Origin of the sequence: Streptomyces sp. NPDC096310, from assembly GCF_044763125.1 — a bacterium.
GTDB lineage: Bacteria > Actinomycetota > Actinomycetes > Streptomycetales > Streptomycetaceae > Streptomyces.
In genome coordinates this window covers 54,613-110,256 of record NZ_JBIWFO010000015.1, presented here as the reverse complement: position 1 = coordinate 110,256, position 55,644 = coordinate 54,613, and the positions used below count along the sequence as shown (strand labels likewise).

The 55,644-nt window shown below is 72.4% G+C and carries 50 protein-coding genes, 4 pseudogenes and 1 riboswitch (2 of these 55 cut by a window edge); of the genes and pseudogenes, 34 read left to right on the top strand and 20 right to left on the bottom strand.

Annotated elements, in window-relative coordinates:
- Positions 1-228, top strand: the 3' portion of a protein-coding gene (locus tag ACIQ7D_RS25260; protein WP_403941186.1) for a DUF4157 domain-containing protein. It extends 1,755 nt beyond the left edge of the window; 228 of the gene's 1,983 nt are visible here — the last part of the coding sequence; the start codon falls outside the window, past its left edge; its stop codon occupies positions 226-228.
- A gap of 285 nt (positions 229-513) precedes the next feature.
- On the opposite strand, the gene ACIQ7D_RS25255 is transcribed toward ACIQ7D_RS25260, so the two are convergent.
- Positions 514-702, bottom strand: coding sequence for a hypothetical protein (locus ACIQ7D_RS25255; RefSeq protein ID WP_403941196.1), 189 nt, complete (start codon positions 700-702; stop codon positions 514-516).
- A 4-nt stretch (positions 703-706) separates the two neighbouring features.
- Here ACIQ7D_RS25255 and ACIQ7D_RS25250 point away from each other — a divergent pair.
- Positions 707-1,225: pseudogene (locus ACIQ7D_RS25250) on the top strand (enolase C-terminal domain-like protein); the annotation flags it as partial.
- Between the two features lie 2 nt (positions 1,226-1,227).
- On the opposite strand, the pseudogene ACIQ7D_RS25245 reads toward ACIQ7D_RS25250, so the two are convergent.
- Together ACIQ7D_RS25245 and ACIQ7D_RS25240 are read right to left on the bottom strand one after the other, a co-directional pair.
- Positions 1,228-1,780: pseudogene (locus ACIQ7D_RS25245) on the bottom strand (transposase); the annotation flags it as partial.
- Between the two features lie 63 nt (positions 1,781-1,843).
- The gene (locus tag ACIQ7D_RS25240; RefSeq protein WP_403941089.1) at positions 1,844-3,193 is read right to left on the bottom strand and encodes an aldehyde dehydrogenase family protein; all 1,350 of its coding nucleotides are present in this window, start codon (positions 3,191-3,193) and stop codon (positions 1,844-1,846) included.
- A gap of 128 nt (positions 3,194-3,321) precedes the next feature.
- Here ACIQ7D_RS25240 and ACIQ7D_RS25235 point away from each other — a divergent pair, with 128 nt between their 5' ends.
- Complete coding sequence (locus ACIQ7D_RS25235) at positions 3,322-3,669, top strand: ArsR/SmtB family transcription factor (protein ID WP_403941087.1); 348 nt, start codon at positions 3,322-3,324, stop codon at positions 3,667-3,669.
- A gap of 394 nt (positions 3,670-4,063) precedes the next feature.
- Here the strand turns inward: ACIQ7D_RS25235 and ACIQ7D_RS25230 are convergent, their stop codons facing one another.
- Positions 4,064-4,417: an ArsR/SmtB family transcription factor gene (locus tag ACIQ7D_RS25230; protein ID WP_403941085.1), complete on the bottom strand. Its 354-nt coding sequence runs from the start codon at positions 4,415-4,417 to the stop codon at positions 4,064-4,066.
- A gap of 109 nt (positions 4,418-4,526) precedes the next feature.
- Between ACIQ7D_RS25230 and ACIQ7D_RS25225 the strand changes: the two genes are divergently transcribed.
- Both ACIQ7D_RS25225 and ACIQ7D_RS25220 read left to right on the top strand, forming a co-directional pair.
- Positions 4,527-5,639 carry an alkene reductase gene (locus tag ACIQ7D_RS25225; RefSeq protein ID WP_403941083.1) on the top strand — a complete coding sequence of 371 codons (1,113 nt, stop codon included), beginning with the start codon at positions 4,527-4,529 and terminating at the stop codon, positions 5,637-5,639.
- A 229-nt stretch (positions 5,640-5,868) separates the two neighbouring features.
- A complete protein-coding gene (locus ACIQ7D_RS25220; RefSeq protein WP_403941081.1) occupies positions 5,869-6,591 on the top strand; it encodes an NADPH-dependent F420 reductase in 723 nt (240 codons plus the stop codon).
- Positions 6,592-6,799: 208 nt separating this feature from the next.
- Here ACIQ7D_RS25220 and ACIQ7D_RS25215 read toward each other — a convergent pair whose 3' ends face one another.
- Positions 6,800-6,991 (bottom strand): hypothetical protein, encoded by a 192-nt coding sequence (locus tag ACIQ7D_RS25215; RefSeq protein WP_403941079.1) that lies wholly within the window; start codon positions 6,989-6,991, stop codon positions 6,800-6,802.
- Positions 6,992-7,350: 359 nt separating this feature from the next.
- On the opposite strand from ACIQ7D_RS25215, the gene ACIQ7D_RS25210 reads away from it, so the two are divergent.
- Both ACIQ7D_RS25210 and ACIQ7D_RS25205 read left to right on the top strand, forming a co-directional pair.
- Positions 7,351-8,067, top strand: a complete 717-nt coding sequence (locus ACIQ7D_RS25210; protein ID WP_403941077.1) for a lysophospholipid acyltransferase family protein — start codon at positions 7,351-7,353, stop codon at positions 8,065-8,067.
- A 63-nt stretch (positions 8,068-8,130) separates the two neighbouring features.
- Positions 8,131-9,180 carry an NAD-dependent epimerase/dehydratase family protein gene (locus ACIQ7D_RS25205; RefSeq protein WP_403941075.1) on the top strand — a complete coding sequence of 350 codons (1,050 nt, stop codon included), beginning with the start codon at positions 8,131-8,133 and terminating at the stop codon, positions 9,178-9,180.
- Positions 9,181-9,242: 62 nt separating this feature from the next.
- Here ACIQ7D_RS25205 and ACIQ7D_RS25200 read toward each other — a convergent pair whose 3' ends face one another.
- The 8 genes from ACIQ7D_RS25200 to ACIQ7D_RS25165 all read right to left on the bottom strand — a co-directional run bounded on the left by ACIQ7D_RS25200 (position 9,243) and on the right by ACIQ7D_RS25165 (position 16,210).
- A complete protein-coding gene (locus ACIQ7D_RS25200; protein ID WP_403941073.1) occupies positions 9,243-10,838 on the bottom strand; it encodes an alpha/beta hydrolase in 1,596 nt (531 codons plus the stop codon).
- Between the two features lie 126 nt (positions 10,839-10,964).
- Positions 10,965-11,771, bottom strand: coding sequence for an urease accessory protein UreD (locus ACIQ7D_RS25195; protein ID WP_403941071.1), 807 nt, complete (start codon positions 11,769-11,771; stop codon positions 10,965-10,967).
- Entirely contained in the window at positions 11,768-12,445 is a 678-nt protein-coding gene (ureG, locus tag ACIQ7D_RS25190) for an urease accessory protein UreG (RefSeq protein WP_403941069.1), read from the bottom strand. The genes ACIQ7D_RS25195 and ureG overlap by 4 nt, the downstream gene beginning before the upstream one ends.
- 119 nt (positions 12,446-12,564) lie before the next feature.
- Positions 12,565-13,239, bottom strand: a complete 675-nt coding sequence (locus ACIQ7D_RS25185; protein WP_403941067.1) for an urease accessory protein UreF — start codon at positions 13,237-13,239, stop codon at positions 12,565-12,567.
- Between the two features lie 49 nt (positions 13,240-13,288).
- On the bottom strand, positions 13,289-15,055 hold the full coding sequence (locus ACIQ7D_RS25180; protein WP_403941065.1) for an urease subunit alpha: 1,767 nt from the start codon (positions 15,053-15,055) through the stop codon (positions 13,289-13,291).
- Positions 15,048-15,359 carry an urease subunit beta gene (locus tag ACIQ7D_RS25175; RefSeq protein ID WP_403941064.1) on the bottom strand — a complete coding sequence of 104 codons (312 nt, stop codon included), beginning with the start codon at positions 15,357-15,359 and terminating at the stop codon, positions 15,048-15,050. Before ACIQ7D_RS25175 ends, ACIQ7D_RS25180 begins: the two co-directional genes overlap by 8 nt.
- Before the next feature lie 13 nt (positions 15,360-15,372).
- Positions 15,373-15,675, bottom strand: a complete 303-nt coding sequence (locus ACIQ7D_RS25170; RefSeq protein WP_385003576.1) for an urease subunit gamma — start codon at positions 15,673-15,675, stop codon at positions 15,373-15,375.
- 214 nt (positions 15,676-15,889) lie between these two features.
- Complete coding sequence (locus ACIQ7D_RS25165) at positions 15,890-16,210, bottom strand: type II toxin-antitoxin system Phd/YefM family antitoxin (protein WP_403941063.1); 321 nt, start codon at positions 16,208-16,210, stop codon at positions 15,890-15,892.
- Between the two features lie 104 nt (positions 16,211-16,314).
- Here ACIQ7D_RS25165 and ACIQ7D_RS25160 point away from each other — a divergent pair, with 104 nt between their 5' ends.
- Complete coding sequence (locus ACIQ7D_RS25160; protein ID WP_403941061.1) at positions 16,315-16,941, top strand: ATP-dependent Clp protease proteolytic subunit; 627 nt, start codon at positions 16,315-16,317, stop codon at positions 16,939-16,941.
- A gap of 351 nt (positions 16,942-17,292) precedes the next feature.
- Positions 17,293-17,489, top strand: a riboswitch (cyclic di-AMP (ydaO/yuaA leader).
- Positions 17,490-17,492: 3 nt separating this feature from the next.
- A complete protein-coding gene (locus ACIQ7D_RS25155) occupies positions 17,493-17,966 on the top strand; it encodes a C40 family peptidase (RefSeq protein ID WP_403941060.1) in 474 nt (157 codons plus the stop codon).
- A 40-nt stretch (positions 17,967-18,006) separates the two neighbouring features.
- On the opposite strand, the gene ACIQ7D_RS25150 is transcribed toward ACIQ7D_RS25155, so the two are convergent.
- Complete coding sequence (locus ACIQ7D_RS25150; RefSeq protein WP_403941058.1) at positions 18,007-18,450, bottom strand: ATP-binding protein; 444 nt, start codon at positions 18,448-18,450, stop codon at positions 18,007-18,009.
- A 259-nt stretch (positions 18,451-18,709) separates the two neighbouring features.
- Here ACIQ7D_RS25150 and ACIQ7D_RS25145 point away from each other — a divergent pair, with 259 nt between their 5' ends.
- Entirely contained in the window at positions 18,710-19,567 is an 858-nt protein-coding gene (locus ACIQ7D_RS25145) for a helix-turn-helix domain-containing protein (protein ID WP_403941057.1), read from the top strand.
- 8 nt (positions 19,568-19,575) lie between these two features.
- A complete protein-coding gene (locus ACIQ7D_RS25140; protein ID WP_403941055.1) occupies positions 19,576-19,815 on the top strand; it encodes a DUF397 domain-containing protein in 240 nt (79 codons plus the stop codon).
- A 17-nt stretch (positions 19,816-19,832) separates the two neighbouring features.
- Here the strand turns inward: ACIQ7D_RS25140 and ACIQ7D_RS25135 are convergent, their stop codons facing one another.
- On the bottom strand, positions 19,833-21,101 hold the full coding sequence (locus tag ACIQ7D_RS25135) for an 8-amino-7-oxononanoate synthase (protein ID WP_403941054.1): 1,269 nt from the start codon (positions 21,099-21,101) through the stop codon (positions 19,833-19,835).
- Between the two features lie 144 nt (positions 21,102-21,245).
- Here ACIQ7D_RS25135 and bioB point away from each other — a divergent pair, with 144 nt between their 5' ends.
- The 4 genes from bioB to ACIQ7D_RS25115 all read left to right on the top strand — a co-directional run bounded on the left by bioB (position 21,246) and on the right by ACIQ7D_RS25115 (position 24,977).
- A complete protein-coding gene (gene bioB, locus ACIQ7D_RS25130; RefSeq protein WP_403941052.1) occupies positions 21,246-22,424 on the top strand; it encodes a biotin synthase BioB in 1,179 nt (392 codons plus the stop codon).
- Positions 22,417-23,751 (top strand): adenosylmethionine--8-amino-7-oxononanoate transaminase, encoded by a 1,335-nt coding sequence (locus ACIQ7D_RS25125; protein WP_403941050.1) that lies wholly within the window; start codon positions 22,417-22,419, stop codon positions 23,749-23,751. Before bioB ends, ACIQ7D_RS25125 begins: the two co-directional genes overlap by 8 nt.
- 6 nt (positions 23,752-23,757) lie before the next feature.
- Positions 23,758-24,531, top strand: coding sequence for a dethiobiotin synthase (gene bioD, locus ACIQ7D_RS25120; RefSeq protein WP_403941049.1), 774 nt, complete (start codon positions 23,758-23,760; stop codon positions 24,529-24,531).
- Between the two features lie 149 nt (positions 24,532-24,680).
- Positions 24,681-24,977, top strand: a complete 297-nt coding sequence (locus tag ACIQ7D_RS25115) for a hypothetical protein (RefSeq protein ID WP_403941047.1) — start codon at positions 24,681-24,683, stop codon at positions 24,975-24,977.
- 15 nt (positions 24,978-24,992) lie between these two features.
- On the opposite strand, the gene ACIQ7D_RS25110 is transcribed toward ACIQ7D_RS25115, so the two are convergent.
- Positions 24,993-26,024 carry a medium chain dehydrogenase/reductase family protein gene (locus tag ACIQ7D_RS25110; protein ID WP_403941045.1) on the bottom strand — a complete coding sequence of 344 codons (1,032 nt, stop codon included), beginning with the start codon at positions 26,022-26,024 and terminating at the stop codon, positions 24,993-24,995.
- 111 nt (positions 26,025-26,135) lie between these two features.
- Between ACIQ7D_RS25110 and ACIQ7D_RS25105 the strand changes: the two are divergent.
- From ACIQ7D_RS25105 to ACIQ7D_RS25045, 13 genes and pseudogenes are all read left to right on the top strand, one after another.
- Positions 26,136-26,552, top strand: a pseudogene (locus ACIQ7D_RS25105) (GNAT family N-acetyltransferase); the annotation flags it as partial.
- Positions 26,553-26,728: 176 nt separating this feature from the next.
- Positions 26,729-28,126 (top strand): hemolysin family protein, encoded by a 1,398-nt coding sequence (locus tag ACIQ7D_RS25100; RefSeq protein WP_403941043.1) that lies wholly within the window; start codon positions 26,729-26,731, stop codon positions 28,124-28,126.
- Positions 28,126-29,139, top strand: coding sequence for a hemolysin family protein (locus tag ACIQ7D_RS25095; protein ID WP_403941184.1), 1,014 nt, complete (start codon positions 28,126-28,128; stop codon positions 29,137-29,139). Before ACIQ7D_RS25100 ends, ACIQ7D_RS25095 begins: the two co-directional genes overlap by 1 nt.
- 116 nt (positions 29,140-29,255) lie before the next feature.
- Positions 29,256-30,119, top strand: coding sequence for an SGNH/GDSL hydrolase family protein (locus ACIQ7D_RS25090; RefSeq protein WP_403941041.1), 864 nt, complete (start codon positions 29,256-29,258; stop codon positions 30,117-30,119).
- 86 nt (positions 30,120-30,205) lie between these two features.
- Entirely contained in the window at positions 30,206-31,639 is a 1,434-nt protein-coding gene (gene purB / locus ACIQ7D_RS25085; protein WP_403941039.1) for an adenylosuccinate lyase, read from the top strand.
- 66 nt (positions 31,640-31,705) lie between these two features.
- Positions 31,706-32,251 (top strand): G/U mismatch-specific DNA glycosylase, encoded by a 546-nt coding sequence (gene mug, locus ACIQ7D_RS25080; RefSeq protein ID WP_403941037.1) that lies wholly within the window; start codon positions 31,706-31,708, stop codon positions 32,249-32,251.
- 219 nt (positions 32,252-32,470) lie between these two features.
- Positions 32,471-33,511, top strand: a complete 1,041-nt coding sequence (locus ACIQ7D_RS25075) for a LacI family DNA-binding transcriptional regulator (RefSeq protein ID WP_403941035.1) — start codon at positions 32,471-32,473, stop codon at positions 33,509-33,511.
- A complete protein-coding gene (locus ACIQ7D_RS25070) occupies positions 33,508-34,497 on the top strand; it encodes a 2-hydroxyacid dehydrogenase (RefSeq protein ID WP_403941033.1) in 990 nt (329 codons plus the stop codon). The genes ACIQ7D_RS25075 and ACIQ7D_RS25070 overlap by 4 nt, the downstream gene beginning before the upstream one ends.
- A complete protein-coding gene (manD, locus tag ACIQ7D_RS25065) occupies positions 34,494-35,717 on the top strand; it encodes a D-mannonate dehydratase ManD (protein WP_403941031.1) in 1,224 nt (407 codons plus the stop codon). Before ACIQ7D_RS25070 ends, manD begins: the two co-directional genes overlap by 4 nt.
- Before the next feature lie 5 nt (positions 35,718-35,722).
- Positions 35,723-37,246 (top strand): mannitol dehydrogenase family protein, encoded by a 1,524-nt coding sequence (locus ACIQ7D_RS25060; protein WP_403941029.1) that lies wholly within the window; start codon positions 35,723-35,725, stop codon positions 37,244-37,246.
- Positions 37,247-37,395: 149 nt separating this feature from the next.
- Entirely contained in the window at positions 37,396-38,430 is a 1,035-nt protein-coding gene (locus tag ACIQ7D_RS25055; RefSeq protein ID WP_403941027.1) for an NAD(P)-dependent alcohol dehydrogenase, read from the top strand.
- Positions 38,431-38,638: 208 nt separating this feature from the next.
- On the top strand, positions 38,639-40,096 hold the full coding sequence (locus ACIQ7D_RS25050) for an MFS transporter (RefSeq protein WP_403941025.1): 1,458 nt from the start codon (positions 38,639-38,641) through the stop codon (positions 40,094-40,096).
- A 200-nt stretch (positions 40,097-40,296) separates the two neighbouring features.
- A complete protein-coding gene (locus tag ACIQ7D_RS25045; RefSeq protein ID WP_403941023.1) occupies positions 40,297-41,448 on the top strand; it encodes an ROK family transcriptional regulator in 1,152 nt (383 codons plus the stop codon).
- A 109-nt stretch (positions 41,449-41,557) separates the two neighbouring features.
- Here the strand turns inward: ACIQ7D_RS25045 and ACIQ7D_RS25040 are convergent, their stop codons facing one another.
- Complete coding sequence (locus ACIQ7D_RS25040; RefSeq protein WP_403941021.1) at positions 41,558-42,331, bottom strand: GntR family transcriptional regulator; 774 nt, start codon at positions 42,329-42,331, stop codon at positions 41,558-41,560.
- Positions 42,332-42,571: 240 nt separating this feature from the next.
- Positions 42,572-43,468, bottom strand: a complete 897-nt coding sequence (locus tag ACIQ7D_RS25035; RefSeq protein WP_403941020.1) for an RNA polymerase sigma-70 factor — start codon at positions 43,466-43,468, stop codon at positions 42,572-42,574.
- A 202-nt stretch (positions 43,469-43,670) separates the two neighbouring features.
- On the opposite strand from ACIQ7D_RS25035, the gene ACIQ7D_RS25030 reads away from it, so the two are divergent.
- The 5 genes from ACIQ7D_RS25030 to ACIQ7D_RS25010 all read left to right on the top strand — a co-directional run bounded on the left by ACIQ7D_RS25030 (position 43,671) and on the right by ACIQ7D_RS25010 (position 53,285).
- Positions 43,671-45,293: an alkaline phosphatase D family protein gene (locus tag ACIQ7D_RS25030; protein WP_403941018.1), complete on the top strand. Its 1,623-nt coding sequence runs from the start codon at positions 43,671-43,673 to the stop codon at positions 45,291-45,293.
- A 126-nt stretch (positions 45,294-45,419) separates the two neighbouring features.
- Positions 45,420-46,826, top strand: coding sequence for an SWIM zinc finger family protein (locus ACIQ7D_RS25025; RefSeq protein WP_403941016.1), 1,407 nt, complete (start codon positions 45,420-45,422; stop codon positions 46,824-46,826).
- The gene (locus ACIQ7D_RS25020; protein WP_403941015.1) at positions 46,823-49,627 is read left to right on the top strand and encodes a DUF6493 family protein; all 2,805 of its coding nucleotides are present in this window, start codon (positions 46,823-46,825) and stop codon (positions 49,625-49,627) included. The genes ACIQ7D_RS25025 and ACIQ7D_RS25020 overlap by 4 nt, the downstream gene beginning before the upstream one ends.
- Positions 49,628-49,745: 118 nt before the next feature.
- Positions 49,746-51,200 (top strand): GNAT family N-acetyltransferase, encoded by a 1,455-nt coding sequence (locus tag ACIQ7D_RS25015; RefSeq protein WP_403941013.1) that lies wholly within the window; start codon positions 49,746-49,748, stop codon positions 51,198-51,200.
- A gap of 402 nt (positions 51,201-51,602) precedes the next feature.
- Positions 51,603-53,285, top strand: a complete 1,683-nt coding sequence (locus tag ACIQ7D_RS25010; RefSeq protein ID WP_403941011.1) for a DUF885 domain-containing protein — start codon at positions 51,603-51,605, stop codon at positions 53,283-53,285.
- 26 nt (positions 53,286-53,311) lie between these two features.
- On the opposite strand, the gene ACIQ7D_RS25005 is transcribed toward ACIQ7D_RS25010, so the two are convergent.
- Positions 53,312-53,716 carry a GNAT family N-acetyltransferase gene (locus ACIQ7D_RS25005; RefSeq protein ID WP_403941010.1) on the bottom strand — a complete coding sequence of 135 codons (405 nt, stop codon included), beginning with the start codon at positions 53,714-53,716 and terminating at the stop codon, positions 53,312-53,314.
- Positions 53,717-53,788: 72 nt separating this feature from the next.
- Here ACIQ7D_RS25005 and ACIQ7D_RS25000 point away from each other — a divergent pair, with 72 nt between their 5' ends.
- Entirely contained in the window at positions 53,789-54,676 is an 888-nt protein-coding gene (locus ACIQ7D_RS25000) for an ATP-grasp domain-containing protein (RefSeq protein ID WP_403941009.1), read from the top strand.
- Between the two features lie 246 nt (positions 54,677-54,922).
- Here ACIQ7D_RS25000 and ACIQ7D_RS24995 read toward each other — a convergent pair.
- A pseudogene (locus tag ACIQ7D_RS24995) lies at positions 54,923-55,644 on the bottom strand (transcriptional regulator); it runs 249 nt beyond the window's last position.

Genomic DNA, 55,644 nt, shown 5'->3' with positions numbered 1-55,644 from the left:
GCAGGCTTGATCAACATGGTCGCCCCGAACCCCGCCGCCGCAGGCGCCGGCCTCGACAGGCACCAGGCGCCGCGGCTGGATCGCAGGCGTGAGCGCATCCGCACCAACATGCAGGGCCCCATGCGCGGTGTGGCTCCCGGTGCCGGCGACGCGGACGAACTGGCCGACCGGATGGCCCGCGTGGGACTCTCCCAGAGCAGCGGCCAGTCCTCCGAGGAGGTGGACTGACCAACGCGACGGTTGGCGCCCGGCCGCTCACCGGCGGACCCTCGGGCACCAACCGTCGCCCGGCCCCACGGCCGGGAAGCTCCCTGGCCCGGTGACACCACCCCCAGGTCGTCCGTTGGTCAGATCCGGCCCCCGGTCATGCGGGTGAGGGGGCCTCAGCGCGGCCACCACCATCGACGAGGACGAGCCGGCCGAGCCGACGGTGGACATCCTCAACGGTCCACTCGACGCCGTTGAGCGCGACCCGCCTGCCCGGCGCAATCTGGGAGAACCCCTTCGCCGCCATCACGGTGCCCAGATCAGCGAGCTGTCGCTCAAGGGAGTACCCAGATCAACGCCGAGTTCGCGCTGCCAGAGCAGCCGGACGATGTTCGCCCTGCCGACGGAAGGCACGCTGGTCGCGTCCGCCAACTCGCAGAAGGTCATCACTCGCCCCTTCCGGCCCCGGTTGATCGTGAGCAGCTGGTCCCGCATACCTCTCCTGGGCGACGGACAACAGCGGGATTCCGTACGGGTGCTGGGCTACCTCTTCCACGTCGGCGACCCGGACCGCACCGACCTGGAGTACGTCCGTGAACCCGACTCCCCCGTGGAGTGGTACCGGGTCCGGCATGAGCAGGCCCTGACGCCCGAGGCAATCGTCCGCCAGGCCGAGGCGGCCTACGGCCACTACGGATTCCGGGACTTCAAGCTCAAGGGGGGCGTCCCCAACGGCGCCGAGGAGGTCGCGGCCGTCCGGGCCCTCAAGGACCGATTCCCCGAGGCCCGGATCACCCTCGATCCGAACGGCGCGTGGTCACTGCGCGAGGCGTTCGAACTGTGCCGGCCGCTGGTCGGCACGCTCGCGTACGCCGAGTACCCCTGCGGAGCCGAAGGCGGTTACTCCGGACGGGAGGTCCGCGCCGAGTTCCGACGCGCCACCTGCCTCCCCACCGCGACCAACATGGTCGCCACCGACTGGCGTCAGATGACCCACGCCCTGGCCCTCCAGTCGGTCTGCCGTGCGTCGGGATCGACGGTGGACACGGTCCGGTCCGCCACCGTGCGCTTGACGATGCGCCAGCGGCCATCGCGCCCGTCGGAGTCCTCGGCCGGCTCCACGTCCTGGCCCACGACCAGAGCCAGCAGGCCCACCGCAGTCGCCGCTCTCTCACCGAGCTCTTGTTCAGGCAGGTGACCGAGCAGGTTGAGGGCGTCGGTGACCAGCGCGTCGACCAGCGCGGCGCGGGCGGCCTCGTCGTCCCGGGCAATCCTCTGTCATACAGACCCAGCCCGCAGGCCGCCTTCCATCGCAGGTCACACCGCAGTTCCTGGACCGTCTCGAAGTCCGACAACCCGTGCAGGCTCTGCAGCACCACCGTCGCGGCCAGCACCCGCGGCGGCAGACCCGGACGCCGTTGGACGACGGATACGTGTCAGCGAACATCCCCGGCGGGAACAGCACCTCACGATGTTCAGCCAGAAACGCGAACACACTGCCTGCCGGGATCAACTCCCGGCACCTTTCCCACACATCCGGCCCGACCATCTCCCCAGCCCATTCCCCCCGCATGCCTACAAGACTGGCCCCGACTCCACCGAGTCGGGGCCAGAGCTCGAGATTTTCAGCAGTCTTCTAGCTGAGCGGCACGTCCACGACACTCTTGAGGTGGCTGAACGTCTCAAGGGAGTACAAGCCGTGGTAGTGGCCCATGCCGCTTTCGCCGACGCCACCGAAAGGCAGGCCGGGCACGAGCACCTGAATCCCCGGCTGGCCCCAGGCGACGGCGCCGGAGGACGTCTCGTTCACCAGGCGCGACTTGGTGGCCTCGGAAGTGGTGAGGGCGTAGAGGCCCAGCGGCTTGTCGCGTTCGTTGACGAAGGCGATGGCGGCATCGAGGTCGGTGACTTCGATGATGGGGAGGATCGGACCGAAGATCTCCTCCCGCATGACCGGCGATGCGGGGTCGACGCCGGTGAGCACCGTCGGTGCGATGAAGAGGTCGTCGCGGTCGTGCTGGCCTCCCACCGCCACCTGGCCGGAGTCCAGCAGACGAGTGAGCCGGTCGAAATGCCGCTGGCTGATGATCCGGCCGTAGTCTGCTGCGGTCTGCGGAGTGGAGCCGAACTGGGCTTCGAGCGCCTTGCGGAGGGCGGGAACCAGCGCGGCAGCAGTGGCAGGATCAGCCAGAACATAGTCCGGGGCTCCGCACGACTGTCCCGCGTTCACCGAGAACTTGCCGCCGGCCAGCCGCTTCGCGGCCTCATCCACGTCAGCGTCGGGTGCTACGAAGATCGGATTCTTGCCCCCGAGTTCAAGCGTGACGGGGGTGAGGTTCTTGGCTGCTGCGGCCATGATGATCCGGCCGACCGTGCCGTTGCCCGTGTAGAAGATGTGGTCGAAGCGTTGTGCCAGGAGGGCCGTGGTCTCCTCGGCGCCTCCCTCGACCACGGTGATGACGTCGGCGTCGAAGTACTGTCGCAGGAGGCGTGAAAGCACCGCCGAGGTGTGCACCGAGATCTCGCTCGGCTTGGCCACCACGGTGTTTCCGGCGGCCAGGGCGCCGATGATGGGGTCGATGAGGAGGTGCACCGGGAAGTTCCACGTGCCGATCACGAAGACGACCCCGAGCGGGTCGTACTTGGTGTACGCCGTTGCCGTGGGACCGAAGAGGGCAGGAACCTCCACCGGGCGGGGCTGAAGCCAGCTCTCTAGACTCGCCAGCGTCTCGTCGATGTGACCGACGGTGAGGTCGATCTCCGCCATCTTCGCCTCGGTGGCGTTCTTCCTCAGATCCGCCCAGAGCGCTTCGAGCAGCTCCTTCTCATTGTCGACCAGCAGGGCCCGTAGCCGCTGCAGCTGGTTGACGCGCCAGTCCAGTCCGCGGGTGACGCCGGTGTTGAACGTCGCGCGCAGGCGGCCGACGACCTCTGCGGCCGGTTCGCTCTGGTGCGTCCTCGACTCATTCGCCGTTGTTGCGCTCATGGGTTGTGCTCCGTTCTGGATGCAAGCCACACCGTCAAGGCATTGGTGAAGGGGTCATTCCGACCTTCACCGTAACTCATGTTCGCACCTACGCGAACATGATGCGGCCTCCCCGTCCATCGTGGTCAGTGGCCAGCCGCACCCCATCGCCGCTCGTTCACCCCGCCCCGGACGACTTCGACCTCTTCAAGGTCATGGGCGCGCCGACCGACGACACGCGGCTCGCCATCGCCCTCGCCACCTTCCCTGGTCCGGCCAGCAGCGGCTTCAGGCAGGACGTCACCGCCTCCATACTCACCCGCCACTTCCGGGGCTTGCGCGAGGCCGGCCTCATCCAGCAGCGCGACGTCGGCACCCGCCAAATCAACAGGCTGCGCGAGGAAGAGCTTGACCAGCGCTTCCCCGGGCTGCTCGACCTCGCCCTCACGGAGAGCGCAGCCCGCGTGATGCCTCGACCGAACACCGCCGACGCCTGACACTCCGAAGCGCCCCTACGTGGAAACGATCAGGGCGCTCCGATCGGCGGCGACGTCTGTGATGTGGGGCCTCAAGGCATAGATGACCGCAGAGCACCAGGAGACCGGGCAGTCGTGTCGCTCCTGTCACACGCGGGCCAGGCGGTTGAGGTGCCGCGCTCGGAGTCCTCAAGGGCAGCGAGGCGGGTCGTGGAGCGGTTCCGCAGTGGTGGAGGAGGTCGAGGATCACCAGGAGCTGGACGTCGAAGACCTGGCCCCTTCATCTGCCGCTGGAACGGGCGTGAGTGGCCCCAGGCTCGCGATGGCCGGGCCACCGAAGCGCGGCGTCAGCGCAACGCCGAGTGATGTGGCCTGCGGACTGCCGGGGCGTCCCGTCCGCGTGCGGGCTGGGGTGTCAGGCGCAGTCGGCGTCCGTGTGGGGTGTCACGCGGGCTGCGCCCTCCGTGAGGACGAGGTCGAGCAGTCCGGGGAAGCGCCGGTCAAGCTCTTCCTTGCGCAGCGTGTTGAAGCGGCGGGTGCCGACATCGTGCTGCCGGATGACACCGGCCTCGCGCAGCACGCGGAAGTGGCGGGTGAGCACGGACGCGGTGACGTTCTGGTTGAAGCCGTTACAGGCCAGTCCGGGGGAGGCAGCGAGGGTGACGACGATGGCGAGCCGCGTGTCGTCGGTCAGCGCGCCCATGACCTTGAAGAGGTCGAAGTCGCCCGGGGCGGGGTGCGTGAGCGGGGATGAGGTGCGGCTGGCCATACGCGTATACTAACGCGAGCCTCATGTTTGCGTTTGCGCGTACATGCATTACGGTGAAAGAGCGGGATGAACTTCCTCCCGTAATCCACCACATCGCATGAGGACACCCATGTCTGTCAATATTTCCGAGATTCCGCCCATTCCGTCGCTTTTCTCCCCCGTGACCCTCGGGAAGATCGAGCTTCCCAACCGCGTGGTCATGGCACCGCTGACCCGGGTCCGGGCCGGCGCCTCCGGCATCCCCGGGGACCTAATGGCCGAGTACTACCGGCAGCGGGCGAGCGTCGGGCTGATCATCACCGAGGGCACCTACCCCGACCACGCCTCGCAGGGCTGGGTCGGCGCGCCGGGCATCGCCACCGACGAGCAGGCAGCCGGCTGGCGCAAGGTGTTCGAGGCGGTGCACGCCGAGGGCGGCCGCATGTTCCTGCAGATCATGCACGCCGGCCGCGCCGCACACCCCGACATCAACGGCGGCCGTCGCGTCCTCGCCCCCAGCGCGGTCGCCATGGGCGGCGACGTCTACACGGAGAAGGGCATGCAGCCCCACCCCGTACCGGAAGCGATGACCACCGCGGAGACCCGGGAGGCCCTGGACGACTTCGTCACCGCGGCGCGCCGGTCCATCGAGGCGGGAGCGGACGGCGTGGAAATCCACGGAGCCAACGGCTACCTGCTCCACCAGTTCCTCTCCCCGGCAGCCAACCAGCGCACCGACGCATACGGCGGCTCACCGCAGAACCGGGCCCGCTTCGTCGCCGAGGTCGTCACGGCCGTCGCCGAAGCCGTCGGTGCCGAGCGCGTCGGGCTGCGCATCTCCCCGGAGATCGCCCTCGGAGACGTCTTCGAGACCGACCGGGACGACGTCCTGGCCACCTACGGCACCCTCATGGACCAACTGCGCCCGCTGGGCCTGGCCTACCTCTCCGTCCTGCACACCGAGCCGAGCGGCGACCTGGTGCAGGAGCTGCGCCGGCGCTTCGACGGCAAGCTGCTCGTCAACAGCGGCTTCCTCGGCGGCCAGACCACCCGCGAGGACGCGATCCAGCGCATCGAGGCCGACCACGCCGACGCAGTAGTCGTCGGCCGGGCCCTGATCGCCAACCCCGACCTGATCGCACGCTGGCAGAACAAGCACCCCGAGAACGAGCCGCGCCCTGAACTCTTCTACTCACCGGGCCCGGAGGGCTACACCGACTACCCCTCCCTCCAGACGGCCTGAGGACACCCGGCTGCACCGGCCCATGCTGCGGCCCGCCGCTCACGACGGGCCCGCCGCGCCTGCCGGACAGCCCCCGTGTTCCGGTTCGACGGCCGATCAGTACTCCGACCGCGCCTTCAAATCCGGGCTCCGCGCCGGTGAAGGCCGGTTCCGGAACGGTACCGGCGTGGGTGCCACCGCCACCGCCTGGTGCGCCCCCCCCTTCCTCACCCTGACAGCAGGAGCAGACATGACCACCCTCGGCATCATCGGAAGCGGAAACATCGGCACCGCCGTCGCGCGCCTCGCGGTCGCGGCGGACCTCCCCGTCGTAATTTCCAACTCCCGGGGCCCGCGGAGCCTCACCGGCCTCATCGACGAACTGGGCCCGCTGGCCACGGCCGACACGGTCGAACAGGCGGCCAGCGCCGACCTCGTCCTGCTCTCCGTTCCGCTCGCCGCGCACACCGCCATCCCGGCCGCACTACTCGCGGACAAGACCGTACTGGACACCTCCAACTACTACCCGTCCCGCGACGGCCGGATCGCCGAGCTCGACAACAACACGCTCACCACCAGCGAGCTGGTCCACCGGCACCTCGCCGAAGCCCGGCTGGTCAAGGCCTTCAGCAACATCCTCTTCCACCACATCCCCCAGCTGACCCGCCCCGCGACCAGCCCGGGATCCGCCGACCGCACCACACTGCCGATCGCCGGTGACGACGCCAACGCGAAGACGGACGCGGCGGCACTGATCAACCGACTGGGATTCGACACCATCGACACCGGCTCCCTCGCCGACAGCTGGCGCTTCGAGCCGGACAGCGCCGCCTACACCCGCCTCTACCTCGCCGATCCCACCACCCCCGACGCACAGCTCTTCACGGCACCCGGCCGCCCCGTACTGGCCGCCGAACTACGCACCGCGCTCCAGGCAGCCCAGCGGGTACGCGTGGCCGACCGCGTCATCTGACCCCGAGGGCGTGCCGCCGGTCTTCCCCGCGTGAGCCGGGTGCGCCGGACGGGGGCCGCTGTACGGCTTCCCCGCAATCAGGCGCAGGCGCAGGCGAACGGCGTGCCCACTACGATGCGCGCCAGCAGAGGGGCTCAGCGGCGAAGCGATCTGCGGTTACTCAGCGTTACGTGATCAAGATCCGCCATCTGGTGTTCTCGCCCGCCAGCTAAAAGTCTCGGTCACTGGCGGTGCCGCTGGCTCGGGAAGCACGGCGGCCCTGGCCGTCCTCGTCCAGGTCCTCGTCGTCCCTGGTGGGTTCGGCCGTGCCGTCGAGTTGGAGGGTCCGCTGGTGCAAGGAGTCCGCCAGGCCGGTGGCGCGCTGTGTCAGCGCCTGGGGGGGCGGCGGACCTCGTGGCACGGCGAGTATGTCCCGCCGGTGCGATTTCCGTGGCCCGGCGTCCGTGGTTCTCCTGCGGGTGCCCCTCCCCTCCGAACCTATGCGCGAGAGGAAAAACCGCGGGCCCCTGCCGATGTCGGTGGCCGGGGCCCGCGCAATCCATTCCCGGGCACCGGAGCGACGGCAGCACCCGCTCCGCCGTGTCCGGCACCGGCCCGTGTCGTACGGCCGGACTCCTGAGGCGGTGAGGATCGGCTGCCCGGCTGCCGGGGACGGTTACAACCGGCCGCACCCGCACATACACTTGCGTCCGCCGGAATCCCCGTTGACCTGGGACAACGCCGTCCTGTGGCCGGTCGGGCCAGTGAGGAGCGCTCCCCTTGTTCTACTACGTGCTGAAATACGTGCTGTTGGGACCGCTGCTGCGGTTGCTCTTCCGGCCCAGGATCGAGGGGCTGGAGCACATCCCCGCCGAGGGCGCGGCGATCGTCGCCGGAAACCATCTCTCCTTCTCCGACCATTTCCTGATGCCCGCCATCATCAAACGGCGTATCACCTTCCTCGCCAAGGCCGAGTACTTCACGGGCCCCGGGATCAAGGGGCGGCTGACGGCGTTCTTCTTCCGCAGCGCCGGGCAGATCCCGGTGGACCGTTCGGGCAAGGAGGCGGGGCAGGCGGCCATCCGGGAGGGGCTGGGAGTGCTCTCCGAGCAGGAGTTGCTGGGAATCTACCCGGAGGGGACGCGCTCGCACGACGGCCGGCTCTACAAGGGCAAGGTGGGGGTCGCCGTGATGGCGATCAGGGCACAGGTGCCGGTGGTGCCGTGTGCGATGGTCGGGACCTTCGAGATCCAGCCGCCCGGACAGGTCCTGCCGAGGATCCGGCGGGTGACGATCCGGTTCGGTGAGCCGCTGGACTTCTCGCGGTACGCCGGGCTGGAGAACCAGAAGGCGGCGGTACGCGCGGTCACCGACGAGATCATGTACGCGATCCTCGGGCTGTCCGGGCAGGAGTACGTCGACCGGTACGCGGCCGAGGTCAAGGCGGAGCAGGCGAAGGCCGCGCCGGCCAGGAAGTTCCCCAGGCCGCGTCGCTGAGAGCAGATCCGCCACCGGCGAAAGGCTCTGGGCCTCGGTCGGCACCGCCCCTAGCGTGCTCGTATGACCAGGGGAAAAGCGGTAGTGATCGGTGCGACAGGGCAGGTGGGGCGGGCCGCGGTGCGGGCGCTCGCCAGGGATGGCTGGGAGGTGTGCGCGGCCTCGCTCGGCGGGGGCGTGGACGACACCTGGCCCGGGGAGGTGCGGGCCGTACGGCTGGACCGGGAGGACGACGCGGCGCTGGTCGAGGTGGTGGGTGACGGGTGCGATGTGCTCGTGGACGTGGTGGCGTTCGGCGGGGCCCATGCCCGGCAGCTCATCTCGCTGGCGGGGCGCATCGGTTCGGCCGTGGTGATCTCCAGCGGCGCGGTGTACGAGGACGACGCGGGCCGCAGCCTCGACACGCAGGGCGGGCCGGCCGGCGCCCCGCGGCTTCCGGTTCCGGTCCCCGAGACGCAGCGCACGGTGGCGCCCGGTGAGGCGACATACGCCACCCGAAAGGTGCTGCTGGAGCGGGAGTTGCTGACGGCGGCCGACGTGCTGCCGGCGACACTGCTGCGGGCGGGCGCGATCCACGGCCCGCACTGCCGCTCACCGCGTGAGCTCTACTTCGTGCAGCGGCTGCTGGACGGCCGTGGCAGGCGTGTGCTCGCGTACGGCGGCCGGAGCCGCTTCCATCCGGCGCATGTCTCGAACGTCGCGGAGCTGATCAGGCTGGCGGCGTCGCGGCCCGGCTCGCGGGTGCTGAACGCCGGGGATCCGCAGGCGCCGACGGTGGCGGAGATCGGTGCGGCCGTCGACGCGGTGATGGGCCGGGAGACCCGGACGGTGCTGGTGGAGGGGGCTCCGCCGGACGGCGGAGTCGGCGATACGCCGTGGAGCCTGGAGCATCCGGTCGTCTTCGACATGAGCGCGGCGGAGCGGGAGTTGGGCTACCGGGCGGTGACGGGGTACGTGGAGTCGCTGCCGGAGACCGTCGCGTGGCTGGTGGGACAGGTGCGCGAGCGCGGATGGGAGGACGTCTTCCCGCGGATGGTCACGGCGTACGGCCGGGACGCCCTCTTCGGGTACGCGGCGGAGGACGCCTGGCTGGAGCGAGCGGCGAACGCGTGAGGGCGGTGAACGGGGGCGGCAGGACCGGCCGGCCGCCCCCGTTCACCGCGTGGCGGCTGTCCCTACGGCTTGGGGGTGGCGTGCGGGGCGCACGTCACGTCCGCGCGGTCCACCGCGCCCGTCAGGAGGTACGCCTTCACCCGGTCGTTGACGCACGGGTTCACCAGGTTGGTGATGCCGTGCGAACCGGCGTCGCGCTCGGTGATCAGGCGCGAGCCCTTGAACCGCTTGTGCAGTTCGACGGCGCCCCCGTACGGCGTGGCGGCGTCCCGGGTGGACTGGGTGATCAGCACCGGCGGCAGCCCCTTGCCGGTCTTCACCTCCACCGGAGTCTGCTGCTTGACGCCCCAGGTGGCGCACGGCAGGTTCATCCAGGTGTTGGACCAGGTGAGGAACGGGTGGTCGCGGTGGAGCCGGGTGGTGTCCCGGTCCCACCTCCCCCAACTGGTCGGCCACTTGGCGTCGGTGCACTCGACGGCGGTGTAGACCGCGGTGCCGTTCTCCGACTTGGCGTTGCCCACGGTGTCGGAGAGGTCGGGCGAGCCGGCGTCGATGAGCGGCTGCGGGTCCCCGGCGACGTATTTGCTCCAGAGGGTGGCGGTGGGCACCCACGAGGAGTCGTAGTACGGGGCGCTCTGGAACACACCGAGGAGTTCGGCGGGCCCGACCACACCGCCGAGCGGGCTCTTCTTGGCGGTGGCGCGCAGTGTGTCCCACTGCTTCCGCACCTTGGCGGTGGTGTCACCGATGTGGAAGGTGGCGTCGTTCTTGGCGACCCACTCCAGCCAGTCGGTGAAGCGGGTCTCGAAGGCGACGTCCTGGTCCAGGTTGGCCTGGTACCAGATCTTCTCCTTCGACGGGTTGACCACACTGTCCACGACCATCCGGCGCACATGCGACGGGAAGAGCGTGCCGTAGACCGCGCCGAGGTAGGTGCCGTAGGAGACGCCCACGTAGTTGAGCTTCTTCTCGCCCAGGGCGGCCCGTACGACATCCAGGTCACGGGCGGTGTTGGGGGTCGTCATGTGCGGCAGCATCCAGCCGCTGCGCTCCTTGCAGCCGTCCGCGTACTCGGCCGCCAGCTTGCGCTGGGCGCGCTTGTCGGCCTCGCTGTCCGGGACGGGGGCGGCCTTCGGCGCCTTGACGAACTCCTGTGGGTCGACGCAGGAGATGGGCGTCGAGCGGCCCACCCCGCGCGGGTCGAAGCCGACGAAGTCGTACGCCTTGGCGGCGTCGGCCCAGACGGCGTTCTTGGTGACGACGCGGCGCGGGAAGGCCAGGCCGGAGCCGCCGGGGCCACCGGGGTTGTAGATCAGGGCGCCCTGGCGTTCGTCCTTGGTGCCGGTGGAGCCGATCCGGTCGACGGCGATCTTGATCTGCCGGCCGTGGGGCTTGGCGTAGTCGAGCGGGACGCTGACGTAGCCGCACCGGATGGGCTTCTCCAGCGCCCAGTCGGCCGGGCAGTCCTGCCAGTCGATACCCTTCTTCGCGGCGCGCTCGGCGGCGATCTTCACGCCGTACGCCGCCGGGTCGGCCTGCTGGCGACCGTCGGCGGTCGCCGCCGGAGCGGCGATGGCGCCCGCTATGAGCGTGCCGGCGAGCAGTGTGCCTGCCGAGCCGAGCACTGCGGTGCGTCTCACGTGGTACCTCCCCCTCATGGAGCGCCGCCCGCTCGGCGGCGCTGTTACGTGCGAGCTTCCCGGATCCTTTCGCCTGTGAGGTCGCTGGGAACAGGCCGGATGGGGATTTCTTTACCCAACCAATAACCGGTGAGGCGCCTCCGCTCAGCGGTACGCCAGGCCGGTGTCCTGCGGAGGGCCCTCGGGCGGGCCGGTGGGCGGGGGGCCGGACAGCCCGTCGAGAAGGCCGGCCAGCGCCTCGTCCAGGACACGGCGCAGCAGCAGCGCGTCCGGGGCGACCGCCGTGACGAGCGCGCCGGGACCGGCGAGCGGGGTACGTACGGCGGTGTCGCCCAGCAGCAGCGGCGCCACCGGCTTCTCCTCGAACTCGGGCACCACAACGAGGAGTTGGCCGACGGCGCGATGGCCGGCGAGTACCGCGGGGCCGTCCCAGCCGGCCGGCGCGCCGGGTCCGCAGGCGAGTTCCTGGTCGAGGAGTGGGCGGCCCGCGCGCCGTACCGTGAGCCGGCTGAACAGGGTGCCGGGGGCCTCGCCGTGGCGGCCGAGGATCTGTTCCTCGCGCAGCACCAGCCGGGCGGTGGGGGCCAGTTCGACCTGGGTGCGCATGCGCAGCTCGCTGCCGTACGCGGAGATGAGCTGCTCGGGCAGCCAGCGCAGCTCCGCGTTCTCCCCCACGGTCAGCCGTACGTCGTAGTGGGCGGGTTCTGGCACCCTGCTGGGCAGGGCGACGGTCGCCGCGGCGGCGTCCACGGTGAGCGTGGCCCCCTCCCGTACCTCGGCCTCGACGGCGAGCCGGTCGCCGCCGAGCGGTGCGGTCATGGCGCCGACGACGGTGACCCGGCTGCCGGGTCCGGTGGCCCGGGTGCGGCGCGGTGCGAGCGGTCCCTCCCCGGTGAGTACGGGCAGCCCGGTGCGGGTGGCGACGATCCGGGCGGTGGCGCGGACGCTCATGCGGTCCAGTCGGCGAGCCGGCCGAGCACCCAGTCGGCGACGGGCCGCACCCCGTCCTCGCTCTTCAACGAGGTGAAGAGTACGGGGAGTTCGCCGCGCTGCTCCGCGGCGTCGCGGGCCATCCTGCCGAGGTCGGAGCCGACGTACGGGGCGAGGTCGGTCTTGTTGACGACGAGCAGGTCGGAGGTGGTGACGCCCGGGCCGCCCTTGCGGGGGATGTCGTCGCCGCCCGCCACGTCGATGACGAAGATCTGGGCGTCGACGAGACCTTTGGAGAAGGTGGCGGTGAGGTTGTCGCCGCCGGACTCGACCAGGATCAGATCGAGCGGTCCGACGGCGTCCTCCAGGTCCTCGACCGCTTCGAGGTTGGCGGAGATGTCGTCGCGGATCGCGGTGTGCGGGCAGGCACCGGTCTCCACGGCCTGGATGCGCTCGGGCGGCAGGACGGCGTGGCGCAGGAGGAACGCGGCGTCCTCGCGGGTGTAGATGTCGTTGGTGACGACGGCGAGGGAGAGCCGGTCGCGCAGGGTGCGGCAGAGCGCGGCGACGGTCGCCGTCTTGCCGGAGCCGACGGGCCCGCCGAGGCCGATACGCAGGGCGCGGCGCCGCCCGTCGGGGCGTACCGCATCGGCGGAGACGGCCGCCGGGGCCGGGTGACCGTGGTCGATATGCATGGTGCGGCTCCGGTGGGTGAGGGGGATGTACGGCGGCGAGGGGGATGTACGGGTGCGGGCACGGCGGCGAGAGCCGGACCGGGGCGGGACGAGGGGCTTCGGGCGGGGCGGTTACGGGCTCATGAGGCGAACAGCCTGACCGGCCAGGCCGCGTGGGCCTGCGCCATGATGTCGAGCAGCGGCGCGGAGGGGGCGGGCAGCGCGTCGGTCCCCTCCGCCAGGGCCTGTTCCGCGTACCCCGCGGCCCGGGCGGCGACCTCGTCGAGCGCGGGCGTGAGCCGGGCGAGGACGGCGGTGGCCTCGAAGGGGTCGAGACCGAGCAGCCGTACGACCGCCGTGGCGGGGCCGCTGACGCTCTCGTACGCCGCGCAGTACCCGGCGTCCAGAGGTGTGAGGCCCGCCGAGCGCGCGGTCAGCCCGAGCACGACGGGCTGGTGCGCGCCGCGCGGGCGGGCCGCGGCGAGCGCGTCCAGCTCCGCGCTCGGCCAGGTGGCCCGGGCGGCGCGCACGAGCTGGCGGCCGAGCCTGCGCGCGGTGGTCCGCAGGGCGGGGACGGGCGTCCTGGCGTCGGCGGCCTCGTCCAGTGCCAGCGGGTCCAGGCCCCGGGCCGCCGCGGCGGCGAGCGCCGCCGAGGTGAGCCCGGTGGTGCCCAGCCGCCCCCGGCAGAAGGCGGCCAGGTCCCCGGCGTCGCGGATCCGGCCCGCCGTGACGGCCGCTTCCGCGCCGCCGGAGTGGGCGTGGCCGCCGGCGGGGAACCGGCCGTCGGCGAGGACGAGCAGGGCGGCCCGGCTCATCGCGCGCCTCCCCGCGGACCCGGGGGGCGGATCTTCGCAGGAGCTGCCATCAGAAGAGGAAGTAGCGCTGGGCCAACGGGAGTTCGGCGGCGGGTGCCGGTTCCACCGGCTCGCCGTCGATCCGTACCGTGAAGGTGTCGGCATCGACCTCCACGCGGGGCAGCGCGTCGTTCTCCCGCATGTCGGCCTTGGTGATCCGCCGGGTGTTGCCGATCGGTACGAACTCCTTGTTCAGGCCGAGGCGTTCGGGCAGTCCGTCCTCGATCGCCGCCTGGGCCACGAAGTTGAGCGAAGTGGCCGCCGCCGCCCGCCCCAGGGCGCCGAACATCGGCCGGGGCAGCACCGGTTGCGGGGTGGGGATGGAGGCGTTGGCGTCGCCCATCTGCGCGTACGCGATCTGGCCGCCCTTGAGGACGAGCTGCGGCTTCACCCCGAAGAACGCCGGGTCCCAGACCACCAGGTCCGCGAGTTTGCCGGTCTCGACGGAACCGATGCGCCGGTCGAGGCCCTGTGCGACGGCCGGGTTGATGGTGTATTTGGCGACATAGCGGCGAGCCCGGTGGTTGTCGGCGCGGCCGTCGCCGGGCAGGGCGCCGCGACGCTTCTTCATCACGTGCGCGGTCTGCCACGTCCGCATGATGACCTCGCCGACCCGGCCCATGGCCTGGGAGTCGGAGGAGATGATCGAGATGGCTCCGAGGTCCTGGAGGATGTCCTCGGCCGCGATGGTGGAGGGCCGGATCCGGGACTCCGCGAAGGCGAGGTCCTCGGGTACGGCCGGGTTGAGGTGGTGGCAGACCATCAGCATGTCGAGGTGTTCCTCGATGGTGTTGACGGTGTGCGGCCGGGTCGGGTTGGTGGAGCTGGGCAGGATGTACGGCTCGGAGACGACGGTGATGATGTCGGGCGCGTGTCCGCCGCCCGCGCCCTCGGTGTGGTACGCGTGGACGGTACGTCCGGCGATGGCGGCGAGGGTGTCGCCGACGAAGCCCGCCTCGTTGAGTGTGTCGGTGTGGATGGCGAGCTGGGCGCCGCTCTCCTCGCAGACCCGGAGGCAGGCGTCGATGACGGCGGGGGTGGCGCCCCAGTCCTCATGGATCTTGAACCCGAGTGCCCCGCCCCGCAGTTGGGCGTGCATCGCGTCGCGGGACATCGTGTTGCCCTTGCCGAGCAGTCCGATGTTGACGGGGAAGGTCTCCAGCGCCTCGAACATCCGGGCGAGGTGCCAGGCGCCCGGGGTGACGGTGGTGGCCTTGGTGCCCTCGGCCGGTCCGGTGCCGCCGCCGACGAGGGTGGTGACCCCGGAGGAGAGGGCCTGGTCCACGACGGTCGGGGAGATGAAGTGGATGTGCGCGTCGACCGCGCCGGCGGTGACGATCCGTCCGTTGCCCGCGATGATCTCGGTCTCGGGGCCGATGACCAGGTCGGGGTGGACCCCGTCCATGGTGTCGGGGTTGCCCGCCTTCCCTATGCCGGTGATCAGGCCGTCCCGGATGCCGATGTCGGCCTTGACGACGCCCCAGTGGTCGAGGACGACGGCGCCGGTGATCACGGTATCGGGCGCGCCCTCGGCCCGGGTCGTACGGGCCTGGCCCATCGACTCACGGATCACCTTGCCGCCGCCGAACACCGCCTCGTCTCCGGCGCGTCCGGGCCCGCCGCAGCGGTCCTCCTCGATCTCGACCAGCAGATCGGTGTCGGCGAGCCGGATCCGGTCGCCGGTGGTGGGGCCGAAGAGGTCGGCGTACCCGGCGCGGGACAGCTCGTACGGTACGGACCGGCCCGCGGGCCCGGCCGGTTCGCGCGCGTCAGTCATCGAGGGAACCTCCGGTCTCTCCGCGCAGTCCTGGCACGACGCGCAGACCGGCGAGGGGGACGAGTGCGACGGCGACGGGGACACCGGGTTCGAAGCGGACGGCGGTGCCGGCCGCGACGTGCAGCCGCTTGCCCCGGGCGGCGGCCCGGTCGAACTCCAGGCCGGGGTTGGCCTCGGCGAAGTGGTAGTGGGAGCCGACCTGGACAGGCCGGTCGGCCGTGTTGACGACGGTGAGCCGGGTGACCTCCCGCCCCTCGTTGAGGGCGACGGGCTCGTCGGCGTACAGGATCTCTCCGGGGATCATCGGCGCTCCCCCGTCAGACGATCGGACCGTGGACGGTGACGAGCTTGGTGCCGTCGGGGAACGTGGCCTCCACCTGGACGTCGTGGATCATCTCGGGGATGCCCTCCATGACGTCGTCACGGCCGAGGACCTGGCGTCCCGACGCCATCAGTTCGGCGACGGTGCGGCCGTCCCTGGCGCCTTCGAGGATGTGCGAGGTGATCAGGGCGACCGCCTCGGGGTGGTTCAGCCGCAGCCCGCGCGCGCGGCGCTTGGCGGCGACATCCGCCGCCACATGGATGAGCAGGCGCTCCTGCTCGTGCGGGGTCAGTTGCACGCTTCCACCTCATCGTCTCCGGCCCGGTTCCGGCCGGGCGCAGCGCGATCCTAACCAACATCAACACTTTGTTGACCTGTGGTCGCGCATCCGCCCACCTGTGGGACCGCACCGTAGGGCGGAAGTTTTTCCAACGCGTTAACTGGCGCGGCCGGTCGCCTCCCGGCGCGCCGGTTCGTATACGGGGGCCGGCCGCACCGGCCGCCGTCGGGCGTCACCTGCGGGGCCCCGGAGGGCGCTCGCCGCCTTCCGGGCCGCGGTCGGGGCGGTGTTCGGCGGCGATGCCGAACCGGCGCGGTTCGCCCGGAGTGGACGACAGGGGGCGGATCGCCGAGACCGAGCTGATGACGCGCTCCTCCGTCTCCTCAGCCTCCTGCGGACCGCTCTCCAGTCGTTCCAGGTCAGCGGCGGAGACCAGCGCGACCAGCGGCTTCCCGTGGCGGGTCACGACCACGCGCTCGCCACCGTAGACGACGCGGTTGATCAAATCGGCGAGCTCTGCCCGGGCTTGCGTCACCGGAATCTCATAGGCCATGCTGCCCATTCTAACTGCCTGTACGTCCTGTACATTTTTTACAGAGCCGTACGGGAGCCGTCACGAAGAAGCGCGCGCCCCGCGCCCTGAGGAAGAGGCTTGCCATGAACCGTCCTTCGGCCCGCTACGTCCTGCCCGAGTTCACCGAGCGGACGAGCAACGGGAGCCGCACGCTCGACCCGTACTCCCGGCTCCTGGAGGACCGGATCGTCTTCCTGGGGACACCCGTCGACGACACCGCTGCCAACGATGTGATCGCGCAGTTCATCCACCTCGAATACGCCGCGCCCGAACAGGACATCAGCCTCTACATCAACTCGCCGGGCGGCTCGATCAGCGCGATGTCCGCGATCTACGACACGATGCAGATCATCACCTGCGACGTGGCCACGACCTGTCTCGGCCAGGCGGTCTCGACCGCCGCCGTCCTCCTGGCGGCGGGCGCGCCCGGCAAGCGGATGGCACTGCCCGGCGCCCGCGTCGTACTCCGGCAGCCCGCCGCCGAGGAGCCGGTGCACGGACAGCCGTCCGATCTGATGATCCACGCTCAGGAGCTGCTGCGGCTACGGGATCTGGTCACCTCGACGCTGGCGCGCCACACCGGACGGAGTTTGGAGCGGATCGCCGGTGACCTCGACCGGGACACGATCCTCGACGCCCCGGGCGCCCGGTCGTACGGACTGATCGACCACGTCGTCCAGAACCGCAAGACCTCCGCCGCCGGGCGGTGAGCACCGGCCGCGCGGGTCACCATGCCGCCCGGGCAGGCGACCTGACGGGGTGTCGGCGTTCTCGTATGGCCGCGCCCATATGAGAAGGACTCGCACATTCGGCGTATGAACTGACTGGACGGATTCGGCGAGGCGAGTTGCGCGATCCGGCCGGGACAGCGGGGCGCGTGATCGCTACGTCGCAGGTACGGGCCTCATCGGCCCGCTGGGCCCGGGGTCCCGATCCCCCGTCGCCACCCGCATGGAGCAAGGGTGATGAACTTCACATATCGTCGTTTCAACTCGGAAATCCACTCGTTTCTGGGTCAAGATCCCTGGGACGACAAGCCCCCGCCACCCCCGGCGGGGCGGTCCGGGCGGACGCCGAGTCCTGCCGCCGTTCCGGATGTCGGGTCGACAGGAGTGGATCGGCAGGAGTGGAGGACCCAGGCAGTACGGGACGACGCCCGTCGTGGTCGTCCCTCGGGGTGAAGCCGTTCACGCGGCCGGGCAACTTCGCCAGCCCGAACCCGACAGGTCATCCTTCACAGGCGGCTGACGAAGGGTTGCGCATGACTGCGCAGACATATGTCCCGTCCCTGCTGTCCCGGGCGGGGGCCGTTTCGGCCCTCACGCTGGCCGCGGTCACCGGCACGATGCTGGTGCCCGGCGCGGCGTCGGAGGCCCAGGCCGCTCCGCACAGCGCCAAGGCCCTGAAGGTCGCGGCGTCGAAGAGGGGGTCCCCGTACAAGTACGGCGCGACGGGACCGTACCGCTTCGACTGCTCCGGGCTGACGCTCTACTCGTTCAAGAAGGCGGGAAAGAAGCTCGCCCGTACGGCGCAGGCGCAGTACAACCAGACCCGGCACATCTCCTCCTCCTCGCGGCGCAAGGGCGACCTGGTCTTCTTCCATTACGGGAGGAGCGTGTACCACGTCGGGATCTACGCGGGCAAGGGAAAGATCTGGCACTCGCCGAAGACCGGCTCGCTGGTACGGCTGGAGAAGATCTGGTCCAAGAAGGTCTGGTACGGCCGGGTGAGGTGAGCACCCGCCGGCCGCTCCGCGCTTCGACGCCCCGACGTTCCTAGGCCTGCGCGGCCGGTGCCGTCCGGACCGTCCAGGGCAGGGCGATCCAGACGGTCTTGCCGCCCTCGTCGGTCGGGACGACCGTCAGCCGCCCGCCGGCCTCGGCGGTCAGCGAGCGGATGATGACCATCCCGCGGCCGTTGTCCTGCTGGACGGCCGCGGGAAGCCGCTGGGGCCAGCGCGGATGGCTGTCGGTGACCCCGAGGCGCAACCGCTCCTCGCGGTCGAGCCGTACCTCCACGGTGAACGTGGGCGACTGGCCGAAGGTGTGCTGTACGGCGTTGGTGGCCAGTTCGGAGACGATCAGCCGGACCGTGTCCGCCGTGGCCGCCTCCTCGGGGAGCCCCCAGTCGGTGAGGAGGTCCGCGACATATCTTCGGGCCGTGGGCACCGATGCGGGCTCGCTCGGCAGGGTGATGGATGCTTCCTGGTGGTCGGCCATGGCGACGCTGTCCCTTTCCCGCCGGACCGGACTCCGGCGCAGAGCTGATGACTGCGCGGACGGCCTCGGAACCGTGCTGCGCGACAGCCTGCCACTGATCGCACCATCCGTACCTCCGATCCACCGAGATCTGCATATATCTGTCGCTCAAAGCGGTGAACTCTGCAACGCGAGACCGTATTTGGGCATCGGAAAGATAACTTCTCCGCCTTGACGTCGTAACGGTGCGACGAGAAGAAAGCGGAGAGGTGATTCGGCCATGCGGCATATTCCGGTGGTACGTCGGCAGCGGCTCGGGGACGAATTGCGCAGACTGCGCCGGAGCGCGGGGCTCACCAGTGAACAGATCGCGCGGCTGCTCGGCTGGCACCAGTCGAAGGTGAGCAGGATCGAGACCGGTGTGAGCGGCGTGCGGGACGGGGATCTGGCGGCGCTCCTCGACGCCCTGGGGATCGAGGACCCGCGGCTGCGTTCGCTGCTGCGGGCACTGGCGGGCACGGCGGACGGCGCGCCGGGGTGGTGGACGGCGTACCGGGCCGTGATCCCGCCCACGTACCGGGACTTCATCGCCCTGGAGTCGCGGGCGAACACCGCGCACACCCTGGAGACCACCGTGGTGCCCGGGCTGCTCCAGACCCCCGCCTACGCCCGCGCCGTGACCAGGTCCGCGCTGGCGGGGACGCCGGAGGAGACGGTGGACTCGCTGGCCGACGTACGGCTCATCCGCCAGGAGGTGCTGACCCGGGCGGCGGCGCCGCTGCGGCTGCACGCGGTGGTCGACGAGGCCGTGCTGCGGCGGGAGGTGGGCGGGCCGGGGGTGATGCGGGATCAGTTACGGCGTCTCACCGAGCTGGCCCGGCTCCCCCAGGTCCGTCTCCAGGTTCTGCCGTTCACCGCGGGCGGCTATGCCGGACTTACCGGCCCCTTCATCATCTTCTCTTTTTCGAACATTACCGATCTGGATTTAGTCATCCTCGACCATTTAACGAATAGCCTCTATCTGGAACGGAAAGAGGATCTGGAGGCGTACCGTGTCGCCTTCCACGCGATGCGGACACACGCCCTCTCGACACAGGATTCATTGGATCTCATCGCCGGGATCGATGACGGCGCGTAGGGAGCATCATGTCCGCTTGCCTCGCAGGGCCCCCCACCTCTCGTCCCTTAACCCTTTCACCGCCGCGGAGCTGGCGCCGCAGCAGTCACAGCGTCGGCGCCAACAACTGCGTGGAGTGCGCCCGTGATCACACGGGCGCGCTGGCCGTACGGGACTCCAAGAACGTCGCCCGCCCCCACCTGGCCTTCTCGGCCGGCGCGTGGAGCTGCTTCGTCTCCGCGCTGGACGGGCGGCCGCCGGTGTCGTAGGGCCGGTGGCCACGCGCTCACGGGGTCACGGACGCCGCCCCGGGCGCGAGCGCCACGACGGTGCGTACCGCCGTGCCGATCTGGTCCTCCGTCAGATCGGCACGGGCCGTCAGCCTGATCCGGGAGATGCCGTCCGGCACCGACGGCGGCCGGAAACAGCCCACCGCCAGCCCGGCCGCCCGGCATTCGGCGGCCCACCGCACGGCTGCCTCGGGCGACGGTGCCTGCACGGAGACCACGGCGGCGTCGGGCCGTACCGCCGTCAGCCCCGCTTCGGTCAGCCGCCGGTGGAGCGTACGGGCGACCTCCCGGGCCCGCACGGCCCGTTCCGGCTCGCGCCGCAGCAGCCGCAAGCTCTCCAGCGCGGCGCCCACCGCCGCGGGCGCGAGCCCCGTGTCGAAGATGAACGTCCGCGCGGCGTTGACGAGATGGTCGATCACCTTGGCCGGCCCCAGGACGGCGCCGCCCTGGCTGCCCAGGGACTTGGAGAGGGTCAGGGTCGTCACCACGTCCGGGGCGCCCGCGAGACCCGCCGCCGCGACGGTGCCCCGGCCGCCCGTCCCGAGCACCCCCAGGCCGTGCGCGTCGTCGAGGAGCAGGGCCGCACCCCGGCGACGGCAGGCCCCCGCCAGCCCGGCGAGCGGCGCGGCGTCACCGTCCACCGAGAAGACCGCGTCGCTCACGACCAGGGCGCGCCGTCCCGGGTGCGCGTCGAGGGTTTTGGCGACGGCCTCGGGATCGGCGTGCGGTACGACGACGGTGTCGGCGCGGGAGAGCCGGCAGCCGTCCACGATCGAGGCGTGGTTGCCCGCGTCGGAGACGAGGACCCCGTCGCGGGCGGTGAGCGCGGTGAGGGCGGCGAGGTTGGCCGCGTAACCGGAGGAGAGGACCAGCGCGGCCTCGAAGCCGCAGAACTCGGCCAGTTCCCGTTCCAGTTCGGCGTGGAGTGCGGTGCTGCCGGTGACCAGCCGGGAGCCGGTGGCACCCGCGCCCCAGCGGCGGGCGGCCTCGGCGGCGGCGCCGGTCACGGCGGGGTGCCGGGTGAGCCCGAGGTAGTCGTTGCTCGCCAGGTCCAGGAGGGCCGAGTCGGCCGGGCGCGGCCGGAGCGTACGCACCAGACCCGCCCGTTCGCGGCGCAGCGCCTCGCCGTCGGTCCACGCGAAGGGATCGGTCCCGTCGAAAGGGCCGGCTCCGTCGAACGGTTCGGTCCCGTCGAAGGGGCCGGCGGCGGGCGCTGCGCCGGTCGGACGCGGGGAGCCGGCGGGGTCGAGGTGATCCTTCTCCATCGGTCCCGTCCTTTTGTAGGCAGCTCACAGACCTTAACCGTCACCGAACCCATTTTTGGTGTGGCTATGCACACACCTCGATCCGGTGGCCTTGTGGGATTCCTCCGTGGTCAGGGAGCGGCCCGGTAGGTCAGGATCGGCGGTATGGATCTGCTGAACACGCTGGTGGAGAAGGGCCTGCGGCGCGAGCCGCCGACCCGTGAAGAAGCGCTCGCCGTGCTGGCGACCTCCGACGACGAGCTGCTCGATGTGGTCGCCGCGGCAGGCAAGGTGCGCCGTCAATGGTTCGGGCGGCGGGTGAAGCTGAACTATCTGATCAACATGAAGTCCGGCCTGTGCCCGGAGGACTGCTCGTACTGTTCCCAGCGGCTCGGTTCGAAGGCGGAGATCCTCAAGTACACCTGGCTCAAACCCGACGAGGCCTCCAAGGTCGCCGCCGCCGGGGTGGCGGGCGGCGCCAAGCGGGTCTGTCTGGTCGCGAGCGGGCGCGGGCCGACGGACCGGGACATCGACCGGGTCTCGCGGACCATCGAGGCGATCAAGGAGCGGCACGAGGACGTCGAGGTGTGCGCCTGTCTCGGGCTGCTCTCCGAGGGCCAGGGCGAGCGGCTGCGCGCCGCGGGCGCCGACGCGTACAACCACAACCTCAACACCTCCGAGGCGACATACGGCGACATCACCACCACCCACACCTATGCCGACCGGGTGGACACCGTGCGGCAGGCGAGGGCCGCAGGTCTTTCGGCCTGTTCCGGGCTGATCGCCGGCATGGGGGAGAGCGACGAGGACCTGGTCGACGTGGTTTTCTCGCTGCGCGCGCTGGACCCCGACTCCGTACCGGTCAACTTCCTGATCCCGATGGAGGGAACCCCGCTTGAGCGGGAGTGGCACCTCACCCCGCAGCGCTGTCTGCGGATCCTGGCGATGGCGCGGTTCGTCTGCCCCGATGTGGAGGTCAGGCTCGCGGGCGGGCGCGAGGTGCATCTGCGTACGCTTCAGCCGCTCGCGCTGCACCTGGCCAACTCGATCTTCCTGGGCGACTATCTCACCAGCGAGGGCCAGGCGGGCCAGGCCGACCTGGACATGATCGCCGACGCGGGCTTCGAGGTGGAGGGCGCGGGGACGACAACCCTCCCCGAGCACCGTACCGGCGGCTGCGCGCCGTGCGGCGGTGACGGCGGCGGCACCTGCGGCGGATCCGACGGGTCCGCGCAGCCGACGCCGGGCGCCGAGGGAAACGCGCAGGCTCCTTCGGGGCTCCGTAAGGACCTGGTCTCCGTACGCCGCAGGGGGGCCGGTACGGATCTGGCGCCCAATGCCTGACTCCCCCTCATCCTCCCGCGGACCGCTCACGCCCGACGCGCTGGTCGCCCTGGACCGGGCCCATGTCTGGCATCCGTACGGTCCGATGCCGGGCCGTACGGATCCGCTGGTCGTGGAGTCGGCCTCCGGTGTACGGCTGCGGCTCGCGGAGGCCGCGTACGGCCGGCGCGAGCTGGTCGACGGCATGTCGTCCTGGTGGTCGGCGATCCACGGCTACAACCACCCGGTGCTCAACGAGGCGGCGCGCGGCCAGCTCGACCGGATGAGCCATGTCATGTTCGGCGGGCTCACCCATGAGCCCGCCGTCCGGCTCGCGGCCCGGCTGGTCGAGATCACGCCCGAGCCGCTGCGCCATGTCTTTCTCGCGGACTCGGGCTCCGTCTCGGTCGAGGTCGCCGTCAAGATGTGCCTCCAGTACTGGCGTTCGGCCGGGCGTCCGGCCAAACAGCGGCTGCTGACCTGGCGAGGCGGCTACCACGGCGACACCTGGCAGCCGATGTCGGTGTGCGACCCCGACGGCGGGATGCACGCGCTGTGGTCGGGGGTGCTGCCCCGGCAGATCTTCGCGGACGCGCCGCCGGCCGCGTACGACGAGACGTACGCCGACGGACTGCGCGCGCTCATCGCCCGTCACGCGGGCGAACTCGCCGCCGTGATCGTCGAACCGGTGGTCCAGGGCGCGGGCGGGATGCGCTTCCACTCCCCCGCGTATCTGCGGGTCCTGCGGGAGGCGTGCGACGCGCACGACGTGCTGTTCGTCCTGGACGAGATCGCCACCGGCTTCGGCCGTACGGGCACGCTCTTCGCCGCGGAACAGGGTGGGGTGTCCCCCGATGTGATGTGTGTCGGCAAGGCATTGACGGGTGGTTACCTCACGATGGCGGCGACGCTGTGCACCGCGCGGGTGGCCGAGGGCATCGCGCGCGGCGAGGTCCCGGTGCTGGCGCACGGTCCGACCTTCATGGGCAATCCGCTGGCGGCGGCCGTCGCCTGCGCCTCGATCGACCTGCTGCTCGGCCAGGACTGGGCGGGCGAGGTCGGGCGTATCGAGGCGGGACTGCGCGACGGGCTGGCGGCGGCCGTGGAGCTGCCGGGGGTACGGGACGTGCGCGTACTGGGCGCCATCGGGGTGGTCCAGCTCGACCGCGAGGTGGACATGGCCGCGGCGACGCGGGCGGCGGTGCGCGAGGGCGTCTGGCTGCGGCCGTTCCGCGATCTGGTGTACACGATGCCGCCGTATGTGACAGATGACGAGGACATCGCCCGGATCTGCCGCGCGGTGGTCGCGGTCGCGGCGGACGCCGCGGACGCGCGGCGGGAGGGCTGACCGAACATGCCGACCATGATCGTGACCGGGACCGGGACGGAGATCGGCAAGACCGTCGTGACGGCCGCCGTGGCCGCTGCGGCGCTCGCCCGGGGCCGTACCGTCGCGGTGCTCAAACCGGCGCAGACCGGGATGGGTCCGGGTGAACCGGGGGACGTGGCGGAGGTCGTCCGGCTCGCCGGGCCGGTGACCGCGGTCGAACTGGCCCGGTTCCCCGAGCCGCTGGCGCCCGCGACGGCGGCGCTGCGGGCCCGCGCGGAGCCGGTACACCCCGACGAGATCGCCGTCGCGGCCGAGAAGCTGGCCGCCGAACACGATCTGGTGCTGATCGAGGGCTCGGGCGGGCTGCTCGTCCGGTTCGACGCGGCGGGCGCCACGCTGGCGGACGCCGCCCGGCTGCTGGGCGCCCCGGTGCTGGTGGTGGCGGAGGCCGGACTCGGCACGCTCAACGCGACCGCGCTCACGGTGGAGGCGCTGCGGACGAGGTCGCTGACGCCGCTGGGTGTGGTGATCGGCAGCTGGCCGGCCGAGCCGGGACTGGCGGCGCGCTGCAATCTGGCGGACCTGCCGGACGCGGCGGGCGCGCCGCTGCTGGGGGCCGTGCCGGCGGGCGCGGGGGCGCTGGACCCGGCGGAGTTCCGTACGCGGGCCGCCGGCTGGCTGGCGCCGGAGCTGGCCGGTGGATGGGAGGCGGGCCTGTTCACGGCCGCCTTCACGGCCGCCTTCACGGCCGGGTCCACGGACGCCTTCGCGGACCCGGGGACGCCTGGTCCGCCCTGACCTCGGCTCGCTCCCGGCGGGGGTCGTTCCCGCACCGGATGGGTAGTCCTCGGGCGATCTTCCCTACCGTGCGCGTCACCAAGGAGCGTCCATGACACGGCCCTTCCGGTTCGGTGTGAACATGACGACGGCCACCGGCGGTCGGGCGCGTGGCCGCCTATCGGGGCTTCGAGGCCGGGCGGGCAGCGCCCGCGGAGCTGAATCTGCTGCTCCAGTTCGTCGCCGTGACCCCCGACCGGCGGGCCGCGGTGCGGGAGTTGCTGCCGAGGCTGCGGCTCGACGAGGACGAGGCGCTGGAGCTGCCGCTGCTCGCGGTCGGCACCGTACGGCAGATCGCCGATCAGCTCAGGGCGCAGCGGGAGCGGTTCGGATTCACCTATCTGACGGTCCTGGACCCGTGCATGGAGGCGTTCGGGCCGGTGATCGAGGAGCTGCGGGGCGGCTGACGGGGAGGGGCGGGCTCACGGGTTCAGTACGACTTTTCCGGCGACGGTGCCGGACTCGGCCAGCCGTAGCGCCTCGCCGGCGCTGGTGAGCGGCAGTTGGGCGGCGATCCTGACGGTGATGTCGCCGCGCTGGAGGGCGCCGAAGACCTCGGTGAGGTCGGCGTGCAGCCGGGCCCTGAAGCCGTCCTTGGCGAAGGCGCGCCCGGCCCAGACGTTGTAGAAGAAGGCGCGGCGGCGGTTGGGCAGCGCGTTCCACAGCCACACCCGGCCGAGCAGCTTGATCACGGGCCACTGCTTGGACCCCTCGTCGTCCCGGGTGGCGGCGGTGCCGTACGAGACGAGCGTGCCACCGGGCGCGAGGAGGCGCCAGGAGTCGGTGACGGACCGGCCGCCGATGTGGTCGAAGACGGCGTCCACGCCACCGGGGGCGAGTTCGCGGACCCGCGCGGCGACGTCCTCGGTGCGGTAGTCGACCGGGACGCCCCCCCGGTCCCGCAGGGCGTCGTGGTGGCGCGCCGAGGCGGTGCCGATCACCTTAGCGCCGGCGAGATGGGCGAACTCGGCCAGGACCGAGCCGACGCCGCCGTTGACACCGTGCACGAGGATGGTCTGCCCCGCGCGGACGCGTGCCGTGCGGTGCAGCATCTGCCAGGCGGTGACGCCGTTGACCACCAGGGTCTCCGCCTCCGCGGCGCCGACCCCGTCGGGGACCGGCACGGTGTCCGCCGCGTCGACGCGCACATGGCTGGCCCAGCCGCCGACCTTGACCATCGCGGCCACCCGGGTGCCGACCAGGCCCGGGCCGACGCCCTCGCCGGCCGACAGCACCGTACCGACGAGGTCGTAGCCGGGCACGAAGGGGAACGGCGGCTGGTCGTAGTAGCGGCCGCGGCGCATCTGCTGTTCGGCGAAGGAGACCCCGGTGGCCTCCATCCGGATCACGACCTGTCCGGGGCCCGCGACGGGGACGGTTCCCTGCCGGATCTGGAGTCCTTCCGGCGCCACCTTGCCCGGCAGTACGACCTCGACGAGTCCTTCGGCGTCCATGACGACCTCCATCTGCGTTGATCGGGCCACCGACCGAGTTACTGCTTATCGCCTCAGTTATAAGTTATAACGCAGAAGCGAGGCGGGCGCCACCTCTGCTTGGCTCTCCTCATGAACGATCTCCACATACGCCGCGCCGCCGTCCCTGACATCGACACCGTGCTGGGGTTCTGGCGCGCGGCCGCGGAAGGAACGAGCATCAGCGACGACCACGACGGGGTGGCCCGGCTCGTCGCACGGGACCCCGGCGCGCTGCTCCTCGCGGAGCGCGACGGCCTCCTCATCGGGACCGTGATCGCCGGCTTCGACGGATGGCGCTGCTCCGCCTACCGGCTCGCCGTCCACCCGGACCACCGGCGCCAGGGCGTCGCCACCGCACTGATGGAGGCCGCGGAAGAGCGGTTCAGCTCCCTGGGCGGACGCCGGGCCGACGCCATGGTCCTGGAGACCAACGAGCGCGCGCACCACACCTGGGCCACGGCCGGCTACCACCGTGAGGACCACTGGCGGCGCTGGGTGAAGCCGCTGGGCGGGAACGGCGGAACAGGGGCGGGAACGGGGGCGCCGGACGCCGGAGGAGCGGGCCGCCGGCCGGGGACCGTACAGCGGCCGCACGCATGACAGCCGAACGCACGGGCACCTGAGAACGGCCGACGCCGCGCGGTCCACGGCCCGTGCGGCGATCATGAGACGGAGGTGACCGGATGACCGAAGTGCTTCTGCTCCTGGTGGCGATCGCGCTGGCGCTGGCCTGCGGGGCGTTCGTCGCCGCGGAGTTCTCCCTCACCACCGTGGAGCGCGGCGATCTCGAACGGGCCGTGGAGCGCGGGGAGCGGGGGGCGGCGGGCGCGCTGAAGGCCGTACGGAGCCTGACGTTCCAGCTCTCCGGCGCACAGCTCGGCATCACCGTGACCAACCTGGTCGTCGGGATGCTCGCCGAGCCGTCCATCGGGAAGCTGATCCGCGGGCCGGTCGAGGCGCTGGGCCTCCCCCCGTCCACGGCGTACTCGGTGGCGCTGGTCATCGGGACGGCCCTGTCGACCATCGTGCTGATGGTCGTCGGCGAGCTGGTGCCGAAGAACTGGGCGATCTCCTCGCCGCTGGCGGTCGCGAAGGTGGTGGCGACCCCGCAGCGGTACTTCACGACCGCGTTCCGCCCGTTCATCGCGCACCTCAACAGCACGGCCAACCGGATCGTGCGCGGGCTCGGCATGGAGCCGACCGAGGAACTGGCCTCCGCGCGCAGCCCGCAGGAGCTGGTCGCGCTCGCACGCCACTCCGCGAAGGCGGGCGCGCTGGAGCAGGACACGGCGGAGCTGTTCGTACGGACGCTGAGCCTGGCCGCGCTGACCGCGGAGAACGTGATGACCCCCCGCGTCCAGGTGATGGCCCTTGACGTACGGGCCACCGCCGAGGACGTCGCCAACGCGACCCGGGCCACCGGCCTGTCGCGCTTCCCCGTCTACCGGGGCAGCCTGGACACCGTCGTCGGGGTCGCGCACATCAAGGACGTCCTACGGGTCCCGGCGGAGCGCAGGCCCCGGCTCCCGGTGGCCGGACTGCTGCGCGAGCCGCTGCTGGTGCCGGAGAGCCTGACGGTGGACACCCTGCTCGACCGGCTGTCGGGCGGCGTCACGATGGCCGTCGTCATCGACGAGTACGGGGGGACGGCCGGGGTGGTGACGCTGGAGGACATCGTCGAGGAGGTCGTCGGCGAGGTACGGGACGAGCACGACCCGCACGAGCGGTCCGATCTGGCGCCGGTGGGCGAGGACCCGGACGGCAGGGCGCTCTGGTCGGCCGACGGCGCCGCACGTGCCGATCAGCTCAGCTCGGTCGGGCTGCGGATGCCGGAGGGCCCGTACGAGACCCTCGCGGGGCTGGTCGCCACCGAGCTGGGCCGGATCCCCGTGGAAGGCGACCGGGTGGCGCTGGCGGGCTGGGAGCTGGAGGTCGTGGACGCCACAGGCCGGCGCGCGGCCCGGGTGCTGCTGCGCGCGCCCCGGACGGCGGACGGGGACAGAGACAGGGACAGGGACAGGGCCGGGGACACGGACGGGAACCCGGGCAGGGGCGCGGGGACCGGGGAGGACGCCGGATGATCATCGCCGTACAGCTCTTCGTCGCACTGCTGACCCTGGTCGTCAACGCGTTCTTCGTGGCGGCCGAGTTCGCCCTGATCTCCGTACGCCGCAGCCAGATCGAGCCGATCGCGGAGGCGGGCGACCGGCGGGCGCGCAATGTGGTCTGGGGGCTGGAACACGTCTCGGCCCTGCTGGCGGCGGCGCAGCTCGGGATCACGCTCTGCACCCTGGTGCTGGGCATCGTCGCCGAACCCGCCCTCGCCCATCTGCTGGAACCGCTCTTCAACGCGATCGGGATCCCGCACGGGCTCGTGCACCCGCTCTCGTTCGTGATCGCGCTCACCGTCGCCACGTATCTGCACATGCTGCTGGGCGAGATGGTGCCCAAGAACGTCGCCCTGGCCGGGCCGGCGCGGGCCGCGCTGCTGCTGGGGCCGCCGCTGGTCGCGCTGGCCCGCGGGCTGCGCCCGGTGATCTTCACGGTGAACGCCCTCGCCAACGGTCTGCTGAAGCTGCTCAGGGTGGAGACACGGGACGAGGTGTCCGCCACGTTCTCGGACGACGAGCTGGCGCGGCTGGTGACGGACTCGGGGCACGCGGGGCTGCTCGACGACCGGGCGACCGAGCGGCTGCACGACGCGCTGGAGCTGGGCCGCCGTCCGGTGCGCGATGTGGTGCTGCCGCTGGAGCGGGTGGTCTCGGCGCGGCTCGGGGTGACGCCGGAGGGGCTGGAGCGGCTGGGGGCGGAGACCGGTTTCTCGCGGTTCCCGGTGGTGGATCCGGCGCGCCGGATCCTTGGCTACCTCCATGTGAAGGACGCGCTGGACGCGACGCCGCGCGAGGAGCCGTTCCCGGTCCCGGGGATGCGCGCGATCGCGCGGGTCCGGGCCACGACGCCGATGGACGACGTGCTGACGGCGATGCGCCGCGGCCGTACGCATCTCGCGGCGGTGCTGGACGAGGACGGGAAGCTCGAAGGTCTGGTGACGATGGAGGACGTGCTGCGGGAGCTGGTGGGCCGGCACGCGTGAGGGGGTCGCGTACGGCAGGGGCAGGCAGGCGCGGGGGCGTGAGCGGCACGAGGGATACGAGGGATACGAGGGGCCGTGCGGGCCGGAAGCTACCGCGCGGTACCATCGGCTCCGCCATGGAGACGAATGCCAACTACACCAGTTTCGTCGCGGTCGGTGACTCTTTCACGGAGGGTATGTCCGACCTGCTGCCCGACGGCTCGTACCGCGGCTGGGCGGATCTGCTCGCCGCGCGGCTCGCGGACCGTACCCCCGGTTTCCGGTACGCCAACCTCGCCGTGCGCGGCAAGCTCATCGGACAGATCGTCGAGGAGCAGGTGGGCCTCGCCGCGGCGATGAAGCCGGACCTGGTGACGCTGGTCGGCGGGCTCAACGACACCCTGCGGCCCAAGGTCGACATGGGCCGGGTGCGGGGGCTGCTCACGGAGGCCGTGGAACGGCTCGCGCCCGCGTGCGGACAGCTCGTGCTGATGCGCAGCCCGGGGCGGAACGGCCCGGTGATGGAGCGCTTCCGGCCGCGCATGGAGGAGCTGTTCACCGTCGTCGACGAGCTGGCGGCGGCGCACGGCGCGCTCGTGGTCGACCTGTACGGGGTGCCGGCCCTCGGCGACCAGCGGATGTGGGACGTGGACCGGCTGCATCTGACGGCGGAGGGCCACCGCCGGGTCGCCGAGGCGGTGTGGCAGACGCTCGGGCCGGGGCGTGTTCGCACCACAAGCCCGGCCGAGAACGGCGTACACGCCCCGGCGGCGGACGACGACTGGCGCGCGGAGCTGCCGCCCGAGCGGCCCGAGCGGTGGCTCGCCCGGCGCACGGGCGACGCGCGGTTCGCGCGGCAGTACCTCGGGCCGTGGGTGATGCGCCGGGTGACGGGGCGCTCCTCCGGGGACGGGCGTGCGGCGAAGCGGCCGGAGCTGCTGCCGTACGAGGTGCGGGATCTGACATCGCCGGACGGCACACCGCGGGACGGGACTCCGTAGCCGGACTCCCTGGGCCACGCCTTGGAGGAACGTACGAGAACGGGCGCGGCGCCGTGCCGCGTCAACCGACAGTAGAATCACCTCACGTGACTCCCAAGCCTCGTATCCCCAATGTCCTTGCCGGCCGCTACGCCTCGGCGGAGCTGGCCGTGCTGTGGTCCCCCGAGCAGAAGGTGAGGCTGGAGCGTCAGCTCTGGCTGGCCGTGCTGCGGGCGCAGCGGGACCTCGGGATCGAGGTGCCGGACGCCGCCCTCGCCGACTACGAACGCGTTCTCGACCAGGTCGACCTGGCGTCGATCGCCGAGCGCGAGAAGGTCACCCGGCACGACGTGAAGGCGCGGATCGAGGAGTTCAACGCCCTCGCCGGCCATGAGCAGGTGCACAAGGGCATGACCTCGCGCGACCTGACGGAGAACGTCGAGCAGCTTCAGATCCGGCTCTCCCTGGAGCTGACCCGCGACCGTACGGTGGCGGTGCTGGCCCGGCTCGGGAAGCTGGCGGGCGAGTACGGCGCGCTGGTGATGGCCGGCCGCTCGCACAATGTCGCCGCGCAGGCCACCACGCTCGGCAAGCGGTTCGCGACGGCGGCCGACGAGCTGCTGGTGGCGTACGGCCGGCTGGAGGATCTGCTGGGCCGCTACCCGCTGCGCGGGATCAAGGGCCCGGTGGGCACAGCGCAGGACATGCTCGACCTGCTGGGCGGTGACACGGCGAAGCTGGCCGAGCTGGAGCAGCGGATCGCGGGCCACCTCGGCTTCGGGCGGGCGTTCACCTCCGTGGGCCAGGTGTATCCGCGCTCGCTCGACTACGACGTGGTGACCGCGCTGGTGCAGCTCGCCGCCGCGCCGTCCTCCGTCGCGAAGACGATCCGGCTGATGGCCGGGCACGAGCTGGTCACGGAGGGCTTCAAGCCGGGACAGGTCGGTTCCTCGGCGATGCCTCACAAGATGAACACGCGCTCCTGCGAGCGGGTCAACGGGCTGATGGTGATCCTGCGCGGCTACGCGTCGATGACCGGTGAGCTGGCGGGTGACCAGTGGAACGAGGGCGACGTCTCGTGCTCGGTGGTGCGCCGGGTGGCCCTGCCGGACGCGTTCTTCGCGTTCGACGGGCTGCTGGAGACCTTCCTGACGGTGCTGGACGAGTTCGGCGCGTTCCCCGCGGTCGTGGCACGCGAGCTGGACCGCTACCTGCCGTTCCTGGCGACGACGAAGGTGCTGATGGGCGCGGTACGGGCCGGGGTCGGCCGGGAGGCGGCGCACGAGGTCATCAAGGAGCACGCGGTGGCGTCGGCGCTGGCCATGCGCGAGCAGGGCGCCGAGCGCAACGAACTGCTCGACCGGCTGGCCGCCGACGCGCGCATGCCGCTCGACCGGGCGGAGCTGGACGCGCTGATGGCCGACAAGCTGTCCTTCACGGGCGCGGCGGAGGAGCAGATCGCGACCGTGGTGGGCCGGATCGAGGAGATCCTGAAGCGCCACCCGGAGGCCGCGGCCTACACGCCGGGCTCCATTCTGTGAGCGCCGGTGAGAACCGATGAGCCCCGGTGAACGTCTGAGCGCCGGTGTGCGCCGGACGCTCCGCGTATGACCCCCGAAGAGCTCGAAGCCGCCCGCGACCGCGTCCTGCCCGACGTGGTCGCGGGCGGTCTGCGTGTGCTGTTCTGCGGTATCAACCCGGGCCTGATGTCGGCGGCGACCGGCCATCACTTCGCCCGCCCCGGCAACCGCTTCTGGCCGGTGCTGCACCTCTCCGGCTTCACCCCGCGCCGGCTGCCGCCCGCCGAGCAGGACGAGTTGCTGACGTACGGACTCGGCATCACCAATGTCGTGGCGCGGGCGACGGCGCGGGCCGACGAGCTGAGCGCCGAGGAGTTCAGCGCGGGCGGGCGGATCCTGACGGCGAAGGTGGAGCGGCTGCGGCCCGCGTGGCTGGCGGTGGTCGGGATCACCGCGTACCGGACGGCCTTCGGCGAGAAGCGGGCCCGGATCGGGCCGCAGGAGCGGACGATCGGCGGGACGCGGATCTGGGCGCTGCCCAATCCGAGCGGGCTGAACGCGCACTGGACGGTGGCGACGATGGCCGAGGAGTTCGGCCGGCTGCGTGAGGCGGCGGACGCGCCCGAGGGGTGAGCGCACCGGGTCGGAAGCGCCCGAGGGGCGAGCGCGCGGGGAAAGCGCTCCGGGTCGGGGCCGACCGGCGAGCGCTCCCGGGTCGGGGGCGCACCGGCAACTCCGCGCACCCCCCTTGCCAATTTTGTGGCAAGCATTGACAAGTTTGCGCAACGGTGACGACCATGCAGCATGTCGTTCACCCACCCTTCTCCGTCGAACCAGTAAGCGGAGGACGCCATGGCCCCCACCCTCACCGACGTCGCCAAACGCGCCAACGTCGCCCTCTCCACCGCGTCCCGCGCCTTCAGCGACCCGGACCGGCTCGGACCACAGACCTTGCGCAAGGTTCTCTCCGTTGCGCAAGAGCTGGGATACGAACCGAACGGGTCGCGGGCCGCCGAGCCCGCCGCCGACGGGGAGAGCGCCACGGTGGCCGTGGTGGTCCCCGACATCGCCAACCCCGTGTTCGGCGCCTTCGTGAAGGCCGCCCAGGGTGAGGGGTGGCACCGCAGGCAGACCGTCGTGCTCGCCGACACCGATCTCAACCCGGACCGTGAGCGCGAGGTGATCGCCCATTTGCGGGACCAGGCAGACGGGCTCGTCGTGGTGTCGTCACGGCTGGACGCCGAGGAGATCCTGGGCCTCTGCGGCCGTACGCCCGCCGTGCTGGTCAACCGGGAGACGACCGGCGCGGACTGTGTGCTCACCGACGCCGCGCACGGGCTGCGCCAGGCCGTCGACTACCTCGCGGCGCTCGGCCACCGCAGGATCGCGTACGTCCAGGGCATGCAGCGCTCCTGGTCGAACGCCCAGCGCGTCGAGCTGATCCGCGCCGAGGCCGAACGGGCCGGTCTGGAGCTGGAGTTGCTGGGGTGGCAGTCCGAGACGGTGGCGGGCGGGACCGCCGCCGCGGCCAGTGTGATGGCCTCCGGAGCCTCCGCGGTGATCACCCATAACGACCTGGTCGCGCTCGGTGTGATCGCGGGCGCCCGGGCACTGGGAATCGGTGTACCGGACGATCTCAGTGTCATCGGGGTCGACGACATCCCGTTCGCCGAGGTGTCACAGCCCTCCCTGACCAGCATCGCCGTCCCCATGGCGAAGGCGGGTTCCCTCGCCATGGATCTGCTCGGCCAGGTCCTCGCCGGCGACCGCCACACACCGCGCACCCTCCGGCTGCCGACCCAGCTCATCGTCCGCGGTTCGAGCGGTCCGGCCCTCACCCACGACACCCGGCCCCGTGCCGCCGCGGGGCGGGCCGCGAAGGACGCGTCATGACACTCACCGTGGTCGTCGCCGACTCCAACCTCCTTCCTCTGCGTGTCGAGTTCGAGGCCGCGCTCCCGGTGGGCACGGCCGTGCGCTGGCCCGACCCGCGGGACACCACCGCCGTCGGGACCGCTCTGGCCGACGCCGATGTCCTCGTCTCCGGTCAGTGCACCGCCGCCATGGCCGCCGCGGCTCCCGGGCTGCGTCTGGTGCATGCCGCGGGCGCCGGTACGGAGAAGATCGAGACCGGCGCGCTGGCGGCGGGAACCGTCGTCGCCAACACCTTCCACCACGAGAACTCGATGGCGGAGTACGCCGTCTCGGCCGCGGTCCTGCTGCGCCGGGGCTTCCTGCGCCAGCACGAGGCACTGCGCCGCGGGGAGTGGGACTCCCCCGTGTACGACGCCGACGCGCCCTGGGTGGACAGCCTGGGCGCGGCGACGGTCGGGTTCGTGGGATTCGGCCATATCGGCGCCCGTAGCTGGGAGTTGTTCCGGGCGTTCGGCGCCCGGGGCGTCGCGGTCACCCGGCGCGGCGATGTCGACGCGGCGGCACACCGGCTGGAGTGGTCGGGGACAGTGGACGATCTCGGCACCCTGCTGGAGACCTCGGACGTCGTGGTGGTCTCGGCGCCGCTCAGCGCGGAGACGGCGGGGCTGATCGACGCGGCCGCGTTCGCCCGGATGCGCTCCTCCGCCGTCCTGGTCAACGTGGGCCGTGGCCCCGTCGTGGACGAGGACGCCCTCTTCCACGCGCTGTACACGCGGGCCATCCGCGGCGCCGCCCTCGATGTCTGGTACCGGTACCCGTCCGAGGGCCGCTCCGGCGCACCCGGCACACACCCCTTCGAAAAGCTGGACAACGTACTGATGACCCCCCATTCCTCGGGCCTCACCCGCGAGACCTTCGCGCGCAGGGCCGCCGACATCGCCGCCAACATCGGCCGGCTCGCCACGGGTGAACAGCTCCACAACGTCGTGGCGGTGGCCCGATGACCGGGACCGACACCATCGCCGCGGTGGACGTGCTCGTCACCAGCCCCGGCCGTAACTTCGTCGCCCTCAAGATCACCACGGCGCAGGGGCTGGTGGGCTGGGGCGATGCCACCCTCAACGGCCGTGAGCTGGCCGTCGCCTCGTATCTGCGCGACCATGTCGCCCCGCTCCTCGTAGGCCGCGACCCGGCGCGGATCGAGGACACCTGGCAGTACCTGTACCGGGGCGTCTACTGGCGGCGCGGTCCGGTGACGATGACCTCCATCGGCGCGGTGGACATCGCGCTGTGGGACATCAAGGGCAAGGCCACCGGGCAGCCGGTCTACCAGCTGCTCGGCGGCGCGGTCCGCGACCGGGTCCTCACCTACACGCACGCCTCCGGCTGGGACGTGCCCGAACTGCTGGACGCGATCGACGCGCGGCGCGAGAGCGGCTTCCTCGCCGTACGGGCGCAGAGCGGTGTGCCGGGCCACGACATGGTGTACGGAGTGACGCGGGGCGGCGCCGGGTACGAGCCCGCCGGGCGGGGCGCGGCGCCGGCCGAGGAGATCTGGGACACCGAGTCCTACCTGCGGCACGCGCCCGGTGTCCTCGCGGCGGCCCGCGCCCATGTGGGCCCGGAGCTGAAGCTGCTGCACGACGTGCACCACCGGCTGACGCCCGGTCAGGCGGCGCGACTGGGGCGGGCGTTGGAGGATGTGGACCTGTTCTGGCTGGAGGACGTCACCCCGGCGGAGAACCAGGAGGTGCTGCGGCACGTCCGGCACCACACCACCGTGCCGCTCGCCATCGGCGAGGTGTTCAACACGGTGTGGGAGTGCCAGTCGCTGATCACCGAGCAGCTCATCGACTACGTACGGACGTGTGTCACACACGCCGGCGGCATCAGCCATCTCCGGCGGATCGCCGCGCTCGCCGAGATCTGGCAGGTCGCACTGGGTCCGCACGGTCCCTCCGACGTGTCGCCGGTGGCGCTCGGCGCCTCGCTCCATGTCGGCCTCTCCACACCGAACTTCGCCATCCAGGAGTACATGGGGTACGAACCGCTTGTCCACGAGGTGTTCCGGCACGCGTGGAGTTACGAGGACGGGCATCTGCACCCCGGGGAGCAGCCAGGTATCGGGATCGAGGTCGACGAGGAGCTGGCCGCCCGATTCCCTTACGAGCCCGCCTACTTGCCGGTGGCGCGCCGCCGCGACGGCTCGATGACGGACTGGTGACCGTGATGACGACAGCTCTTCCCCGGCTCGGCGCCGGGACCGTCGCGGCGAAGCCGCCGGCCGAGACCGGCCTCGTCCATCTCGGTCTCGGCAACTTCCACCGCGCCCACCAGGCCGTGCACACGGCCGCCGCGCTGGCGCACACCGACGGGCCGTGGGGCATCCTCGGGGTGGCGAGCCGGTCGGCCGGGGTGGCCCGGGCCCTGCGGGAGCAGGACATGCGGTACGCGGTCGTGGAGATCTCCCCGGAACACACCGAGGTGACCGTCCCCTCGGTGCACACCGGGGCGCTGGTGGCGGCCGCGCAGCCGGAGGAGGTGCTCGACGCGCTGGCCGCGCCCGGCACCGCCGTCATCACGATGACGGTCACCGAACACGGCTACACGTTCTCGCCCCGTACCCACGGACTCGATGTCGACGACCCGGCCGTACGGGCGGATCTGCGCGGTGACGCGCCGCCGCGCACCACCATCGGGCAGATCGTCCGCGGGCTCCAGCGCCGACAGCGGACGCACGCCGCTCCGGTGACGGTGCTGAGCTGCGACAACCTGGTGGCCAACGGCGCGCAGACCGAGCGCCTGGTGCACGAGTTCGCCCAGGCGCTGCCCGCCGCGGAGCGGGACGCGCTGACGCCGTGGCTGGAGAGCGCGGTGACATTCCCCGGCTCCATGGTCGACCGGATCGTTCCGGCGACGACCGATGTCTACCGGGAGGCGGTCGCCGCCCGGCTCGGGGTGCGCGACGCGGTGCCGGTCCCGGCGGAACCGTTCTCCATGTGGGTGATGGAGGACCGGTTCGCCGCCGGGCGGCCCCGCTGGGAGCACGGCGGGGCGCTGTTCACGGCGGACGTCGAACCGTACGAACTGCTCAAGCTCCGGCTGCTCAACGGCACCCACTCGCTCATCGCCTACTTGGGCGCGCTGGACGGGCGGGCGACGATTCCGGAGTCGATCGCCCGGCCGTTCGTCGCGGAGGCCGCGCGGGGCGTGCTGCGCGGCGAGTACCTGCCGAGCCTCACCGTGCCCGGCGACATCGATCTGGACGCGTACGTACGGCAGCTCTTCGAGCGCTGGGCCAATACGGCGCTGGGCCACCGCACCCAGCAGGTCGGGTCCGACGGCTCGGTGAAGCTGCGCCAGCGGGTGCCCGAACCGGCGCTGCTGCATCTGCGGGCCGGGCGTATGCCGCACCGCCTCGCGCTGACGGTGGCCGCGTATCTGTGCTGCGTGGCACCGCCCGCGGGGTTCTCGCCCGGTCCGCACGCCGCCGCGATGGCGGATCCGGCGCGCCGGGCGCTGGCCGCGATCGCGGAGCGCGCGGCGACCGCGCCCGGCGCCTCCGGGGCGTCGCGCGCCGCCTTCGTCGAAGCCGTCCTGGAGAGCGGGCTGCTCGGCGACGGGCTGACGGAGTACCCGGCCTTCGGCGGGCGGGTCGCGGAACTCATCGATGTGATCGTCCGGTTCGGGCCGGGCGCGGCGGCCGCCGAGGCGGCGCGCGCCGCGGAGTGCGAGCCGCGGCCCACGGGGTGAGCCTCACGGGCCGGCCCGTCGCCCCCGGTCCTCGGGCCGGCCCGTCACCCAGGCCCATCGGGCCCCCGTTCCCTGTCGGCGGACCACCGCTCCCTTTCTCCTCATTCCTCCTCCCTCCCCCGGTTCCCGCCCACAAGGACGTGAGTAAAGTGTTCGCTCCTGATTCGACCCGCGCCGCCGTCCTGTACGGCCCGGGTGACCTGCGTGTCGAAGACCGCCCGCTGCGGCCCCTGGGCCCCGACGACGTCCTCGTCACGGTCGACGCCGTCGGAGTCTGCGGCTCGGACATGCATTACTTCGCCCAGGGCCGCAACGGCCGGAACGAGCTGCGGCAGCCGACCGTGCTCGGCCATGAGGCCTCGGGCGTCATCAGCGCCAAGGGTTCCGCCGTCGCCCTCGACGTGGGGACCCGGGTGGCGGTGGAGCCCGCCGTGGGGTGCGGGTCGTGCGCGACCTGCCGCTCCGGGCGCTACAACCTCTGCCCCGTGGGCACCTGTTTCGGCTCACCGCCCACCGACGGCACCTTCGCCGAGTACGTCGTCGCCACCGCGCGCGCCGTCCATCCGCTGCCCGATGTCATCCCGCTGGAGGTCGGGGCGCTGATCGAGCCGCTGGCCGTCGCGGTGTGGGCGCTACGGCGCGCCGGTGTCGAGTTCGGCGACCGTGTCCTGGTCACCGGCGCGGGGCCGATCGGCATCCTCGTCGCCCAGGTGGCGCGCGCCGCCGGGGCGAGCGAGGTCGTCGTCACCGATGTCAACGACGCGCGGCTCGCGCAGGCGCTCAAGCTGGGCGCCACCTCCGTCGTCAACACGGCGGAACAGGAACTCGAACTGACCGGTGTCGACCGGCTGCTGGAGTGCTCGGCCCACCCGGCCGCGCTCCGGCAGGGGCTCGCGACGCTGCGCCCGGCGGGCCGGGCGATCGTCGTCGGGCAGGCCCCGCCCAGCATGGACGGGCTGCCGCTGGCACATCTCCAGCGCTGGGAGATCGAGCTGTCCACCGCGTTCCGTTACGCCCACGCCTTCCCCACCGCGATCGAGCTGGTGGCCGGGAAACGGGTCGATCTCGCGGGCGTCCTGACCGGACGGTTCCCGCTCGACCTGGCGGCCGACGCCCTGCGGGCCCCGGGCGACGACCCGTCCCACCTCAAGGTCGTCGTACGCCCCGGAGACACCACCGCGTGACGAACGGACCTCACGCCGGCGCCCCCGGAACCCCGCGGGGCGCGCCTCGTCACCCGTGACCTCGTGACCCCGTAGGTCCGGAAAACCCAGGGACCCCACACGCACGACCAGCCACACCTCATCACACCCCTTTTGACCAGCTTTGCTCCGCCCGCTCCGCCCGTTCCGCTCCACCGCGGAGTTCGATCCGTTCAAGGAGGCATGGATCATGGACAACCCGACACCCGCCGCGGCGCCCCCGTCCCCGGAGACCACGACCCCGTCCGGAGAACCGGCGCCGGACCCCGCCGCGATACGCCGCGCGGCCTGGGCCGGCCTGATCGGCACCGCGCTCGAACAGTACGACTTCGTCATCTACGGGACCGCCTCGGCGCTGATCTTCAGCGAGCTGTTCTTCCCCAACGTCTCGGCGTCCGTGGGCATCCTCGCCAGCTTCAGCACCTACGCGGTCGGCTTCGCCGCCCGGCCGCTCGGCGGACTCTTCTTCTCCCGCTACGGGGACCGGCTCGGCCGTAAGTGGGTCCTGGTCGCGACGCTCCTGCTGATGGGCGGCTCCACCCTCGCCATCGGTCTGCTGCCCACGTACGGACAGGTCGGCCTGCTCGCCCCGATCCTGCTGCTGATCTGCCGCATGGGCCAGGGCTTCGGCGCCGGCGCCGAGCAGTCGGGAGCCGCCGCCCTGCTCACCGAGACAGCCGCCAAGGGGCGCAGGGGCAGGCTCTCCTCACTGGTCATGACGGGCGCCGCGCTGGGGACGGCCCTCGGCGCCGTGGCCTGGATCCTCGCCCAGCGCCTCTCCGACGAGGCGCTGATGTCCTGGGGCTGGCGGCTGGTCTTCGGATCCAGCCTCGTGGTGACCGTGGCCGCCATGATCATCCGGCGGAAGCTCAACGAGAGCCCCGTCTTCAAGGACCTCAAGGAACAGCGCGCGCAGAACGAGGCGTCGCGGGAGAAGCCCGCCTCTCCGGTGCGGGAGGTCCTCACGCGGGGCCGCCGGCCGATGCTCCTGGTGCTCTTCATGAACTTCGGGATCAGCACGCAGTCCTACACGTACCAGGTCTTCATGGCCTCGTACCTGGTGACGACGGTGGGCGTCGACAAGGAGTTCGTCCCCGAGGTGCTGCTGGTGGGCGCGGTCTGCGGCGGTATCGCGGCGATCTGTTTCGGCACCCTCTCGGACCGCTTCGGGCGCAAGCCGGTGTACACGCTGATCCTGAGCGCTCTCGTCCTGCTCCCGGCGCCCACGTTCGTCGCACTGAACTCGGGGTCCAAGGTCGCGATCACCGTGGCGATCGTCATCGGCTTCATCCTGGCCTGCCAGGGCGCGGTCGGTGTCCAGATGAGCTTCTTCCCCGAGCTGTTCGGCAACCGCTACCGGTACGCCGGGGTCACCCTGGGCCGGGAGTTCTCCTCGGTGATCGGCGGCGGGGTCGCCCCGCTGATCTGCACCGCGCTCGTCACCGCCTTCTCAGGCTCGTGGATCCCGGTCGCCGTCTACATGACGCTCGTCACGACCGTCAGCCTCATCGCCACACGGATGGCGCCGGAAACCCGTGACCGTGATCTGACGCTCCCGTACGACAGCACGGACCCGGGGCATCTGCGCGCCCAGCAGGAAGGGGCGTCGGCCCGGCCGACCGGCCGGCTGGAGAAGGTCGGCGACTGACCGCCGAGGCGGACGGCCGGGATCCGTGTCCGGCCCGGGCAGCGCGGAGCGTTCCGTACCGCGCTGCCCGTTCCGGCGTCCTGGCGTGCCCGTCCCGGCGCGCGCCGGCTCCGCCCGCCCGGGGCCGGTGCGCGCCACTCGCCGCGCCGTCGGGCACCGAGTACGATCCGCCTCACACGCGCACGATCGGGAGGACTACCGTGGGGCGGCTGACCGGCGGGGACCCGTCCCTGCTGCGGAGGATCAACTCCGCGGTGGTACTGCACACCCTGCGTGACGCGGGTTCGCTCACCCTCACCGACATCACCCGGATCACCAGCCTGTCCCGGCCCACGGTCGAGGGCGTGGTGGAGGGGCTGATCGAGACCGGGCTGGTCGCCGAGTCCGCCCCGGAGGAGACCCGTAAACAGGGCCGCCCTGCACGGCGGTTCCGGTTCCGGGCCGAGGCCGGGCATCTGCTGGGCATCGAGATCGGGGCGCACCGGGTGGCGGCGATGGTCGCCGGGCTGGACGGCGGGATCATCGGCGCCGGGTCCCGGGAGGTGGCGCAGAAGGCGGACGCCGACGAACGCCTCGCGCGCGTCCGGGACGTCGCCGACGAGGTGCTGGGGCGGGCCGGAGTGGCGCACAGCTCCCTGCGGGCGGTCGGCGTGGGCAGCCCGGGCATCGTGGAGGCCGACGGGACCGTACGGCTCGGTACGGCGCTGCCGCAGTGGACCGGGCTGGCGCTCGGTGAGCGGCTGCGGCGTTCCTTCAGTTGCCCGGTCCTGGTGGAGAACGACGCCAACGCGGCGGCGGTGGCCGAGCAGTGGAAGGGCGCGGCCACCGACTCCGACGACATCGTCTTCGTCCTGGCCGGACTCAGCCCGGGGGCGGGCGCGCTGATCGGGGGGCGGCTGCACCGCGGCTTCGGCGGGGCGGCGGGCGAGATCGGCGCGCTGCATCTGCTGGGGCGCGGGGTCACTCCTGAGCGGCTGCTGTCCACGACGGACGAACCGCTCCACCCGCTGGACGAGCAGGCCGTGGCCCGGGTCTTCGCCGAGGCCAGACGCGGTGACGCACGGGCCCAGGAGGCCGTCGAGCGGTTCATCCTGCGGCTGGTGCACGATGTCGCCGCGCTGGTGCTCGCGCTCGACCCGGAGCTGGTGGTGATCGGCGGATGGGCGGCGGGGCTCGACGGCGTACTGGACCCGCTCCGCGACGAGCTGGCGCGCTACTGTCTGCGCCCGCCGCGAGTGGCCCTCTCCCTGCTGGGCGAGGCGGCGGTGGCGACGGGCGCGCTGCGGCTGGCCATCGACCATGTCGAGGAACAGCTCTTCGCGGTGGAGGGCCCGGTGACGGCCCGCCGCTGAGCGGCGGCCGGCCGGGTGGCGGACCGCGGGCCGTCCGGGTGGCGGACCGCGGGCCGTCCGGGTGGCGGACCGCGGGCCGTCCGGGTGGCGGGCCGCAGACCGGCCGGGGTCAGGACGCCCTGCGCTCCTGGCGCTCCTGCGTCTCGTCGCTGATCTCCAGATCGCCGGAGGCCCCGAAGGTGAGGCGGCAGGTGTCCGCGCGGTACGTGGCCACGGAGACGGCGGCGACCCGGCCGGCCACCACATAGCGCGTCGTGACCACGAGGACGGGCGCGCCGGGGAGCCGGTCCAGTTCCTTGGCGTCGTCGGCGCGCGCCGAGCCCAGCTCCACCGCGCGTTCCTGGGCGTCGAGTCCGAGGTGCTGGAGTTCCCGCAGGACGGCGCGGGCGCGCGCGGGCCCCGAGGGCGCCTCGATGGCCGACAGGTCGGGCACCGACGACGCCGGTACGTGGATCAGCTCGGCGGCGACGGACTGGCCGTGCGTGATGCGGATCCTGCGGACGGTGTGGACCGGTTCGCCCTCGCCGGTCTCCAGCAGCCGGGCCACCGCGGCGGGCGCGGTGGCGGTACCGCAGTCGAGCGGCTGCCAGGCGTCCTCGTCGGCGCCCGGCCAGGCGTGCGGAGGCGTGGAGACGTCCACGCCGAGGCGGGGCGGAGCGACGGTCGTACCGACGCCGCGGCGGCGCTGGAGGCGGCCTTCCAGCTCCAGTTGTTCGAGCGCCTGCCGGAGAGTGGCGCGGGCGACGCCGAAACGGGCGGCGAGTTCACGCTCGTTGGGCAGCACCTCGCCGACCGCGAAGTCGGAGTCGAGGGCTTCGGCGAGCACCGTCCTGAGATGCCAGTACTTGGGCTCCGGCACCGTTTCGAGCCGCGTGGTCCCCACCCTGATCCTCCGCAATCGCCGGCTGGCCGACGGGTTTCCGTGCCCTTGTTTATTAAAGGTTCCTCACTAAAAAGCGACGATAGGACGACCCCATCCCTTGGTCAAGACCAATAAGGCCGTCGGTCACGGAAAGAAACGGATCTTTTACCCGGCGTGGACGGAGGGTGACATAGGGACGGTGACATAGGGACGGGGCCGTACGGACGCGTGGCCCTGTACCGGAGTGCGGGACACCGCGCCCTACAGGGTGGGCTCCCCTGTGGTGACGCCACCGAGCTTGTCGGGGTTGCGGATGATGTGGACGCGCTGCACCCGGCCGTCCAGGAACTCCAACTGCATGACGTTGTCGGGCTTTCCGTCCGTCCGGAACAGCACCGCGGGGGCGCCGTTGACCTCGACGAGGCTGACGTCGTACAGCCCGGCGCCGCCCGCGGTCGCGAGCAGGAAGCGGCCGACCTTGTCGGCGCCCTCGATGACACGCCGGGGCGCCTTGGCCTTGCCCCCGCTGTCGCCGACCAGCCGGACGTCGGGGGCGAGCAGGGCGAGCAGTTCTTCGAGGTCGCCGCCGCCGGCCGCCGCGAGGAACCGCTCGGTGAGATCGCGCCGTTCGGCCGGGTCGACGTCGTAGCGAGGTCTGCGCTCCTCGACATGGCGCCGGGCCCGGCCCGCGAGCTGGCGTACGGCGGACTCGCTGCGCTCCAGCGCGGTGGCGATCTCGGCGAACGGGAAGCCGAACGCCTCCCGCAGAACGAACACCGCGCGCTCCAGCGGCGAGAGCGATTCGAGGACGACCAGGACCGCGAGGGAGACGGAGTCGGCGAGCACGGCGCGTTCGGCCGTGTCGGGCACGGTGGGGCCGAAGTCGGTGACGACGGGTTCGGGCAGCCAGGGGCCCACGTACGCCTCGCGCCGTGTCCGCGTCTGGCGCAGCCGGTCGATGGCGAGGCGGGTGGTGATCCGTACGAGATAGGCGCGCGGCTCGACCACGTCCGCGCGGTCGGCGGCGCTCCAGCGCAGCCACGCCTCCTGGACGACGTCCTCGGCGTCGGCGTACCGGCCGAGCATGCGGTAGGCGACCCCCGTCAGTACCGGCCGGTGTGTCTCGAACGCCTCGGTGCTCACGGTGTCGGATTCCACGCTCCCATCCCATCGGACGAGACGCCCCGTTGTCCAGGCGGCCCGCGCGGTGCAGGGTGCGAAGGTGACCTCGCGAGGGTGCGGGGTGACGCGGCGGTTGTTCACCCGGGGTTCGCGCGGTGGCCGTCGCCGGGCGCTAGGCATGGCAGGACACTCCGGTCACCACTCGACCAGGGTCACCTCTCGCGCAGGAGACGCATCGATGCCGTACGGCCAGCAGAACACCCCCGCTTCCCCCTCAGCCTCCACCCCCGCGCGCCACCCCGGCAGGCGCGGTGTGCTGCGTGGCTCGCTCGCCGCCTCGGCCGCGCTGGCGCTGCCCGGCGCCGCCGTGCTGGGCGGCGCGGTGCCCGCACAGGCCCTGTCCGGCCGGCCGCGCGCCGGCTGGGGCGTGCAGGCCGGCGACATCACGACCTCCTCCGGGCTGGTGTGGGTACGGTCGGACCGGCCCGCCCGGATGATCGTGGAGACCTCCGCCACCGAATCGTTCCGCCGCGCGCACCTGGTCCGCGGCCCGCTGCTGGGCGCCGGCACGGACTTCACCGGTACGGTCCCGCTGCGCGGGCTCCCCTCGGGCGAGCGGGTCCACTACCGGGTGACGCTCGCGGACCCCGAGGACCCGCGCCGTACCGGCGAGCCGGTGTACGGCACGTTCCGCACGGCGCCCGCGAAACGCCGCCAGGACGTGCGCTTCGTCTGGTCGGGCGACATCGCCGGGCAGGGCTGGGGCATCAACCCGGACCTCGGCGGTTTCACCGTCTACGAGGAGATGCGCCGGCTCGCCCCGGACTTCTTCCTGTCCAGCGGTGACAACATCTACGCGGACGGTGTGATCGAGCCGAGCGTGACGCTGCCCGACGGCCGGGTCTGGCGCAATGTCACCACCGAGGAGAAGGCGAAGGTCGCGGAGACCCTGGCCGAGTACCGGGGCAACTTCCGCTACAACCTGCTGGACCGCAATGTCCGGCGCTTCAACGCCGAGGTGCCGTCCATCACCCAGTGGGACGACCACGAGGTGCGCAACAACTGGTACCCGGGCCAGATCCTGGACGACGACCGCTACACCGAGAAGAACGTGGACGTGCTGGCCGCCCGCGCGTCCCAGGCGTTCCGCGAGTACTTCCCCATCTCGACGCTGCACGCACGCGGTTCGGACCGGCGGGTGCACCGGGTGGTGAACCACGGTCCGCTGCTCGACGTGTTCGTCCTCGACATGCGGACGTTCCGCAACGCCAACTCGCCCGGCCGGCAGTCCGACGACACCACCGGGATCCTCGGCGCGGAACAGCTCCGGTGGCTGAAGCGCGAGCTGTCGCGCTCGCGCGCGGTGTGGAAGGTCATCGCCGCGGACATGCCGCTCGGTCTGGTCGTGCCGGACGGTACGGCGGACATCGAGGCGATCGCGCAGGGCGACCCGGGCGCGCCGCTCGGCCGTGAGCTGCAGATCGCCGAACTGCTGCGGTACATCAAGCACCAGCGGATCACGGGCACACTGTGGCTGACGGCGGACGTGCACCACACCTCGGCGCAGCACTACCTGCCGGAGCGGGCCGCCTTCAAGGACTTCGAGCCCTTCTGGGAGTTCGTCACGGGCCCCATCGCCGCGGGGCAGTTCCCGGCGAGCAAGCTGGACGCGACCTTCGGCCCCGACCGGGTCTTCGTCAAGGCGCCGACGGGCTCGAACCTGTCGCCGATGGAGACGCCTCCGCTCTTCGGCGAGGTGGACATCGACGGTGCCAGCGGGGAGTTGACGGTCCGGCTGCGGGAGCAGGGCGGCACGGTGCTGTTCACGAAGGTGCTCCAGCCGGGCAAGGTCGGCCAGTGAGCGGGCCGGGAAGCCGGCCGGTGAGCAGGCCCGGGGCCGGCCGGTGAGCAGGCGGTAAAACGGCCCGGAGAGCGGTGACTTCGCAGGTCAGGGCGATTGTCAGTGGTCGCGTCTACGGTTTTTCCCATGACGCGATCCACACAGGCGCTGGCCTATTCCCGTCCGTCCGCCTTGGAGCACATCCGGGGCGGACGGCTGCTCGGTCTGGAGACGTCGGGCGGCCTCACGCCCGTCGGTGCCGAGGCGCATCCGCGCTTCTTCTCCGGGTTCCTCGCCTCGCCGCGGGCCGCGGCGCGCGGCCTGCTGGCCGTCGCCGATGTGGCGGGGGCGCGGTACTACCAGCGGGTGCCGGGCCGCTCGCTGGACCCGGTGGTGACGGGGAACGGAGACCGGCTGCGCTTCGAGTCGTTCTCGGGGTGCTGCGGGGTGTACGCGCGCCTCGATGTGCTGGAGGACGGGCTCGGCGGGGCGGCGACGGGCCACGGCACGACCAATGTGGATGTGAACAATCCGCTGCGTGAGGCGCTGTCCCGGATGACCGGCGACGATCCGCTGCACCTTCGGGTGGGTCCTGACGAGCTGGCGGTCACCACGGTCGGCGGGTCGGTGGTGGAGAAGAAGGTGCCGCTGCCGGACCGCTGGCTGCGGGGGTTCGCCGAGGCGCAGGTGGTCTCCGCCGGGTTCGATCTGCGGGCGGAGCTGACCGGGGCCGAGGCGGTGCGCTTCCTGCGCTCGCTGCCGCGTGGCGGGGGCAACGCCTCGCGCGGGGCGATGTGGGTGGTGCCGGCGGGGCGGACGCTGCGGCCGACGACCCGGCCGGTGCCGGGCGCCGTCTGTCTGCCGGGGCCCGAGCGGCTCGCCGCGTTGGAGCGCGTGCTGCGGGACGCGACGGCGCTCCGGGTGTACGGGCCGCCGGTGGCGGGCGGCGCGGCGGTGTCGAGCGCCTGGGAGGCGGTGCTGCCGGGGATGCGGCTGACGCTCACGCTGTCGCCGGAGGCGGCGCGCGGGTTCTCCGGGGAGGGCGGGGTGCTGGAGGCGCTGGCCACCGGGGAGGCGGCCGAGGACGCCGCGCTGGTGTCGGTGCTGCTGGCGTGGGAGCCGCGTATCGATCCGGCGGAGCTGGCCGTCGAGTCGGGGCTGCCGGTGGAGCGGGTCCGGGCGGCGCTGACCCGGCTGGGCACGGCGGGCCGGGTCGGCTACGACGTCGCGGACGCGGCGTACTTCCACCGGGAACTGCCGTACGACGCGGGGCGGGTGGAGCGGCACAACCCCCGGCTGGTCTCGGCGCGGGCCCTGCTCGCGGAGGATGGAGTGACGCTGGACGACGGGCCGGCGCCGGCCGCGTCGGACACGGCCGTCTCCTCCGTGGCGTCGGGTGAACGCCGGTATCAGGTGCGGGAGTCGGGCGGGGTACTGAGCTGCACCTGCCGCTGGTGGGCCGACCACCGGGGGCGCCGGGGGCCGTGCAAGCACGCGCTCGCCGTCCGGATGGCGCGCCGTGCGGCCGTGGTGACCGCGGGCGGTGCCCGATGAGCGCGCTGCTCGACGCGGTCCGGGCGGGGCGGGCCGAGGCCGTTCCCGGGCTGGTGAAGCCGCTGACGGCGGCGGAGCGCAAGACGGAGCTGGCCGCGCTGAAGGAGCTCCGCGCGGAGCTGCGCGGCTGGGAGTGGCGCCGGTGGCACGAACGGCAGCGGATCGGGTGCGCGCTGGTGGTGGCGGGCGCCGGATGCCTGACGGGCGCGGCGGCGACGACGGCCTGGATCGGCGCCCGCGATCTGCGCGAGAGCTCCTCCCTCCCGCACGGCCTGCTGCTCGATGTCCTCGGCGGCCGTGACCCGCGATGGCTGGCCGATGTCGCCCACCGGCTCGCGGGCCGGGCGTCGACGGCCACGCTGGACTACCGGCTGATCACGGGGATGGTCCGGCAGGCGGGGTGTGCGGTGCCGACCACGGACGCCTATGTGTACGGCTGGGTGGAGGCGGCGCCGTCACACGGCGGGCTGCTGCCCGCGCTGCGCGTGGACCCCGACGTACGGATCATGGTGCCCCGGCTGTTCGAGACGGCCGAACTGCCGTGGTCGCTCAACGCGCGGGACGATCCGGACGATCCGCACCACTGGCCGTCGGTGCTCGCCGTCCTGGCCGAGGAGGGGGTGGTGGAGCGGCGGATGCTGGTGGACGCGACCGTGGCCCGACTGCTGCGCGGCGGGCGCCCCGGCGAGCTGACGTTCTTCCTGCGTCTGCTGGACCGGCTGGCGCTGACGGCGGACGAGGAGCGTGAGCGGACCGCCGACTGGATCGGCATGGCCGCGGACGGGCCCTCGGTCGTGGCGGACCACGCGCAGGGGCTGCTGGGCCGGCTGGCGCTCGCGGGCGCGCTGGACGCGCGGAGCCTCGCGGACCTGTCGGCGTCGGTGCTGTTCCGGCCGGAGAAGAAGCTCGTACGGGCCCAACTGGTGCTGCTGGGCAAGGTTCTGCGGGCCGACGGCGCCGCCGCGGGCGAGGTGCTGCCGGTGGTCGCGGAGGCGTTCGGGCACGAGGACACCGCTGTCCAGGAGCGGGCGCTGAAGCTGGTGGCCCGCCATCTTCCCGTCCTGGACGCGGACCGGCGCTCCGAGGTGGTGCGGGCCGCTGCGCTGCTGAGTCCGGTCCACCGGGCCCGGGCGCGCGAGGTCCTCGGTGAGCTTCCGGTGGCCGACGAGCCGCCGTACGAGGAGGTCCTGCCGCCCGCGCCGGAGCCGGTACGGCTGGCCCCTGCGCCGGCGGACCTGGCCGAACTGGTCGAGGAGGTGGCGGCGCTGATCGCCTCGCCGGACGGCGGGATGGAGGCGTTCGAGCGGGCGCTGGACGGTCTGGTCACCCACGCGTACCGGGACCGGGTGGCGCTGGTGCGCGCGCTGCGCCCCGCGCTGGCGGGGTGCTGGTGGCTGGACGACGACGGGCACCAGGACCGTGACCGGTGGTTCTCCCGGGACACCCACGGTGTGGAGGTGGTGGCCGCCGCGCTGCTCGACCGGATCTCCACGCGGACGCTGCACGCCTCGTTCGCCCAGGGGGAGACCTCCGGCGCCCGGGGGAAGACCTCCGGTTCGTGTGCGCACTCCGCGCTCGTCGGGGTGATCGACGCCCGGCTGCGGGAGGCCGCGTATCTGGTCCACGCGAAGCCGCCGCCCTTCCTGCTCGCCACCCCGACCTGGGAGACGGGCGCGCTCGACACCGCTGTCCTCGTCGAGCGACTGCGGGAGTACCGGCGACTCGGTGCCGCGCCGGGGCCGGCCGACTTCGCCCAGGCGCTGCTGCGGGTGGACCGGGGCGCGGACCCGGCGACGGTGCGCGCGGCGGCGGCGCTCGGCACTCCGGAGGCGGACCGGCTCGTCGCCTGGCTCACGGCGGACGGCGCCCCGGTACCGGCGCTGCGGCCCATGACGGAGCCGCCCCGTCCCGCGGAGGCCGTGGACGACGCGTGGCCGGCGAAGGCCCTGACCGGGAAGGCGGCGGGGTTCGCGGCGGGCCTGCGCCCATGGCGGAAGGAGACGGAGCGGGAGAGGACCGGACGGGAGGAACTGTCGGCGGTGCGGCGGGAGTTCCCCGTGGCGTTCCACTGGCTGGGCCGTCCGGGTGCCCGGGTGGTGCCGCGCTGCTACCACTGGGCCGGGGCGCGGGGCGGCAGCTGGACGGCCGTACTCCCCCAGGACCGGGAGACCCTGGCGGGCCTGCTGCTCACCGAGGCCGCGTCGAGCGCGCGGGACGATCAGCGGGGCGGGACCTGGTGGCTTCCGCCGCTCGCCGAGCGCGGGGGCCGGGCAGGCCGGTGCCTGCACCGGGGGCTGGCGTACGGGCTGGGCGCCCGCCACCCGCAGGACCGGCTCCCGGCCGTGGACGCGCTGCTGGTGCTGGCCGCCCGTGGCGAGCTGGCCGGGCCGGTGCTGGGCGAGGAGCTGGCCGCTCTGGTCATCTCGGGGGACGTCAAGATCAACCGGCTGACGGAGGCGGTCCGTACGGCCGCCGCGACCGGTGCGTACGCAACGGTCGCCTCCGTACTGCTGCCGACGCTGCCCGCCCTGCTGGCCCCTGAGCCGTTCGGTCCACCGGCAGCGGATGCACCGGCAGCGGGTCAGGAGCTGCCAGTGGGTCAGGAGCCGTCGGCGGCGGGCGCGTCACGGCCGCCGGGCACGCGTCCCGGGCTCGAGGGGATACTGTCCGTGGCCGCCGACTGCGTGGAGCGCTGCGGGGGCGCGGCGGAGATACCGGGGCTGCCGGAACTCGCCGGACGCGCGGGCACCTCTCAGGTGATCACACAAGCGCGGCGTCTTCTGATCGCAATGCATCAGTGAAGCGATCGCCCTGCGCCAAAAATGGCCAAAGATAGTCCAAAAAGGAACAGATCCAACCTTAACCCATCAGTCACAAACCGTTCGTGATCACGCAACACCGTTCCGTCAGAGTGAGGTCATGACCGATGTGACTTCCGCGAAGAGCACCCGCCGCCCCCACCACTGGCGGCGGGACCTCGTCGAACTGGCCGCCCTGTTCACCGCGGTGGCGGTCGCCGACGCACTGGCGAACCTGATCGTGCACGGACCCGACGGCGCGTTCCTGCTGGTCGCCTCGGCCGGGGCGCTGATCGCCACGGCCACGTTCCACACCTGGTGGGCACGGAGGCACGGGCACGCGCCACCGGTGTCCGGCGGCGACGGACCTCCCCTCGCCGCCCCGGCCACGGCGCCGGGCAGCCGGGAGGGGAACGCGCACGAGGGGCCCGCGCCGGAGGAGACCGCGCTCTGGCGGATGCGGACGACCGTACGGGACGAGCCGGGAAGCCTGGCCGCGCTGTGCGTCACCTTCGCCACGCACCGGGTGGACATCCTCACCCTGCAGACGCATCCGCTGGCCGACGGCACGGTCGACGAGTTCCTGCTGCGCGCCCCGGCCTCGCTCCAGGCGAAGGACCTCACCCGTGAGGTCGCCGCCGCGGGCGGCAGCTCCACCTGGATCGAGCGGGCCGACGCGCACGACCTGGTGGACACTCCGGCCCGGGTGCTGGGTCTGGCCACCCGTACGGCGCTGGACGCGGCCGAACTTCCTCTCGCGCTGCGTCAGTTGCTGGGCCGCTGCACCATCCACTCCCGGCCCGCCGGATCCGCCGGGGACCGCGCGGCCGACGGGAGCGGCCCGGAGGGCGAATGCGGGGCCGAGGGCATCGACGGCCAGGACGGCACGGAGATGCGGCTGCGCGATCCGCACGGCGGCAGCATCACCATAGAGCGCCCGTACCTCCCCTTCACCCCCACCGAGTTCGCCCGCGCCCGGGCGCTGGTTGAGCTGGACACCCGGCTCGGCCCACGTATCCCCCGCAGCCAGGACGTCCTCACCCTCCCCCAGGGCGAGGAGATCACCGTCCGCCGCGCCGACACCGACGACCTCGACGCCGCGCTCGCCATGCACGCCCGCTGCACGCCCCGCACCCTGGACCTGCGCTACCACGGCCCGGTGGGCGACGCCGACCGGTATCTGACCCATCTGCTCAGCCCGCGCTTCGGACGCACGCTCGCCGTCCGGACGGCCTCGGGGCGGCTCGTCGCCCTCGGTCATCTCCTCTGGGACGGCGAGGAGACCGAGGTCGCGCTGATCGTCGAGGACGACTGGCAGCGCCGCGGCATCGGCTCCGAACTGCTGCGCCGGCTCGTCGCGCTCGCCGTCGAGGCCCGCTCGGGCAGCGTGTACGCGGTCACCCAGGCGTCCAACACGGGTATGGTCGCGGCCATGCGCGACCTCGGGCTGCCGCTGGACTACCAGATCGACGAGGGCACGCTCGTGATCACGGCCCGGCTGGAGCCGTCCGCCCTGGGCGGATTTCCCCGTACGTCGTACGACGACTCCGGGCTGTTCGACCCGTCCGCCCCGTGACGCGTCCGCCCTACCACCGTTCGCCACGTGAGGCGTCCGCCCCGTGCCCCGTCCGCCCTACCGCCGTCCGGCCCGGCGCGAGCGTAGGGATCCGGCCAAAGTCGGTCCTGGGCCACGGGTGGCGCCGCCCGCCTGTTCCGGGCCCGGGTCGCGCCGTATCGGGGGGAATCCACCGGCCTTTCCGCGGAACGCGACGCTCCGCCGCCCGCGATCCGGGGCGCGGAGCGGCGGCGGAGGAGGCCGGATTCCGGTGCCCGTCTCCGCCTGCCCGCACCGCCCCCTGCCGGGCGGCGCGGGGCGCGCCGGGCCGCCCACCCCGCCCGCGCCCTCGATCAGCCAATCCGGCCGCCCCCCGGACAGGGTGAAGTGACGCGGCGGTCCGTGTTGGAGAGGATGGCGGCTATGTCAGACACAGCCGGCAGCGCGCTGCCCCGCCAGGTCGCCGACGCCTACGTCGACGCACTCATCGAACTCGACCCGATCACCGGCACCTACCTCGGCGTGGCGGAGTCCTCCCGCCGCCTCCCCGACTACTCCCCGGCCGGACAGCAGGCCCGCGCCGACCTCGCCCGGGACACGCTCGTCCGGCTCGACGTGGCCGAGGCGCTGCCGGGTGCGGACAGCGATGTCGAGCGGCGCTGCGCCCGGCTGCTGCGTGAACGGCTCACCGCCTTCCTCGGCGTCCACGACACCGAGGAAGGGCTGCGCGAGGTCAGCAATCTGCACTCCGCCCCGCACTTCGTCCGCGACATCTTCAGCGTGACCCCGGCCGGGACCGAGTCGGACTGGGCGGCGATCGCCGAGCGGATGCGCGCCGTGCCCGCCGCGCTGGAGGGATACCGCGCGTCGCTGGCCCTGGGCATCGAGCGCAAGCTGCCGGCGGGGCCGCGCGCGACGGCGACCTTCGTCGGTCAGCTCACCGACTGGGCGGGCGAGGACCGGGGCTGGTTCGAGGAGTTCGCCGCCGCGGGACCTGACTCGCTCCGTACCGAGCTGGACGCCGCCGCCCGTACCGCGACCGCCGCCGTGGCGGAGCTGCGCGACTGGATGCGCGACGTGTACACCCCCGCCGTCGAGGACGCGCCCGACACCGTGGGCCGGGAGCGCTACGCCCGCTGGGCGCGCTACTACAACGGTACGGATCTGGATCTGGACGAGGCGTACGCGTACGGCTGGTCGGAGTACCACCGGCTGCTCGCCGAGATGAAGGACGAGGCGGGGAAGATCCTGCCGGGCGCGGGCCCCTGGGAGGCGCTGGCCCATCTCGACGTGCACGGCGCGCACATCGAGGGCGTCGACGAGGTCAGGACCTGGCTCCAGAAGCTGATGGACGAGGCGATCGACGCGCTGGACGGCACCCACTTCGAACTCGCCGACCGGGTACGGCGCGTGGAGTCCCGGATCGCCCCGCCGGGCGGCGCGGCGGCCCCGTACTACACCGGACCCTCCGAGGACTTCTCGCGCCCCGGCCGCACCTGGCTGCCCACCATGGGCGAGACCCGCTTCCCGGTGTACGACCTGGTGTCCACCTGGTACCACGAGGGCGTCCCAGGCCACCATCTCCAGATCGCGCAGTGGACGCATGTCTCGTCGCGGCTCTCCCGCTACCAGGCGTCGGTGGGCCAGGTCAGCGCCAACTCCGAGGGCTGGGCTCTCTACGCGGAACGTCTCATGGACGAGCTGGGCTTCCTGCCGGACGCGGAGCGCCGGCTCGGCTATCTGGACGCGCAGATGATGCGCGCCTGCCGGGTGATCGTGGACATCGGGATGCATCTGGAGCTGGAGATCCCGGCGGAATCCCCGTTCCACCCGGGCGAGCGCTGGACGCCCGGGCTGGCGGAGGAGTTCTTCGGGAACCACAGCGGGCGCCCCGCGGACTTCGTCAGCAGCGAGCTGACCCGCTATCTGTCCATGCCGGGCCAGGCCATCGGCTACAAGCTGGGCGAACGCGCCTGGCTGCTGGGGCGGGAGAACGCGCGCAAGGCGCACGGCGACGCGTTCGACGCGAAGGCGTGGCACATGGCGGCGCTGTCGCAGGGCTCGCTGGGGCTGGACGATCTGGTGGACGAACTGTCGAAGCTCTGACCTCTTCCCGTACGGCGGAGTCGGGTTCAGCCGCGTGGCACGAGCGGCATGAGCCCGGCCTCGGTCGGCCGGAAACCGCAGCTCGCGTAGAAGGGCGCCAGCGCCGGCTCGTAATCGACATGGAGCCAGTGCGCGCCCCGGGCGCACGCCTCGGCCGCCGCGGTGTGTACGAGCCGGCGTCCGAGGCCCCGGCGGCGCTCGTCCGGGTGGACGGTGGTGTCGAGGATGAAGGCGTGCACACCGCCGTCGCCGGCGACATTGACATAGCCGACGAGCCGGCCGGCCCGCCGGGCCGCCACCCAGACCAGGCTGCGCGCGAGGACGGGTGCGAAGGACGTCGTACCGTGGCCGGGCCACGACGCGGCGAAGAGTTCGTTCAGCTCGTCGTCCGCGAGGGCGGGGCGGATGTCGAGTGTGGTGGTCGTGGACATGTTCTCTCCTGTCGAAGGCCCGACCTTCACAGGGCGTGAAACTCACACGGTGTGAAAGGTCTGGGGGATGCGATGGAAGCCGGGTTCCTGTTCTGCGCCGATCCGCTGCGGGCGGTCCGGACCGATCCGGTGTTCGCCGGGGAGGCGGCGCTGGCCCGTTCGCCCGACTCGGCATTCGCGCTCCTCGGCCACGAGGCGCTGCTCTCCGGGGACACGGCGGGCGCGCTGGCGGGGGTGCGGCGCGGCTCGGGACCGTACTGGTACCGGGGATGGATGATGCCCGCCGCGTCCTACCAGGAGCTGGCGCGTGGCATGGAGGTACGGGGCTGCCGGCTGCTGACGGATCCCGGCTCGTACCGTCGCGCGCATGAACTCCCCGGCTGGTACGAGGAGTTCGCCAACCTCACGCCCCGGAGCGTCTGGCGGGAGCTGACACCGGGCGCACCCCTGGAGCGGGCGGAGCTGGCCGAGCTGGCGGCGCCGCTCGGTCCGGGGCCCGGGATCGTCAAGGACTATGTGAAGTCCCGGAAGGACCAGTGGGACGAAGCCTGCTTCCTCCCCGAACTCACCGATCACACGCGGCTCGTGGCGGTCGTGGACCGCTTTCTCACGCTCCAGGAGGACTCGCTCGCGGGCGGGGTGGTGCTGCGCACGTACGAGGCGTTCGTGCCGGGCGGTGAGGTGCGTGTGTGGTGGGTGGACGGTGAGCCGGTCCTGATCACCGCCCATCCGGACACCCCCGGCAAGCTGCCGGAGCGGGAGCCGCGGCCCGCGCTGGACGCGGTGGGGGCGGCCGTACGCGCCCTCGGCTGCCGGTTCCTGACGACGGATCTCGCGCTGCGGGAGGACGGGGTGTGGCGGGTGGTGGAGGTGGGCGACGGGCAGGTGAGCGGCGCGCCGGCCGGGGCGGACCTGAGGGAGCTGTTCGCGGCGCTGGCGGAGGCGGGCGCCACGGACTGAGAGGCCCGCACGGCGGTACGGCCGTGGTGCGGGGCGGCCCCCGGCGGCGCCGGCCGTGCTGTCCCGTTCAGCGGCGGAACCCGCCCGCCGCGCCGCCGTCGCGCGTTCTGCGGGAGCGCGGCGCGCTGCCGGGGCAGGCGGTTCAAGTGCGGGCATGGGCGCCCATGATGGCCGGGCCGGGGGTGGCTGTCATCCGGTTTTCGGCACGGCGGCCGGCGGCCGGGCCGCCTCCGCTCCCCCGCCGCCTCAGCCCTCCTTCCCGGCGTCGACCAGGACCTCGCCCGCGTCGGTCCGGAAGTAGAGGACGGACCGCCCGGCGCGGCGGCGCCGTGCCAGCCCAGCGTCGTGCAGGACCTTGAGGTGACGGCCCACCGAGCCGAGGCCCTGGCCGGTCAGTGCCACCAGGTGCGTGGTGCTCTTCGGGGTGTCGAGCAGGACGAGGACGGTCGCCCGCGCGGTTCCGAGCAGCGCGCCGAGGCTCTCGGGGACGGGGGTACGGTCCGCCTCGGCCAGCGCGCCGGAGCAGGGGTAGACCACGGCGTAACGGTGCGGAGCGTCCCAGGAGACCCAGCCGTTGACCGGTGTCACGGGGACGAACATCAGGCGTGCTCCGGTGAGTTCCCTCGGCGGGTAGTCCCTCGTGTTGAGCTGGAGGCGGCTCTCCCCGAGCCAGCGCAGCTCCGGGCGCATGCCCTCCAGGGCCGCGGTCCAGCCGCCCGGCCGAGCCGGGCGGTGCGTGCGAGGACATCCGCCTCGATGATCCGGCGGCGTCTCGGCCAGGTGGGCAGCACGGTCCTCGTCCACACCCAGGTCAGCGCGTCGGCGGTGCGTTCCGGCAGGTCGGAGCGGTGCAGCAGGGCGGGGAGCGGGCCGTTCAGCGAGACGGTCAGATCGGCGCGTACCGCCGCGGCGGGCGTCTCGCGCACGCGCGCCAGCTCGTCCTCGAACCGCTGGTCGCCGTCGCCGGT

What these genes read in the sequence shown, in the direction of transcription:
- ACIQ7D_RS25255 (WP_403941196.1), bottom strand. Translation starts at nt 702, where the DNA reads ATGCGGGACCAGCTGCTCACGATCAACCGGGGCCGGAAGGGGCGAGTG.
- ACIQ7D_RS25240 (WP_403941089.1), bottom strand. Translation starts at nt 3,193, where the DNA reads ATGAGCGCAACAACGGCGAATGAGTCGAGGACGCACCAGAGCGAACCG.
- ACIQ7D_RS25230 (WP_403941085.1), bottom strand. Translation starts at nt 4,417, where the DNA reads ATGGCCAGCCGCACCTCATCCCCGCTCACGCACCCCGCCCCGGGCGAC.
- ACIQ7D_RS25225 (WP_403941083.1), top strand. Translation starts at nt 4,527, where the DNA reads ATGTCTGTCAATATTTCCGAGATTCCGCCCATTCCGTCGCTTTTCTCC.
- ACIQ7D_RS25220 (WP_403941081.1), top strand. Translation starts at nt 5,869, where the DNA reads ATGACCACCCTCGGCATCATCGGAAGCGGAAACATCGGCACCGCCGTC.
- ACIQ7D_RS25205 (WP_403941075.1), top strand. Translation starts at nt 8,131, where the DNA reads ATGACCAGGGGAAAAGCGGTAGTGATCGGTGCGACAGGGCAGGTGGGG.
- ACIQ7D_RS25200 (WP_403941073.1), bottom strand. Translation starts at nt 10,838, where the DNA reads ATGAGGGGGAGGTACCACGTGAGACGCACCGCAGTGCTCGGCTCGGCA.
- ACIQ7D_RS25195 (WP_403941071.1), bottom strand. Translation starts at nt 11,771, where the DNA reads ATGAGCGTCCGCGCCACCGCCCGGATCGTCGCCACCCGCACCGGGCTG.
- ureG (WP_403941069.1), bottom strand. Translation starts at nt 12,445, where the DNA reads ATGCATATCGACCACGGTCACCCGGCCCCGGCGGCCGTCTCCGCCGAT.
- ACIQ7D_RS25185 (WP_403941067.1), bottom strand. Translation starts at nt 13,239, where the DNA reads ATGAGCCGGGCCGCCCTGCTCGTCCTCGCCGACGGCCGGTTCCCCGCC.
- ACIQ7D_RS25180 (WP_403941065.1), bottom strand. Translation starts at nt 15,055, where the DNA reads ATGACTGACGCGCGCGAACCGGCCGGGCCCGCGGGCCGGTCCGTACCG.
- ACIQ7D_RS25175 (WP_403941064.1), bottom strand. Translation starts at nt 15,359, where the DNA reads ATGATCCCCGGAGAGATCCTGTACGCCGACGAGCCCGTCGCCCTCAAC.
- ACIQ7D_RS25165 (WP_403941063.1), bottom strand. Translation starts at nt 16,210, where the DNA reads ATGGCCTATGAGATTCCGGTGACGCAAGCCCGGGCAGAGCTCGCCGAT.
- ACIQ7D_RS25160 (WP_403941061.1), top strand. Translation starts at nt 16,315, where the DNA reads ATGAACCGTCCTTCGGCCCGCTACGTCCTGCCCGAGTTCACCGAGCGG.
- ACIQ7D_RS25155 (WP_403941060.1), top strand. Translation starts at nt 17,493, where the DNA reads ATGACTGCGCAGACATATGTCCCGTCCCTGCTGTCCCGGGCGGGGGCC.
- ACIQ7D_RS25150 (WP_403941058.1), bottom strand. Translation starts at nt 18,450, where the DNA reads ATGGCCGACCACCAGGAAGCATCCATCACCCTGCCGAGCGAGCCCGCA.
- ACIQ7D_RS25145 (WP_403941057.1), top strand. Translation starts at nt 18,710, where the DNA reads ATGCGGCATATTCCGGTGGTACGTCGGCAGCGGCTCGGGGACGAATTG.
- ACIQ7D_RS25140 (WP_403941055.1), top strand. Translation starts at nt 19,576, where the DNA reads ATGTCCGCTTGCCTCGCAGGGCCCCCCACCTCTCGTCCCTTAACCCTT.
- ACIQ7D_RS25135 (WP_403941054.1), bottom strand. Translation starts at nt 21,101, where the DNA reads ATGGAGAAGGATCACCTCGACCCCGCCGGCTCCCCGCGTCCGACCGGC.
- bioB (WP_403941052.1), top strand. Translation starts at nt 21,246, where the DNA reads ATGGATCTGCTGAACACGCTGGTGGAGAAGGGCCTGCGGCGCGAGCCG.
- ACIQ7D_RS25125 (WP_403941050.1), top strand. Translation starts at nt 22,417, where the DNA reads ATGCCTGACTCCCCCTCATCCTCCCGCGGACCGCTCACGCCCGACGCG.
- bioD (WP_403941049.1), top strand. Translation starts at nt 23,758, where the DNA reads ATGCCGACCATGATCGTGACCGGGACCGGGACGGAGATCGGCAAGACC.
- ACIQ7D_RS25110 (WP_403941045.1), bottom strand. Translation starts at nt 26,024, where the DNA reads ATGGACGCCGAAGGACTCGTCGAGGTCGTACTGCCGGGCAAGGTGGCG.
- ACIQ7D_RS25100 (WP_403941043.1), top strand. Translation starts at nt 26,729, where the DNA reads ATGACCGAAGTGCTTCTGCTCCTGGTGGCGATCGCGCTGGCGCTGGCC.
- ACIQ7D_RS25090 (WP_403941041.1), top strand. Translation starts at nt 29,256, where the DNA reads ATGGAGACGAATGCCAACTACACCAGTTTCGTCGCGGTCGGTGACTCT.
- mug (WP_403941037.1), top strand. Translation starts at nt 31,706, where the DNA reads ATGACCCCCGAAGAGCTCGAAGCCGCCCGCGACCGCGTCCTGCCCGAC.
- ACIQ7D_RS25075 (WP_403941035.1), top strand. Translation starts at nt 32,471, where the DNA reads ATGGCCCCCACCCTCACCGACGTCGCCAAACGCGCCAACGTCGCCCTC.
- ACIQ7D_RS25070 (WP_403941033.1), top strand. Translation starts at nt 33,508, where the DNA reads ATGACACTCACCGTGGTCGTCGCCGACTCCAACCTCCTTCCTCTGCGT.
- manD (WP_403941031.1), top strand. Translation starts at nt 34,494, where the DNA reads ATGACCGGGACCGACACCATCGCCGCGGTGGACGTGCTCGTCACCAGC.
- ACIQ7D_RS25060 (WP_403941029.1), top strand. Translation starts at nt 35,723, where the DNA reads ATGACGACAGCTCTTCCCCGGCTCGGCGCCGGGACCGTCGCGGCGAAG.
- ACIQ7D_RS25050 (WP_403941025.1), top strand. Translation starts at nt 38,639, where the DNA reads ATGGACAACCCGACACCCGCCGCGGCGCCCCCGTCCCCGGAGACCACG.
- ACIQ7D_RS25030 (WP_403941018.1), top strand. Translation starts at nt 43,671, where the DNA reads ATGCCGTACGGCCAGCAGAACACCCCCGCTTCCCCCTCAGCCTCCACC.
- ACIQ7D_RS25025 (WP_403941016.1), top strand. Translation starts at nt 45,420, where the DNA reads ATGACGCGATCCACACAGGCGCTGGCCTATTCCCGTCCGTCCGCCTTG.
- ACIQ7D_RS25020 (WP_403941015.1), top strand. Translation starts at nt 46,823, where the DNA reads ATGAGCGCGCTGCTCGACGCGGTCCGGGCGGGGCGGGCCGAGGCCGTT.
- ACIQ7D_RS25015 (WP_403941013.1), top strand. Translation starts at nt 49,746, where the DNA reads ATGACCGATGTGACTTCCGCGAAGAGCACCCGCCGCCCCCACCACTGG.
- ACIQ7D_RS25010 (WP_403941011.1), top strand. Translation starts at nt 51,603, where the DNA reads ATGTCAGACACAGCCGGCAGCGCGCTGCCCCGCCAGGTCGCCGACGCC.
- ACIQ7D_RS25005 (WP_403941010.1), bottom strand. Translation starts at nt 53,716, where the DNA reads ATGTCCACGACCACCACACTCGACATCCGCCCCGCCCTCGCGGACGAC.
- ACIQ7D_RS25000 (WP_403941009.1), top strand. Translation starts at nt 53,789, where the DNA reads ATGGAAGCCGGGTTCCTGTTCTGCGCCGATCCGCTGCGGGCGGTCCGG.